This is a genomic window from Brevibacterium linens, from assembly GCF_003999335.1.
Classification (GTDB): Bacteria; Actinomycetota; Actinomycetes; order Actinomycetales; family Brevibacteriaceae; genus Brevibacterium; species Brevibacterium linens.
Genome location: NZ_CP026734.1, coordinates 3733048 through 3790412, shown reverse-complemented (window position 1 = coordinate 3790412; position 57365 = coordinate 3733048). Strand labels below are relative to the sequence as shown.

55 protein-coding genes, 1 tRNA gene and 1 pseudogene (2 of these 57 only partly in view) are annotated in these 57365 nt (G+C 65.0%); 41 read left to right on the top strand and 16 right to left on the bottom strand.

Annotation, left to right across the window (positions count from 1 at the left end; all coding sequences use genetic code 11):
* The 3 genes in view from murJ to CXR29_RS17090 are tightly spaced (at most 3 nt apart) and all read right to left on the bottom strand, a layout consistent with a single transcriptional unit that may run on beyond the window.
* Positions 1-257 carry the start of a murein biosynthesis integral membrane protein MurJ gene (murJ, locus tag CXR29_RS17100; protein ID WP_101554847.1) on the bottom strand. It extends 1363 nt beyond the left edge of the window, so 257 of the gene's 1620 nt are visible here — the first part of the coding sequence; the start codon lies at positions 255-257; the stop codon falls past the left edge of the window.
* A gap of 3 nt (positions 258-260) precedes the next feature.
* Positions 261-2555: a DUF6049 family protein gene (locus CXR29_RS17095; RefSeq protein WP_241241512.1), complete on the bottom strand. Its 2295-nt coding sequence runs from the start codon at positions 2553-2555 to the stop codon at positions 261-263.
* Entirely contained in the window at positions 2552-3040 is a 489-nt protein-coding gene (locus CXR29_RS17090; protein WP_025779589.1) for an NUDIX domain-containing protein, read from the bottom strand. The genes CXR29_RS17095 and CXR29_RS17090 overlap by 4 nt, the downstream gene beginning before the upstream one ends.
* A gap of 147 nt (positions 3041-3187) precedes the next feature.
* On the opposite strand from CXR29_RS17090, the gene CXR29_RS17085 reads away from it, so the two are divergent.
* From CXR29_RS17085 to rplI, 9 genes are all read left to right on the top strand, one after another.
* Entirely contained in the window at positions 3188-4663 is a 1476-nt protein-coding gene (locus tag CXR29_RS17085; RefSeq protein ID WP_127365202.1) for a CCA tRNA nucleotidyltransferase, read from the top strand.
* A 242-nt stretch (positions 4664-4905) separates the two neighbouring features.
* Positions 4906-6267, top strand: a complete 1362-nt coding sequence (locus tag CXR29_RS17795; RefSeq protein WP_101554850.1) for a choice-of-anchor L domain-containing protein — start codon at positions 4906-4908, stop codon at positions 6265-6267.
* A 232-nt stretch (positions 6268-6499) separates the two neighbouring features.
* Positions 6500-8206 (top strand): AMP-binding protein, encoded by a 1707-nt coding sequence (locus tag CXR29_RS17075; RefSeq protein ID WP_127365201.1) that lies wholly within the window; start codon positions 6500-6502, stop codon positions 8204-8206.
* A gap of 281 nt (positions 8207-8487) precedes the next feature.
* The gene (locus CXR29_RS17070; RefSeq protein ID WP_240812032.1) at positions 8488-10851 is read left to right on the top strand and encodes a transglycosylase domain-containing protein; all 2364 of its coding nucleotides are present in this window, start codon (positions 8488-8490) and stop codon (positions 10849-10851) included.
* 12 nt (positions 10852-10863) lie between these two features.
* Complete coding sequence (locus tag CXR29_RS17065) at positions 10864-12318, top strand: hypothetical protein (protein ID WP_206516236.1); 1455 nt, start codon at positions 10864-10866, stop codon at positions 12316-12318.
* Positions 12319-12426: 108 nt separating this feature from the next.
* Positions 12427-12717, top strand: coding sequence for a 30S ribosomal protein S6 (gene rpsF / locus CXR29_RS17060; RefSeq protein WP_025779601.1), 291 nt, complete (start codon positions 12427-12429; stop codon positions 12715-12717).
* 34 nt (positions 12718-12751) lie between these two features.
* Positions 12752-13363, top strand: coding sequence for a single-stranded DNA-binding protein (locus CXR29_RS17055; protein WP_127365200.1), 612 nt, complete (start codon positions 12752-12754; stop codon positions 13361-13363).
* Between the two features lie 47 nt (positions 13364-13410).
* Entirely contained in the window at positions 13411-13650 is a 240-nt protein-coding gene (gene rpsR, locus CXR29_RS17050) for a 30S ribosomal protein S18 (protein ID WP_025779604.1), read from the top strand.
* 16 nt (positions 13651-13666) lie between these two features.
* Positions 13667-14125, top strand: coding sequence for a 50S ribosomal protein L9 (gene rplI, locus CXR29_RS17045; protein WP_025779605.1), 459 nt, complete (start codon positions 13667-13669; stop codon positions 14123-14125).
* A gap of 189 nt (positions 14126-14314) precedes the next feature.
* Here the strand turns inward: rplI and CXR29_RS17040 are convergent, their stop codons facing one another.
* From CXR29_RS17040 to CXR29_RS17020, 5 genes are all read right to left on the bottom strand, one after another.
* Complete coding sequence (locus tag CXR29_RS17040) at positions 14315-14935, bottom strand: DUF488 domain-containing protein (RefSeq protein ID WP_127365199.1); 621 nt, start codon at positions 14933-14935, stop codon at positions 14315-14317.
* Positions 14932-15150, bottom strand: coding sequence for a hypervirulence associated TUDOR domain-containing protein (locus tag CXR29_RS17035; protein WP_101593929.1), 219 nt, complete (start codon positions 15148-15150; stop codon positions 14932-14934). The genes CXR29_RS17040 and CXR29_RS17035 overlap by 4 nt, the downstream gene beginning before the upstream one ends.
* Before the next feature lie 132 nt (positions 15151-15282).
* On the bottom strand, positions 15283-16461 hold the full coding sequence (argE, locus tag CXR29_RS17030; RefSeq protein WP_241241511.1) for an acetylornithine deacetylase: 1179 nt from the start codon (positions 16459-16461) through the stop codon (positions 15283-15285).
* Between the two features lie 260 nt (positions 16462-16721).
* Positions 16722-17600 (bottom strand): class I SAM-dependent methyltransferase, encoded by an 879-nt coding sequence (locus CXR29_RS17025; RefSeq protein ID WP_127365197.1) that lies wholly within the window; start codon positions 17598-17600, stop codon positions 16722-16724.
* Positions 17601-17676: 76 nt separating this feature from the next.
* Positions 17677-18117: a hypothetical protein gene (locus CXR29_RS17020; protein ID WP_127365196.1), complete on the bottom strand. Its 441-nt coding sequence runs from the start codon at positions 18115-18117 to the stop codon at positions 17677-17679.
* 263 nt (positions 18118-18380) lie between these two features.
* On the opposite strand from CXR29_RS17020, the gene CXR29_RS17015 reads away from it, so the two are divergent.
* From CXR29_RS17015 to CXR29_RS16970, 10 genes are all read left to right on the top strand, one after another.
* Entirely contained in the window at positions 18381-19697 is a 1317-nt protein-coding gene (locus tag CXR29_RS17015) for a DUF445 domain-containing protein (RefSeq protein ID WP_127365195.1), read from the top strand.
* A 313-nt stretch (positions 19698-20010) separates the two neighbouring features.
* Positions 20011-20742, top strand: a complete 732-nt coding sequence (locus tag CXR29_RS17010) for an ABC transporter ATP-binding protein (RefSeq protein WP_101554936.1) — start codon at positions 20011-20013, stop codon at positions 20740-20742.
* Positions 20742-22160 carry an FtsX-like permease family protein gene (locus tag CXR29_RS17005; protein ID WP_101554862.1) on the top strand — a complete coding sequence of 473 codons (1419 nt, stop codon included), beginning with the start codon at positions 20742-20744 and terminating at the stop codon, positions 22158-22160. The genes CXR29_RS17010 and CXR29_RS17005 overlap by 1 nt, the downstream gene beginning before the upstream one ends.
* Before the next feature lie 11 nt (positions 22161-22171).
* The gene (locus tag CXR29_RS17000) at positions 22172-23554 is read left to right on the top strand and encodes an FtsX-like permease family protein (protein ID WP_127365194.1); all 1383 of its coding nucleotides are present in this window, start codon (positions 22172-22174) and stop codon (positions 23552-23554) included.
* Between the two features lie 132 nt (positions 23555-23686).
* On the top strand, positions 23687-25024 hold the full coding sequence (gene dnaB / locus CXR29_RS16995) for a replicative DNA helicase (RefSeq protein ID WP_025779630.1): 1338 nt from the start codon (positions 23687-23689) through the stop codon (positions 25022-25024).
* A 14-nt stretch (positions 25025-25038) separates the two neighbouring features.
* A complete protein-coding gene (locus CXR29_RS16990; RefSeq protein ID WP_127365193.1) occupies positions 25039-25740 on the top strand; it encodes a hypothetical protein in 702 nt (233 codons plus the stop codon).
* Positions 25741-25826: 86 nt separating this feature from the next.
* Positions 25827-26186 (top strand): Cd(II)/Pb(II)-sensing metalloregulatory transcriptional regulator CmtR, encoded by a 360-nt coding sequence (cmtR, locus tag CXR29_RS16985; RefSeq protein WP_127365192.1) that lies wholly within the window; start codon positions 25827-25829, stop codon positions 26184-26186.
* Entirely contained in the window at positions 26183-26899 is a 717-nt protein-coding gene (locus tag CXR29_RS16980) for a cation diffusion facilitator family transporter (RefSeq protein ID WP_127365191.1), read from the top strand. Before cmtR ends, CXR29_RS16980 begins: the two co-directional genes overlap by 4 nt.
* A 30-nt stretch (positions 26900-26929) precedes the next feature.
* On the top strand, positions 26930-27835 hold the full coding sequence (locus CXR29_RS16975; protein WP_127365190.1) for a LysR family transcriptional regulator: 906 nt from the start codon (positions 26930-26932) through the stop codon (positions 27833-27835).
* A 23-nt stretch (positions 27836-27858) separates the two neighbouring features.
* Positions 27859-28689: a uroporphyrinogen-III synthase gene (locus tag CXR29_RS16970; RefSeq protein ID WP_127365189.1), complete on the top strand. Its 831-nt coding sequence runs from the start codon at positions 27859-27861 to the stop codon at positions 28687-28689.
* Positions 28690-28858: 169 nt separating this feature from the next.
* On the opposite strand, the gene CXR29_RS16965 is transcribed toward CXR29_RS16970, so the two are convergent.
* Positions 28859-29065, bottom strand: coding sequence for a hypothetical protein (locus CXR29_RS16965; protein WP_127365188.1), 207 nt, complete (start codon positions 29063-29065; stop codon positions 28859-28861).
* 92 nt (positions 29066-29157) lie between these two features.
* Here CXR29_RS16965 and CXR29_RS16960 point away from each other — a divergent pair, with 92 nt between their 5' ends.
* Together CXR29_RS16960 and CXR29_RS16955 are read left to right on the top strand one after the other, a co-directional pair.
* The gene (locus CXR29_RS16960) at positions 29158-29658 is read left to right on the top strand and encodes an SRPBCC family protein (protein ID WP_127365187.1); all 501 of its coding nucleotides are present in this window, start codon (positions 29158-29160) and stop codon (positions 29656-29658) included.
* Between the two features lie 99 nt (positions 29659-29757).
* Positions 29758-30165 carry an acyl-CoA thioesterase gene (locus CXR29_RS16955; RefSeq protein WP_101554938.1) on the top strand — a complete coding sequence of 136 codons (408 nt, stop codon included), beginning with the start codon at positions 29758-29760 and terminating at the stop codon, positions 30163-30165.
* Here the strand turns inward: CXR29_RS16955 and CXR29_RS16950 are convergent.
* Complete coding sequence (locus CXR29_RS16950; protein ID WP_127365186.1) at positions 30120-30497, bottom strand: peptidase dimerization domain-containing protein; 378 nt, start codon at positions 30495-30497, stop codon at positions 30120-30122. The two genes, CXR29_RS16955 and CXR29_RS16950, sit on opposite strands and share 46 nt — an antisense overlap.
* A 60-nt stretch (positions 30498-30557) precedes the next feature.
* Entirely contained in the window at positions 30558-31184 is a 627-nt protein-coding gene (locus CXR29_RS16945) for an HAD family hydrolase (protein ID WP_127365185.1), read from the bottom strand.
* A 98-nt stretch (positions 31185-31282) separates the two neighbouring features.
* On the opposite strand from CXR29_RS16945, the gene CXR29_RS16940 reads away from it, so the two are divergent.
* Positions 31283-31927 (top strand): GNAT family N-acetyltransferase, encoded by a 645-nt coding sequence (locus CXR29_RS16940; protein ID WP_127365184.1) that lies wholly within the window; start codon positions 31283-31285, stop codon positions 31925-31927.
* Between the two features lie 162 nt (positions 31928-32089).
* Here CXR29_RS16940 and CXR29_RS16935 read toward each other — a convergent pair whose 3' ends face one another.
* Positions 32090-32293 carry a cold-shock protein gene (locus CXR29_RS16935; protein WP_062240453.1) on the bottom strand — a complete coding sequence of 68 codons (204 nt, stop codon included), beginning with the start codon at positions 32291-32293 and terminating at the stop codon, positions 32090-32092.
* Positions 32294-32842: 549 nt separating this feature from the next.
* Between CXR29_RS16935 and CXR29_RS16930 the strand changes: the two genes are divergently transcribed.
* The 8 genes and pseudogenes from CXR29_RS16930 (at position 32843) to CXR29_RS16890 (ending at position 42339) form a co-directional block, all read left to right on the top strand.
* Positions 32843-33745 (top strand): LCP family protein, encoded by a 903-nt coding sequence (locus tag CXR29_RS16930; RefSeq protein ID WP_127365183.1) that lies wholly within the window; start codon positions 32843-32845, stop codon positions 33743-33745.
* A gap of 53 nt (positions 33746-33798) precedes the next feature.
* A complete protein-coding gene (trxA, locus tag CXR29_RS16925) occupies positions 33799-34236 on the top strand; it encodes a thioredoxin (RefSeq protein WP_127365182.1) in 438 nt (145 codons plus the stop codon).
* On the top strand, positions 34233-34952 hold the full coding sequence (locus CXR29_RS16920) for a class I SAM-dependent methyltransferase (protein ID WP_127365181.1): 720 nt from the start codon (positions 34233-34235) through the stop codon (positions 34950-34952). The genes trxA and CXR29_RS16920 overlap by 4 nt, the downstream gene beginning before the upstream one ends.
* Before the next feature lie 205 nt (positions 34953-35157).
* Positions 35158-38319, top strand: a pseudogene (fdnG, locus tag CXR29_RS16910) (formate dehydrogenase-N subunit alpha); the annotation flags it as partial.
* A 470-nt stretch (positions 38320-38789) separates the two neighbouring features.
* Positions 38790-39926 carry a 4Fe-4S dicluster domain-containing protein gene (locus tag CXR29_RS16905; RefSeq protein WP_127365178.1) on the top strand — a complete coding sequence of 379 codons (1137 nt, stop codon included), beginning with the start codon at positions 38790-38792 and terminating at the stop codon, positions 39924-39926.
* Positions 39923-41131, top strand: a complete 1209-nt coding sequence (nrfD, locus tag CXR29_RS16900) for an NrfD/PsrC family molybdoenzyme membrane anchor subunit (protein WP_127365177.1) — start codon at positions 39923-39925, stop codon at positions 41129-41131. The genes CXR29_RS16905 and nrfD overlap by 4 nt, the downstream gene beginning before the upstream one ends.
* Positions 41132-41257: 126 nt before the next feature.
* Complete coding sequence (locus CXR29_RS16895; RefSeq protein WP_127365176.1) at positions 41258-41926, top strand: MBL fold metallo-hydrolase; 669 nt, start codon at positions 41258-41260, stop codon at positions 41924-41926.
* Between the two features lie 194 nt (positions 41927-42120).
* Positions 42121-42339, top strand: coding sequence for a hypothetical protein (locus tag CXR29_RS16890; protein ID WP_127365175.1), 219 nt, complete (start codon positions 42121-42123; stop codon positions 42337-42339).
* A gap of 9 nt (positions 42340-42348) precedes the next feature.
* On the opposite strand, the gene selD is transcribed toward CXR29_RS16890, so the two are convergent.
* The gene (gene selD, locus CXR29_RS16885; RefSeq protein WP_127365174.1) at positions 42349-43335 is read right to left on the bottom strand and encodes a selenide, water dikinase SelD; all 987 of its coding nucleotides are present in this window, start codon (positions 43333-43335) and stop codon (positions 42349-42351) included.
* 125 nt (positions 43336-43460) lie between these two features.
* Here selD and CXR29_RS16880 point away from each other — a divergent pair.
* The 4 genes from CXR29_RS16880 (at position 43461) to CXR29_RS16865 (ending at position 48464) form a co-directional block, all read left to right on the top strand.
* Positions 43461-43555: transfer RNA gene (locus CXR29_RS16880), tRNA-Sec, on the top strand.
* Between the two features lie 63 nt (positions 43556-43618).
* Positions 43619-44959 (top strand): L-seryl-tRNA(Sec) selenium transferase, encoded by a 1341-nt coding sequence (gene selA, locus CXR29_RS16875; protein WP_127365173.1) that lies wholly within the window; start codon positions 43619-43621, stop codon positions 44957-44959.
* Entirely contained in the window at positions 44952-46850 is a 1899-nt protein-coding gene (selB, locus tag CXR29_RS16870) for a selenocysteine-specific translation elongation factor (RefSeq protein ID WP_127365172.1), read from the top strand. Before selA ends, selB begins: the two co-directional genes overlap by 8 nt.
* A 237-nt stretch (positions 46851-47087) precedes the next feature.
* Entirely contained in the window at positions 47088-48464 is a 1377-nt protein-coding gene (locus tag CXR29_RS16865) for an NAD-dependent succinate-semialdehyde dehydrogenase (protein WP_127365171.1), read from the top strand.
* 63 nt (positions 48465-48527) lie between these two features.
* Here CXR29_RS16865 and CXR29_RS16860 read toward each other — a convergent pair whose 3' ends face one another.
* A complete protein-coding gene (locus CXR29_RS16860) occupies positions 48528-49388 on the bottom strand; it encodes a DUF4111 domain-containing protein (RefSeq protein WP_127365170.1) in 861 nt (286 codons plus the stop codon).
* Between the two features lie 233 nt (positions 49389-49621).
* Here CXR29_RS16860 and CXR29_RS16855 point away from each other — a divergent pair, with 233 nt between their 5' ends.
* From CXR29_RS16855 to CXR29_RS16825, 7 genes are all read left to right on the top strand, one after another.
* Positions 49622-50212: a hypothetical protein gene (locus tag CXR29_RS16855; RefSeq protein ID WP_127365169.1), complete on the top strand. Its 591-nt coding sequence runs from the start codon at positions 49622-49624 to the stop codon at positions 50210-50212.
* 75 nt (positions 50213-50287) lie between these two features.
* Positions 50288-50878 (top strand): NlpC/P60 family protein, encoded by a 591-nt coding sequence (locus CXR29_RS16850; RefSeq protein WP_127365168.1) that lies wholly within the window; start codon positions 50288-50290, stop codon positions 50876-50878.
* A 242-nt stretch (positions 50879-51120) separates the two neighbouring features.
* Positions 51121-52110, top strand: coding sequence for a type IV toxin-antitoxin system AbiEi family antitoxin (locus CXR29_RS16845; RefSeq protein WP_164742862.1), 990 nt, complete (start codon positions 51121-51123; stop codon positions 52108-52110).
* Positions 52107-52892 carry a hypothetical protein gene (locus tag CXR29_RS16840; RefSeq protein ID WP_127365166.1) on the top strand — a complete coding sequence of 262 codons (786 nt, stop codon included), beginning with the start codon at positions 52107-52109 and terminating at the stop codon, positions 52890-52892. The genes CXR29_RS16845 and CXR29_RS16840 overlap by 4 nt, the downstream gene beginning before the upstream one ends.
* A 485-nt stretch (positions 52893-53377) precedes the next feature.
* A complete protein-coding gene (locus CXR29_RS16835; RefSeq protein ID WP_241241510.1) occupies positions 53378-53965 on the top strand; it encodes a hypothetical protein in 588 nt (195 codons plus the stop codon).
* Between the two features lie 105 nt (positions 53966-54070).
* Positions 54071-54316, top strand: a complete 246-nt coding sequence (locus CXR29_RS16830; RefSeq protein ID WP_101554892.1) for a type II toxin-antitoxin system prevent-host-death family antitoxin — start codon at positions 54071-54073, stop codon at positions 54314-54316.
* A complete protein-coding gene (locus CXR29_RS16825; protein ID WP_127365164.1) occupies positions 54313-54723 on the top strand; it encodes a type II toxin-antitoxin system VapC family toxin in 411 nt (136 codons plus the stop codon). Before CXR29_RS16830 ends, CXR29_RS16825 begins: the two co-directional genes overlap by 4 nt.
* Positions 54724-54735: 12 nt before the next feature.
* On the opposite strand, the gene CXR29_RS16820 is transcribed toward CXR29_RS16825, so the two are convergent.
* Positions 54736-56004 carry a M20 family metallo-hydrolase gene (locus tag CXR29_RS16820; protein WP_127365163.1) on the bottom strand — a complete coding sequence of 423 codons (1269 nt, stop codon included), beginning with the start codon at positions 56002-56004 and terminating at the stop codon, positions 54736-54738.
* A 22-nt stretch (positions 56005-56026) separates the two neighbouring features.
* Positions 56027-57365 carry the 3' portion of a thiamine pyrophosphate-dependent enzyme gene (locus tag CXR29_RS16815; RefSeq protein WP_127365162.1) on the bottom strand. It continues 422 nt past the right edge of the window, so 1339 of the gene's 1761 nt are visible here — the last part of the coding sequence; its start codon lies beyond the right edge, outside the window; its stop codon occupies positions 56027-56029.

The window sequence follows — 57365 nt, the reverse complement described above, 5'->3', positions numbered from 1 at the left end:
AAGTCGGCGCCGCCGTCGTCCCGTTTGGAGGCACGCACGATCTGCGGGACGAGCACGGCGTTGACGACACCGCCGGCCAGCAGCATGTACAGCGTGTTCGGCACCTTGTTCGCGATATCGAAGGCATCGGCCTGGACTGCGGTGACACCGATCGCGGTGGCCAGCATCGAGGCCTTGACGAATCCGAGCACACGCGAGGTCATGGTGCCGGCGGTCATGATCGCCGAGGACCGGGCCAGGGATGAGAAGCTGGACACGCTCTACCTCTTTTCGTTCTCGTCGGTCGTGGCGCGGGCCATCGCGTCGGCCAGCTGCTGTTCGGGGATCTTCGGTCGCCCGCGCGAAATGGTCTTGATCAAGCCGATCACGAACACGACGGCCAGGCCCAACCCGATCACAGCGGTGCCGATGTTCTCCCAATCGGCGCGCACCCGAACCATGAGTGATTCCTGCTCGGGCAGGACCACCTCGTCGGCGGTGACCATCTCGATCGTCGTCGGCACATCGGCGTTGGCGAGGCCTTCGACGGGCACATCCACACGCATCGTCTCCGCGGCGGGCACCTTCACGGTCTCCGTCTCCTGCGCCCGCAGCTGCGGAGTCTTCGGCTTCATCCTGATCCGCAGGGTCGCCTCGGCGGGGGAATCATTGACGATCGTCACCGGAATCGTCGTCTTATCACCGGTGACGAGGAGGACGGACGATCCCTTGCGCAGACGGAGGCTGTCCATGAGCTTCTCGCTCTGCTCACGGGCCTGACCGGCGCAGATGTTCGCATTCCGGCCCAGGGTCCACGCCGCCGAGGTGCAGGTGAGAAGCTCGCGGTCGAGTCGGATATCGGCGCTGTCACGGTCGCTGAAGACGCTGTTGAAGTCCTCTTGATTCGCCCGGGTCTCGGCCAGTGATGTCACGGCCTTCTTCCGGATGTGCGGAGCGTCGGAATCCGACCGCAGCAGTCCGCGTTCCTCGGTGTCGGAGTCGAGGATCTCATCGACCCCGGTGGGGGCGATCCACGGTGCCGAGCTCAGTTCCTCGACGGTCTGCTCCCAATTCGCCGAGGCGGCCGCGCGTGGGAGCGGAACGAACAGGCTCCGGGAACGGTAGGGGGCCTCGGATTGGATGACCGCGGACTCGGCGACGAGTTCGGACAGAAGCCCGGCGGGGTTGTCCTCGGCGATGACCTCGGCGCTCATGTCCGTGAGCTTCGAATCGGAGATGAGGGTGTCGATCGTCGACTCCCCGTCATCGGTGATCGTCGTCTGCGAATGCGCATCATCGTGGATGCCGGTGATCGAGGGCTGCTGAGCATCGCTGATGATCGCGGTGGAATTGCCCGACTTCTTCAGCGCTCGCAGCCCGTTCTTCGTCGCGCTTCCTGCTACTGGCCAAGCGATGTCCGTGCGGGCATCGGGGAAGACGTCTGTGACGATCGTGCGCTGTTTCTGAGCGAAGGTGCTCAGTCGGTCGATCTTCGTCCCGCGCAGCGCACTGAGGTCGGGATCGCCATAGGGCAGAGCGACGACCGTGTGCTTCTGTGCCAAGTCCACGAAGTCCTGGTACCAGGAGTCGAGACGCTTGCGCTGGTCTTCTGCGGCTTCGAGCTCGGCGTCGCTGGAATCGGCGTCGTCGTTCTCGGGCGCCCCGATCGGCGGCGACTGGGTCTCTTCACCGTCGCCCGTGTCGGGGCCCTCGGTCTCGACCGGTGAGTCGGCGGACGGAGATTCGGCAATCGCGGCTTCGAAGGAGACGATGACCCGCGGATCGATCGCCAGAGCGAGCTCTTCGTGTTCCAGCAGCTTCGCGATCATGTCGAGCGAGCCGCCTTCGGCGATGGCGGCATCGAGCCTGTCGGCGGGGATGAGTCCGCCTTCGGAGTGGCCGGGCAGGGTGACGGGAGCGAGCAGGCTGATCTTCGTCTGATCGAACTGCGGCTCCGGGTACCACGTGGTGAAGCCGAGGGCAGAGGCTCGCAGTCCGGTGTCGTCGCCGAGCTGGACCGCCAGCCCCCGTGGCCCCCACGTGCTCACGGGTGAGGACGTGCTCAGATCGAGGTCGTCGGCGGGCACACGGAACGTGAAGTCTGCGGTGGCGCCGGGATCGATGGTGTCGTCGAACGAGGTGTCGAGGGTGCTTCCCGAAGAGTCATCGGTGTCGTTGTCCTTCTGCGCCTTCTTCCTCACCTCGGGGCCATCATGTTCGAGATCGGCGACGGTGCGGTGCCGTGCCTGACCCTGCTTCCAGGAACTCAAGTCGGATTCGGAATCGAGCTTGCGGGTCGACATCTGCAGACTCAGGCTCGGCTTCTCGACTGCCTTCGTCGTCGTGTTCGAGATCTTTCCCCGCACGGTCAGCGTGCCATTGCCATCGACCCAAGGAGTCACCTCGTCGAGGGTGATCGAAACCTCGTCCTTGTTCCCATCGGCATTCGCCTCGGTGCTGGCAGCGGCCGGAGCGGCTGTGATCAGCGAGTACGCGAAAACCGGCCCTGCGAGCAGCAGGAGCGTGCTCAGCAGGGCGGTGAGGAATCGCAGTCGGCGGATGGGAATGGGTTTCACTGCTCCAGTCGGGACACCATCGGTCGGGCGGCGGCGACGATTCGGCGCTCATTGGCGAAGGAGAGTCGTGAACGCAGGTCATTGAAGGGCACCCACGCCGCATCGATCGCTTCTTGGTCAGGATCATTATCCACGGTCAGAGTCCCCGACTGTGCGCGCAGCAGGAAATGGTGGACGAGTTTGTGGATCCGGATTCCGGTCACGGTGAACCAGTAGTCGACGGTTCCCAGCGGGCAGATGATCTGCCCGGCGATCCCGGTCTCCTCTTCGACCTCACGGCGGGCCGCCTCGGCGGGGGTCTCCGTTCCCTCGAGATGTCCCTTGGGCAGGCACCATTCGATCCGTCCGGCGCGATTGATTCGGGCGATGACGGCCACGGTCAGCAACGGGTGAGAGAAGTCGACAACGATGCCACCGGCGGAGATCTCCTCCACTGTGGTGCGGCGGGACGTGCGGGGTCCCGGCTTGGGCATCGGTGTGGTCATTCTCCTACCTTAGTAGGCGAAGCTTGGAAGTTTCGTGTCATCTGCTCCCGGTAGTCTTATGGAGACCGGAACTCGCGCCTGGAGCCTGGATACGGGAGGTGAGTTCCCCTGGGCAAGAGCAGAAATCTGAAGAACCGAAGGAGCTCGGTGGATCCGCAGACCGCGCACAACCGACTGCACGACAAGCTCGACGAACTCGAGCACATCCTCGGCCCGCTGGGTCAGAGGTTCTCCTCAGCCGGTTTCGAACTCGCCCTCGTCGGCGGTTCCGTCCGCGACGCGCTGCTCGGCCGGCCCATGCCCGACCTCGACTTCACCACCGACGCGCATCCCGATGACATCCTGGCCCTGATCGCCGACTGGGTCGACACGCACTGGGACATCGGGCGCGAATTCGGCACCATCGGGGCCGTGAAGTCGGGGGTGCAGATCGAGATCACGACCTACCGTGCCGAAGCCTACGAAGAGGATTCGCGCAAACCGGTGGTCGCCTTCGGCACTGACCTCGACGCCGACCTTGTCCGCCGCGACTTCACGATCGGGGCGATGGCGATCCGTCTGCCCTCGAAGACCTTCGTCGACCCGCATCAGGGATTCGACGACCTCATCGCCGGTCGCATCCGCACTCCGGGGGCAGCCGCGGACTCGTTCTCCGATGATCCGCTGCGGATGATGCGCGCGGCTCGGTTCACCTCCCAGCTCGGGCTCGATCCTGTGGCTGAGGTGGAAGAGGCGATGACGGCGATGGCCGATCGGATCGAGATCATCTCCGCCGAACGCGTCCAGGTCGAACTCGTCAAGCTCATCACCGGCATCGACCCGGTGGCCGGAATCGACCTGCTGGTGCGCACCGGCATCGCCGATCATGTGCTCCCCGAGGTGTCCGGACTGCAGCTCGAGACCGACGAGCATCATCGGCACAAGGACGTCTACCAGCATTCGCTGACCGTGCTGCGTCAGGCCGTCGAACTCGAGGGCCGGTATGCCGCGGCCCAAGAGGAGGCCGGAATGGCCGACGACGATCCGCAGCGCCTGCGGGTGCCGGACTTCGTCGTTCGCTTCGCGGCGCTCATGCACGATGTCGGCAAACCCGCCACTCGGCGCTTCCAGCCCGGTGGTGCTGTGACCTTCTACCATCACGATGCGGTGGGTGCGAAGCTCACGGCCAAGCGGATGAAGGCGCTGCGCTTCGACAAGGACACGACGAAGGCGGTCGGTCGCCTCGTCGAACTGCATCTGCGCTTCTACGGCTACGGCGACGCCGGGTGGTCCGATTCGGCGGTGCGCCGCTATGTCACGGATGCCGGGCGGCTGCTCTCGCGGCTGCACATCCTCACCCGCGCGGACGTGACCACCCGCAACAAACGCAAAGCCGACAGGCTGGCGTTCGCCTATGACGATCTGGAAGAGCGCATCGAAGCCCTGGCGAAACAGGAGGAGCTCGATGCGATCCGTCCGGATCTCGACGGCAAGCAGATCATGGCGATCCTCGACATCGAACCATCGCCGCTGGTGGGCAAGGCGTACAAACACCTGCTCGAGCTGCGGATGGAGCACGGACCGCTCGGTCCCGAACGCGCCGAGGCGGAACTGCGGGAATGGTGGGAAGCCCACGGACAGTGATGGGCCCTCGCTGGGCCGTTGGCCTCAGATGAGCGGTGCCGTTGGCCTCAGATGAGGGTCAACCGGGGTGGAGAGCCGTTCCTGAATTGTTACTGAAAGTATTTCCGTAGTAATCTGTATTCGGCGGTAATCTGCCGATGACAATGGGCATTGTCGCTGTAGTAATTGAGAACTTCCCTTTTGCAATGACCAGTTGACTGGGGGGACCTCTGTCTCCCCGCTGATCGTTTTGGAGAGAGTACATGGACGTACCATTCAGACGCGGACGCGTCGCCATCACCGCGGGGGCAGCCGCTCTGGCTCTCGTCGGTATGAGTGCCTCTTTCGCCCAGGCCGCTCCTGCCGACCTGCGCGAACAGTCGGCTCAGCAGCAGGTCGGCAGCCAGGCCTCCCCGGGCCAGAGCGCCGCCGATCTCACAGGCGGCCTCACCGCTGAAGGGCTCGTCGAACAGATCGTCGGCTCCGGAGTCGACGTTTCGAACGTGACCTACACCGGTGCCGATACTGCTGCCGGCACGGTCTCAGGTGTCACCGACCTCGGCATCGAATCGGGTGTGGCGCTGTCGTCGGGAGCCGTGAGCGGGGAGTACTCCTCACTGCTGGGCCCGAATTCCGATGATTCGATGTCGACCATCTCAGGCACCGCCGGAGATGCCGATCTCGATGCGATCGTCTCACCCAATTCGACGAACGACGCGGCGGTGCTCGAATTCGACTTCGTGCCCGAGACCGATCAGATCGCCTTCACCTATGTGTTCGGCTCCGAGGAGTACAACGAATACGTCGACAGCTCGTTCAACGATGTCTTCGGCTTCTTCGTCAACGGTGAGAACTGCGCCGTGACCGATTCAGGTGACCCGGTCACGGTCAACACCATCAACAACGAATCCAACGCTGGCCTCTACAATGACAATTCCCAGGAGGCCGACACCCCGTTCGACACCGAGTTCGACGGATTCACCGATCCGCTCGTCTGCGCAGCTGCGGTCACGGCCGGTGAAGCCAACCACATCAAGCTCGCCATCGCCGATACCTCCGACGAGATCCTTGACTCCGCTGTCGTGATCGAACAGGGCACGTTCAAGGCGAACACTGCTCCGGTGGCCGAGGACAGCGACTTCACGACGACGCTCGACACTCCCGTGGAAACGCCGCTGGATGCCAGTGACGTCGACGGCGACGCCCTGAGCTACACCGTCGTCGATGAACCTGCGAACGGCACGCTCACCGGCACCGGGGCCGATCTCACCTTCACCCCCGACTCGGGCTTCCTCGGCGAGACGAGTTTCACCTTCCGGGCCAATGATGGAGCCGCCGATTCGAACCTGGCCACGGTCACGGTCACGGTCGCCGAGGAGCCCACCGAGGCTCCGACGGATGAACCCACCGACGAACCCACCGAAGCTCCGAGCGATGAACCCAGCGATGAGCCGACCGAGACTCCGAGTGACGAGCCCAGCGATGAGCCCACGGACGAACCGACTCCCGGCGGTGAGCTCCCGCGCACCGGTGTGGACGCCGCGGTGACGATGGGAGCGGCCGGCCTGCTGCTGCTCCTCGGCGGTGCTGCAGTGTTCCTCACCCGCAGGAACCGTCGGAGCTGACCGAGTGACCTCGGCAGCGAACTGAGCGACCTCCATTACGGTCACTGACAAGGGCATCGGCCCCGGACGAATCCGGGAGCCGATGCCCTTGTCATCTGTGTGCGGCCGAAGAAATCCCACCCCGGCGGAAGTCGGATCAGACCGACTGGTAGATTCGACACCACAGACGAATGTGCCAGACATCACATGACGACACAGTCGGTGGCGTGGCCGATGACGTGAGGAGATCACAATGACAGTGACCGACGAGTTCAGGGCAGCCCGAGATCAGCTGATCGAGCTCCGCAGCGACTACGATGCCGCCCGCGAACAGTTCGAATGGCCGCGTCTCACGCACTTCAACTTCGCGCTCGACTGGTTCGACAAGATCGCCGTGAACAACGACAAGCCCGCCCTGTGGATCGTCGAGCAGGACGGAACCGAGGGCAAGTGGAGCTTCGCAGAACTGTCCGCCCGGTCGAACCAGGTGGCGAATCATCTCCGCCGGGCCGGGGTCAAGCGCGGCGACCACGTCATGGTCATGCTGAACAACCAGGTCGAGCTGTGGGAGACGATGCTCGCCGGCATCAAGCTCGGTGCCGTGCTCATGCCCGCCACGACACAGCTGGGCCCCATCGACCTCACCGACCGGGCCGAGCGCGGTCGGGCCGAGTTCGTCGTCGCCGGCGCCGAGGATGCCGCGAAGTTCGATGACGTCGATGTCGAAGTCGTCCGCATCGTCGTCGGCGGGGAGCCCACCCGCCAGCAGGACTACAGCTATGCCGACGCCGATGACGAGAGCACCGAATTCGACCCCCAGGGCAGCTCGCGCGCCGATGACCTGATGCTCCTCTACTTCACCTCGGGCACCACCTCGAAGGCGAAGATGGTCGCCCACACGCATGTCTCCTACCCGGTGGGTCACCTCTCGACGATGTACTGGATGGGCCTGACGCCCGGCGACGTCCACCTCAACGTCGCCTCGCCCGGGTGGGCCAAGCACGCCTGGTCGAACATCTTCACCCCGTGGATCGCCGAGGCCTGCGTCTTCCTGTACAACTACTCGCGCTTCGACGCCAACGCTCTCATGGAGACGATGGACCGCGTGGGAGTGACGAGCTTCTGCGCCCCGCCGACCGTGTGGCGCATGCTCATCCAGGCCGACCTGGGCCATTTGAAGAATCCCCCGTCGAAGGCCCTCGGTGCCGGCGAACCCCTCAACCCCGAGATCATCGATCGCGTCCACAGCGAGTGGGGCGTGCTCATCCGCGACGGGTTCGGCCAGACCGAGTCGACGCTGCAGATCGGCAACTCTCCCGATCAGGAGCTCAAATACGGTTCGATGGGCAAGGTGCTGCCCGGTTTCGATGTCGTGCTCATCGACCCGGCGACCGGTGAGGAAGGCGACGAGGGTGAGATCTGCCTGCGCCTCGATCCTCGGCCCATCGGTCTGACCACCGGGTACTGGAGCAATCCGGAGAAGACCGCCGAGGCCTTCGAAGGCGGTGTCTACCACACCGGCGACGTGGCTTCCCGCGATGAGGACGGCTACATCACGTATGTCGGTCGCGCCGACGATGTGTTCAAGGCCAGCGACTACCGACTCTCCCCCTTCGAGCTCGAAAGCGTGCTCATCGAACACGAGGCCGTCGCCGAGGCGGCTGTTGTGCCCTCGCCGGATCCGGTGCGACTGGCTGTGCCCAAGGCGTATGTCGTCGTGTCGAGCAAGTTCGCTACCGATGCCGATACTGCACGGTCGATCCTCGCCTACTGCCGTGAGCACCTGGCACCGTACAAGCGCATCCGACGCCTAGAGTTCGCCGAGCTGCCGAAGACGATCTCCGGCAAGATCCGTCGCGTCGAGCTGCGGGCCCGCGAAGACCAGCTGCATCCGTTCAGCGGCAAACCCGTCGTCGAGGGCAACGAGTACGCCGATACGGACTTCGACCTCAAGGGCTGAGGGCGAGGCTGCGCTCGTTCAAGCCGGTGGACTGTTGAATGTGAGCAAACACGCATCCGTCATAGTTGATTCTCAAGTCGTGAATTAAAATTCCTGGTGAGATGCCGAATGCAGGGTTAGTCGGAGAACTATTCGGTAACCCGGCAAGTCTGCAGGGCCTCAGGCTCAGCACTTTTTCAACCTCTACTAATGAATGCGTGCGAGACTGATTGGCGTCTTTGACCTTTTTCGGACCTCGTCGCCACGCATTGCGGCAGGCTGACTGACCTGGAGGACCTTGGGTGGCTAAGGGACAACACACAGCCAAGAACATCGGCAGGAATACGAAGAATCTGCTCAACTACCCCAGAGCGGGTGTGAGCGGATGGACTCGCTTCCTGCCGAGCATTCGCATACTCGTCGTCGGCGGGCTCAGCCTCGTCATCGCCCTGTGCGTGGCATTCGCCGTCGGGTATGCCGCAACGGACATCCCCGAGCCCAACCTCGAGGCCACCGGTCAGACCTCGACGATCTACTACAGCGACGGCAAGACGCCGATCGGCCAGTACAAGGTCGAGGACCGCAAGTCCGTGGACATCGACGAGATCTCCGAACCGATGCAGAAGGCCGCGATCGCCGCCGAGGACACCTCGTTCTACGAGAACCGCGGCATCTCGATCAAGGGTCTCTCCCGCGCCGTCGTCGGTGTGGTCACGAACCAGTACGCGGGTGGCGGTTCGACGATCACCCAGCAGTACGTGAAGAACTTCTATCTCACGAACGAGCACTCGCTTGATCGCAAGATCAAGGAGATGTTCATCTCGCTCAAGATCGACCAGCAGCAGTCGAAGGACGAGATCCTCGCGAACTACCTCAACACGATCTATCTCGGCCGTCGTTCCTACGGTGTCGAAGTGGCAGCGCAGAACTACTTCGACAAGCCGGCCTCGGAACTCAACGTCAGCGAATCCGCTCTGCTGGCCGCGATGATCCAGCGTCCCGGTGCCGCCGATCCCTCGGAGAACCCCGAGGCTTACGAGGACCGCTTCGACTACGTGGTCAAGTCGATGGTCGACGAGGGCTTCATCACCGAGGAGCAGGCCGCCAAGGTCGAGATGCCGAAGGTGCAGAAGCAGAACAAGGAGTCTTCGCTGTCGGGCCAGAAGGGCTACATGTGGGACTTCGTCCGCCGTGAGGCGCTGTCGAAGCTCGACATCGATGAGGCTCAGCTCGACCGCGGTGGCTACAACATCGTCACCACCTTCGACAAAGACCGGATGAAGGCGGCCGAGCAGGCCATCAAGACCCTCCCGCAGGATCAGCCCGAAGGCATGCAGGCCGGGCTTGTCTCGATCGATCCGGACAACGGCGGAATCGAAGCCTTCTACGGGGGCAAGAACTACCTGGACCAGGCGTTCAATGCCTCGACGCAGAGCCACGTCCAGCCCGGATCGACCTTCAAGCCCTTCGCACTCGTCGCCGGGCTGGAGAACGGAGTGCGGCTGACCGATACATATCCGGGATCGAGTCCCACGACTCTGGACAACAACGGTTCGCCATGGAACGTGCATAACTTCGCCAACACCAGTTACGGGCCGGTCAACCTGCTCAAGGCCACACAGTCGTCGATCAACACGGCCTATGCCGCGCTCGATCTGCAGGTCGGCAATGACAAGGTCATCGACGTGGCGACGCGAGCAGGTGTGAGTCAGAACTGCACGGACGAGCAGAAGAATTCCGGGAACACTGGTCAGTGTTCATTGGGACTTGATGAGGCTCACCCCTCTATCGTGCTCGGAACGGCCAGTGTCAAACCTTTGGACATGGCCAACGCCTACGCGACCTTCGCCTCCAACGGTGTGCATCACGAATCTCATTCGATCAAGAAGATCACTCAGGGTTCAGATGACGAGGAGGTGTACAAAGCCGAGAACAAGGGCAAGCGCGTCTTCGACAAGGCAGTTGCCGCAGAGACCTCATACGCTCTGCAGCAGGTCGTCAACGGCGGTTCAGGCAGCTATGCGCAGAACCTCGGTCGTCCTGCGGCGGGAAAGACGGGAACCACTGACAACAACAAGGCGGCCTGGTTCTCCGGCTACACGCCGAACCTCGCGACCTCGGTAGTCCTCTACCGTGAGGTCGATGGCAAATCTGTTGCCATCGGGCCCTACGGCGGCCGCGGCGAAGTCACGGGTGGTTCGTTCCCCGTGCAGGTCTGGACGAACTACATGCAGAGTGCTCTTCAGGGCGAGGAGGTCGAGCAGTTCCCGGCCCGCGGTGAGCTGCCTGACAAGCCCAAGCCGACGAACACGAACGAGCCGGTCGCTCCGAAGCCCGAACCGAAGGCACCGTCGGGCAGCAACGACGGCAGCGATGGTGAGGACGAGTCTCCGAAGACCAAGGCTCCGATCGAGGAGCCGACCAAGGAACCGGACGACGAAGCCGACAAGGGCAAGGAAGAGGACGCCGAGGCCGACACCGACGGCACCGAGTCTGAAGCCGACGCTGATGACAGCGGCTCCGGAGACGACGAAACTCCCGGTGTTTCGGGAAGCTCGAACCCCGATGATGACAACAGCACTGACAACGACAATGAAGACTCGAAAGACGAGGACACTCCTAACGTCCCCGTCAAGCCAACGAAGTCGCCTGGTGACAACGGCTAGTAATCTCGAGTCATGCCCTCGAAGTCCAGCACCCGGATCGCCGAGCCTCTGCTCGGCGGTCCGGTCGGCATTCACCTCGGTGCTGCCGGTCGCCGGTTCGCCAGTGCGCAGGCCACCGCGCTGGCTGCGGTCCTCGGCGTCACCACCTTCCTCGCACTGGCTCTGCAGGGCCCGTGTCTGAGTTCGGGATACGAACAGCCGTCCGCCTCGGCGAGGATGTGCGCAGGACCCCTGTCCACGGCGTTCCTCGGTGACACCAACCCCGAGGTGCTCGGCCGGTCACACGGCGGAGCGGCGGCCCTGGCCCCACTGGAAGCCCGCCTGGTCGACCTGTTCCACCTATTCACCGACGACGTCTCCCTGTTCATGGTCGGCGTGCTCCTGCTCAACACCGCAGGCATCGCGGCACTCGGCGCCGGACTCCTCGTCCTCGCCCGCTTCCGCGGGTGCCTGGTCGCGCTCTTCGCCTCCCCGCTCATCCTCTTCACGCTCGGCTCGACTCTCGACCCGCTCGCCCTGGCCCTGGCGGTGTGGGCTGTGGTCCTCTTCGTCGGAACGCCTCCGCTGCGCCCGCGCGGGTGGTTGGCCGGTGTGCTGCTGGGCATCGCGACGTTCATCAATCCGCTCGCCCTCCTCGTCCTCCTGGCGCTGACCCTGGCCGGACCGAATCCGGCCCGGGGACTCAAATCCCGCAATCCGCGGATGATGCTCGCCGCGGCCACGATCACCTCGGCGCTGCTGCTCGTTGTCGACCTGACCGCGATCGACCGGATCATCCATTGGTACTCCGATGCCGTCGACGGCGGATCCTTCGCCTCGATCCTGGTCATGGCCGAACTCGGCGACGGCTCCGTCTGGGCACCGCTGTGGATCATCGTCAGCGCCGGAGTGGTCCTCGCCGTCACCGTCTCCCTCTACATGGTCCGCCGCACCGGCCTCGATCCGGCCGTAGCCGCATGCCTGCTCATCGGCGGCTGCCTGCTGCTGGCACCGGGCCTCATGCCCTGGGACAGCCTGTGGCTGCTGCCCTTCATCGCCCTGTCGGTCCGCCGCTGGTGGGTGCTCATCGTCTGGACCCTGGCCGAGGCGGTCTTCGCCATCGCCATCCAACTCGGTGATGTGTCCGGGTTCGAAGCCGACGAGGGGCTCGACTCCACTTTCGTCGCCCTGTTCACCCTGCTGCGGCTGCTGGCCCTCGTCCTCGTCGTGATCATGGCCGGTGAGAACCTCTACCGCCGTGGTATCCGCGGTGTCACGGTCACTGCAGCGCCGCCCCGGCGAGGCGACGACGGCGCAGTCGACGACGGCGCTGTCGACGATTGGGGACAGCTCCCTCGGCGATGGGACGAACCCGGGAACTCGGCCACGGATGGTTCCAATGTGGGGTACCCGGATGATCAGGCCGTGGGACGTAAGGAAGAGCACGGATTCGGACATGACAGCCAGCGCACCGGTCGATTAGACTAGTGAGGTCTGTTCCCATTTCGTGACCATCACGTATTCGGGACGGACATGCATATACCCTCCTGCCATGGACCGACCATGGCCGCAAAGACCAGAGGAGGTGGGTGACATATGCGTAAGTACGAGCTCATGCTCATTCTTGATAACGACCTCGAAGAGCGGACGCTGGCTGACACCGTGAACAACCTGATCAAGGTTGTCCCGGCTGAGAACGGCACCGTCGACAACGTGGACATCTGGGGACGTCGTCGCTTCGCGTACGAGATCCAGAAGAAGTCCGAAGGCTACTACGTCGTGGTTGATTTCCACGCCGAGCCTGCAACGACCAAGGAACTCGATCGTCAGCTCGGACTCAACGAGTCCGTTCTGCGCACGAAGATCCTCCGCCCGGACGCCAAGTAAGGCATCTTAAGCTACCTCGCTTCAAGGAGATTCAATGGCAGGCGAAACAGTCATCACGGTCGTCGGGAACCTCACCAGCGATCCCGAGCTGCGCTTCACACCGAATGGTGCGGCAGTTGCAAACTTCACCGTGGCCTCGACGCCGCGCATCTTCGACCGTCAGGCCAACGAGTTCAAGGACGGGGAGACCCTGTTCCTGCGCTGCTCGGTATGGCGTGAAATGGGAGAGAACGTCGCCGAATCTCTGCAGCGCGGTACACGGGTCGTCGTTCAGGGCCGACTGAAGTCCCGGTCCTTCGAAACCAAGGAAGGCGAGAAGCGCACAGTCATGGAGCTGGACGTCGACGAAGTCGGCCCCAGCCTGCGACGCGCCACCGCTCAGGTGACGAAGAACAACCCCAGCGGCGGAGGAAACTTCGGCGGTGGCGGCTTCGGCGGAGGCCAGGGCGGAGGCGGCCAGCAGGGCGGCTTCGGCAACCAGCAGTCCTCCGGTTGGGGCAACAACCCTCAGCAGGGTGGACAGCGCCAGGGCGGTTACAGCCAGGGCGGCAACAACGCACCCGCCAATGACCCGTGGGCATCATCGAACCCGCAGAGCGGCAACGGCGGCTGGGGCAACCCCGGCGCCGATGAACCACCGTTCTGACCCACGTCGTCACGACATTTCGAGACATTCGTTAACAGGAGATACTCATGGCAAAGCCAGAGATCCGGAAGCCTATCAAGAAGAAGGCTAATCCGCTCAAGAAGGGCGAAGCGGCGAACATCCACTACAAGGACACCGCTACGCTCCGTAAGTTCATTTCCGACCGCGGCAAGATCCGTGCACGTCGCGTCACCGGTGTGACCGTGCAGGAACAGCGCGTCATCGCAAAGGCCGTCAAGAACGCCCGCGAGATGGCACTTCTGCCCTACTCGAGCTCAGCTCGCTGATCGGAGGGAGACAGACATGCCTAACCGCAAAGTGATTCTGAACCAGGAAGTCGACGGCCTCGGTGCCGCCGGCGACGTCGTCGAGGTTCGTGCCGGATACGCACGCAACCTGCTTCTGCCTCGTGGCTGGGCTTCGGCCTGGTCCGCCGGCGCTGAGAAGCACATCGAGTCTCTGCGCAAGGCCCGCCAGGCCAAGCAGATCGCCGATCACGACGAAGCCATCAAGGTCAAGGGCGAACTCGAGTCGACCACGGCTCGCATCGACATGAAGGCCGGCAAGAACGGTCGCCTCTTCGGCGCCGTCACCCCTGCCCTCGTGGCCGAGGCCCTGCAGACCGCGACCGGACGCGACTTCGATCGCCGTCAGGTCGCCCTGACCGGTCACGTCAAGACCCCCGGCAGCTACAACGCTGTTGTGCGCGTCGGCGACGAGATCACCGCGAAGATCAAGTTCGAGGTCATCGGCAAGGCCTGATCCACGCCTTGTCCGGATGATTCGGACGTGGTGGTGAGTCGGTCGTAGGTTCTGCCCCGATCTTTCGAGATCGTCGACCGTCAGCACCACACCACCGCCGAGGCGGCACCTGAGTTCAGGTGCCGCCTCGGTGTTTTTCGACCGGTTGGGTGTTTCAGGAGGAGGTGCGGACTCGGGCCGCGGACAGGGTCAGCTGTCAGCGGGATAGGTGAGGGTGCCGTCCGCCTCGATCCGGGCACCCTCGCTCAGCTTCGCCCGATCGATGTGACCTTCGCCGAGGATGTGGGCGACGGGGAGATCCCGGGCGAGCAGCTGATCGGCGATGATCCTCCGGTGACACCGCCACCACACGGCCTCCGAGCACATGATCGCGCAGCGCGCCTCCGTACTCCAGCCGATGAGAGTTTCGAGGTCGGTGCGGAATGCCGATGAGAGGCAGTGGTCGGCATAGTTGTGGAAGCTGCGGTTCTGCCACCATGCGTTGACGGTGAAGGGCACCCTCCGGCTGACCGGTCGGCGACCGGTCAGCCCCTCGAGGCGTCGCAATTCGATCCCCACTTCGGCGAGGTCGCTCTCAAGGGTGTCGGCGTTGAACCAGGGGTTCTTCGTCGAACCAGGCAGCTTGCGGACGTCGACGACCACCTCGGTGCCGGTGGCCGTGAGGAGATCGATGAACTCGTTCAGTTCACGATTCGAATGCCCGACCGTAAGCAGGTGCGGCAGGTTGTTCGTGTCTTCCGATTCAGTCTCGGTCCGGGCCTGCGGAGCGGTCTCCGTCTTCCGCGTCGACGAAGTGATCCGTCCCGTCATTCGTCGTCAACGAGGTGGAGGGCGCTGCCTTTGTGAGCGGCGATGTGATCGGTCTTGTCGCTCTTGATCTCGTACTGCGGTTCATCGGCCGAGGCGCGGCGGTTGTGGCCCTTGTAGTCGAAGTCTGAGGTGTGGACTTTGGTGATCGTCCCAGAGACCTCTCCGGCCTCTGAGTTCCACGCCACGTGATCGCCGACGGAGAATTCGGATCCCATGGTGCCTCCCTGCTGCTGAGGATCGCTGTCGACTCCATCCAAGCACGAACCGCCGTGGAGGGGAACCCGGTGCAGATCAGGGAGGCCTCTTGCCCCGAACAGTTCGGACGCACGGAGTCGCTGGAGACTGTCCTAGGAGCGGTTGGTGAGATCGGCGATGAGGGCGTCGATGAACGATTCGCAGGCTGCGATCTGGTCGAGCTCGATGAACTCGTCGGGAGCGTGAGCCTGAGCGATGTCTCCGGGACCGCAGACGACGGTTGGGATGCCGGCCTCGGAGAACAGACCCGCCTCGGTGCCGTAGGTGACCTTGTCATCGGTGGCGATTCCGCCCCAGTTCGCGGTGAGCGAGACGATGTCCGCATCGGCCGGGGTCTCACAGCCGGGAGCTTCGGCTTCGATCGTGAAGTCGACTCCGGCGGTCTCGTTCTCCGCGGCCATGGCTCGACCGAGGCGTTCGGCCTCGGCGCGGAAGCGGCCGATGAGGGCCTCACGGTCGACGGACCCGAGCGAACGGAATTCGAACTGGACGGTCGCCTTGGCGGGGATCGTGTTCACAGCGATGCCGCCGGTGAACGTGTTCGCCGTGACCGAGGTGAAGGGCACGACGTAGGCCTCATCGAACGGTCCCTCGGTGCGGAATTCGGCAGCGACTGCGTGGACGAAGGCGACGAATTCGGAGGCGTAGGCGATGGCGTTGACGCCTTCGGGGGTGAGCGAGGAGTGGGCGGCGACGCCGTGGAATTCGACGCGGAAGACGTTCATCGACTTATGGCCGCGGATGACGCGCATGCTCGAGGGTTCGCCGACGATGCAGCCGCGGGGTGCCAGTCCTTCTTCGGTGATGGCTTCGACGAGGGAGATGGCGCCGACGCAGCCGATCTCCTCGTCATAGGAGAAGGCGAGGTGGAGGGGTTCGCGGAGTTTCGCGGACTTGAGCGCTTCGAGGCGGGAGAGGATGACGCCGATGAAGGACTTCATGTCGGCGCTGCCGCGGGCGAAGTACTTTCCGTCGCGGATCTCCGGAGCGAACGGGTCCGAGGACCAGTCCTGGCCGTCGACGGGGACGACGTCGGTGTGACCGGAGAGGACGATGCCGCCTGTCGTGGTGCCGTCGGCTGCGGGGATGGTCGCGAGCAGGTTCGCCTTCGTGCCCTCCGGGTTCGGGATCCGGCGTGATTCGATGCCAGCGGCCTGGAGACGGGCTTCGACGTGGTCGATGAGCGGAAGGTTCGTGTCCCGGCTCGTCGTGTCGAACGTGATGAGATTCGTGATCTCGGTGATGGTGGCCTCGGCGGGTGTCGCTTGCACGACTGCTCCTGACTCTCGGATGCGGGTGGTCTCGGTTCGGTCAGACCGCGGCGTCTGCGGGAGGGCCGCGGTGGTCCCAGCGGGGACGTCGGACATCTCCGCGGAGTGGCGGTCCCAGCGGGGACGTGGTCCCCGTGCAGGACAGCGGTGACCATACGCCTTCACTCTACGGGTCGGACTCGTGCCGCGTGGGACCGGCCCAGTAAGTGGGCACTGCTCAGCTTTGAGCGCGCAGCTTTTGAACTATGAGCGTCCCATATTCAGGCCCCAGCGAGGACGAGAAGTGCCTCGTTCCGCGCAGCGAGCCCGTCGTCGGGGATTTCGGCGGCCATCTCTTCGCGCATGACCGCTCTCTTCACTGGATCCATCGTCAGCTGAGCCGAGTAGGTGAAGACCATCGACAGCCAGTCGTGCCTCGAATAATGGAGGTCTTCGACGAAAGTGGTCTCATTCGGGGCGAAACCGGCATCCCGCAGCTGCGTGAGAGCCGGATGTTCGACGGCTTCGACTGCCGGCACGGACTCAGTCGTACCGCTGCCCGCCGTCGCCTCTTGGTTCGCTTCGATGCCCCGGCTCGCTCTCGAACCGAGACTCGCGGTCCTGCCGTCGGCATGGAAGCGTGCGACAACGGCATTGAGTCGGGTCTTCAGCTCGCCCTGCGGTCTGATGTCATTCCAGGCCAGAGCCAGACTTCCTCCTGGACGGAGCAGGGTGCGGATCTTCGGCAGCGCCACCGCCGGGTCGACCCAGTGGAAGGACTGTCCGAAGCTGACGAGATCGAAGGTCCGGCCCTGCGGGTCCCAGTCCTCGAACGTCGAGACGTCCACATCGAGGCCTTTGGACCGAGCGACCGCAGCCATCTCTTCATCCGGTTCGACGGCGAGGATCTCGGCGCCTGCTGACCGGACCTGGGACGCGAGAATGCCGGTGCCGGAACCGACGTCGAGGATGCGCGGGGCGCTTGCGGTTCGATCGCCGGTGGACGGCGGTGAGGCATCCGTTTGGGAGTCGGCGCTCGCCCTGGCCGCTTGCATAATCGCTGTGATGAGCGCGGCAGGGTACTTCGGTCGGAATTCATCGTAGTCCCGGGCGACCTCGCCGAAGGATTCTGCACGTTCACGATTCTCGAAGTACTCCATCCACGAAGCCTAACGTTCCACGCTCGGGCAGGGCCGCCTCGGCGAGGGAATGGAAATCCATCCGCACCGGAGCAGATCAGAATGAGATCGTCTCCGGTTCGGGGAAATCCGTGAAACTCTGACCCTCGTCGATCGGCGCCAGCTCGAGATAGCTGGGTGAATCGTCGTCAATGATGAGCAGCAGCATCGCCCCTGGTGAACCGGCTGTGAGGACGACACGCTCCGAGTAGTCCCCGTCTCCGCCCTGATCATCGCGACGCTCATCGTCGAGGCGATTCTGAGGGCGCATTCCGATGCTTGGACAGGTTCCACAGTCGCAACGGCTGGTGACCATCACCTCGCCGAGGCGGCATTCCCAGATCTGACGCTGTTCGTTCGAGATGGGCTCGGGTGGATTCCAACCCTGCCGCTGCTCAGGAGTGAAGGCGGCAAAGTCTGCTTCGTCGGGAGACGGCGTCGCCGAGCGGATCATGCGCAGTGCGACGCTGTGTTCCCGGGCGTTCAGCGGGCGGATCATGGTCGAATCCTAGCTCGAGTACCTGGTCGAACGCTTCATCCCTCATGAGTCGTGGCATCTCCACCCGGTGCACCGGTGCGTGATGCGAGTGAGGGGGTGGATTGCGGGCAACGCGGGGAAGTAAGAGTAACGGTGAGGGACGCTCGCGGGCGATAGGGCGTCCCGAGCGGTGGGGCTCTCCGCGGAATTCCCAGGTGCGAACCCGCCCGCGGATGCGTGTGGAAGTGGCGGGTTTCGCTAAAGTCGTGGAGCAGGGGGTAACGATGTCGATCGAGAAGACACCATCCGTGCCGCGCTTCGGCGCCGGCGGCGGAACCGGCGGGCCGGCCGAGCTGACGCCGGAGGATCAAGAACGCGCTCGCGGGCTGAAGAAGATGCGCACGCTCGCGCTCTCACTGCTCATCCTCGCCACCCTCATCTTCCTCTCCACCCACCTGTTCACCGACAACACCGGCGTCTGGGGGTTCGTCTCCCGCGCCTCGGAGGCGGCGATGATCGGCGCGATCGCCGACTGGTTCGCCGTCACCGCCCTCTTCCGGCACCCTCTCGGGCTGCCGATCCCGCACACCGCGATCATCCCGCGCAAGAAGGACACGCTCGGTGCGAGTCTGTCGGCCTTCGTGGCCGCGAACTTCCTCCACGCCGAGGCGGTGTCGACGAAGATCCGATCCGCCGAGATCTCCCACCGAGCCGGGAGTTGGCTGGCCAAACCCGCCAACCGAGACATCGTCGTCGACCGTGCCGCAGGAGGCCTCGAATATGTGCTCGCGCGCATCGATGACGATTCCATCAAGGCGCTGACCAGGAACGTCATCATCCCGCGGCTCGTAGCCACAAGGAAGACGCCCGTGCTCGCGCAGCTGCTGCGCCAGATCGTGCTCGACGGTGCCCACCACAAGCTCGTCGACCTCATCGTCGCCGAGGCCTATTCCTGGCTGCGTGACAACCCGCAGGTGATCGACGAGATCGTCCACAATCGGGCCCCGTCCTGGGTGCCCGATTTCGTCAACGAACAGCTTGCGAACCGGCTGCAGCGCGAAGTCCTGGGCTGGGTCGCCGACGTCCGCGACAACGAATACCACAAGGCCCGTCAGGCCCTCGACGCCTGGCTGGTCGACCTCTCCGACGACCTCGAATCCGACTCATCTCTGTCCAAGCGTGCCGAGGAGATCATCAACGACCTGCTCAGTCAGGACGGGGTCGTCGATTCGGTGCTCGAGATCTGGGTATCACTCAAACAGCTGCTGCGCGAAGCCATCATCGACGAAAGCGGCGAAGTCCGTGCCCGCATCTGGCAGCTCATCGGCGAATTCGCCGAACGGCTGCAGGCGGACTCGGACTTCTCCCGCCGCATCGATGACCGGATCGCCACCACTGCCGGTGACCTGGCCGAGAGCTTCGGCCCCGAGATCGCCAGCGTCATCTCCGACACCATCGAACGCTGGGACGCGAAGGAAGCCGCCGAGCGCATCGAACTCTACGTCGGCCGCGACCTCCAGTACATCCGCATCAACGGCACCGTCATCGGCGCGCTGGTCGGCCTCGTGATCCACACCGTCATCGTGCTCCTGCCGGGGTGAGATCGGCAGACCCGCACCGAGGTTGCCCGGTCCTCTGCGGCGGAGACGATCCAGACGTCGAAGGAGTAGACCTGTTCGGTTGCTCGGGCGGGACCACGGGCAGCCAGCCCGGATCTCGCATGTCGGTGTCGTGGTATCAGAAGACTATCAAGCACGGTGCCCTGAACTCGGTTTTCCGTCAACAGAGGTTGGGAAATCCCGCACCGGCTGACAGGCTGACTGCATAGTGCCAAGGCCCGTTGGGCGAAAACATGGAGACATGACTTCTTCACAGCATCCTGCCGCAGCGCAGCAGTCAGCATCTCAGCACCCGATGACCCAGAACTCTTCGCCCCAGCACCCCGCCATCATCACAGCCGGCACCGTCACGAAGCACTTCAACCAGACGTATGCTCTCGCCGGAGTCGATCTGACGATCGGCCTCGGCGAATCCCTGGCGATCATGGGACCCTCCGGTTCCGGCAAGACGACTCTTCTGCACTGCCTGGCCGGCATCATCAGTCCCGACAGCGGCCGCATCCGACTCTCGCCGACCGACCGCAGCGCCGCCGCCGAGATCACCTCCCTCAAAGAATCCGGCCGCACCGCTCTGCGCCGCGAGGTCTTCGGCTTCGTCTTCCAGCAAGGGCTGCTCCTGCCCGAACTCACCGCCATCGACAACGTCGCGCTCGCCGCCATGCTCGCAGGCATGAACCGCTCGGACGCCACCCAGCACGCCCGGGCCTGGCTCGACCGTCTCGGTCTGAGCGAGCACGGACACAAGCGGATCGGACAGCTCTCCGGCGGACAGGCGCAGAGAGTGGCGATCGCCCGCGCCCAGGTCACCCAGCCCGTCGTCACCTTCGCCGACGAACCGACCGGTGCCCTCGACTCCCGCACCTCGAATGAAGTCCTCACCGAGCTGCTGGGCTCCACCGTCGGACGCGGATCCACCCTCGTCGTCGTCACCCACGATGAGAACGTCGCCGCCCGCTGCTCCCGGGTCGTCAGGCTCGCCGATGGCCGCATCGTCGCCGACTCCGCACTGCAGGAAGCCGCACAGTGATGAATCTCCTTCCCCTCCTCCTGTCCAAGCAGTCCCTGACCTCGACGACGTCGCGGCTCGTCGGGATCGCGTTCTTCTCCTGCTCGACGATCTTCCTCACCGTGGCCGCCGGCGCCTGGGCGTTCATCGACCGCCCCGAGGTCACCGGATACGCCGAGGTGGCCGAGCTCTACCAGCTCCTCGCCGTCCTCGCCACGGTCTTCCTCATCGTGCCCGCGACCAGCCTCGGGGCCGCCTCGGCGAAACTGAGCGCCCGCCGTCAGGACGAACGACTCTCGACCCTGTCCCTGCTCGGGGCGCAACGCAGCACGATCCGCCTCGTCGCCGTCGCCGAACCCTTCATCCCCGCCTCGGCGGGCATCCTCGCCGGAATCGGCGGCTACCTGCTGGTGGCGTGGCCGCTGAGCTTCATCACGTTCGTCGGCGAACCTTTGGGCTACCAGGCACTGCTCATGCCGGTCTGGCTGCTCGCCGCGGTCGTCGCCGGCCTCCTTGCCGTCTGTCTGATCGCCTCGCTCATCGGCCTGCGCAAGATCCAGGTCTCCCCGCTGGGCGTGCGCACCCGGTCGCTGCCCCGGAGATTCCCCCTGGCCCGCATCATCACGGTCATCGTGCTCATCCTCATCGTGGCCATCGCGACCTATGTCTCCACCCAGATGGAGCTGCCGATGGCGGTGACGATCATGTACAGCATCGCCACGATCGGCATCACCCTCCTGCTCATCAGCGTCCTCGGCGTCCTGTGCATCCGCGTCCACGCCGGCATCGCCGGCAGAATCGCCCGCGGTCCCGCCTCGGTGATGGCGGCGGGAATGATCGCCGACGCTCCCGGACAGTACTGGCGCCGGGTCGCCGGGCTGGCGATGATCACCTTCATCGCCGTCGTCGGAGGGGCGGGAACGGCGATGATGCGCAGCGGCCAGGAGGACTTCTCCGCCGAGGACCGCGCGGTCATGGGTCCGTACGTCCACCTCGGCGACGATATCTTCACAGGACTCATCCTCACCCTGGTCATCGCCTTCGTCCTCGTCATCGTCTCGGCCACGATCAACCAGGCCGCAGACATCCTCGACCGGGCTCAGACCTACCGCGAGCTCCACGCCGCCGGAATGACCCAGCAGATGATGCACCGGGTGACCGTCAACGCCGTGATGTCGCCGATCCTGCTGGTCACCGTCGTCTCCCTGTTCCTCGGCGGAATCCTCGCCTGGCTCATGGCTTCGGTGAGCGACCTCGGCGATCCGTTCACCATCGGAACCGTCGCCGCCGTCCTCGTGGCCGGGGTTGCGATGGTGTGGCTGGGGCTGCAGGTCACCCGCCCGCTCGTCCGCCGGGTCACCGAGATCGATCCCGACAACCGCACCCTCGCCGAGGCGGCACCCGAGAACCGGGCCACCGCCGAGGCGACCATGGCCTGAGAGGAGACCCGATGTCCACGTCGTTGACAGCCGTTCCCCTCGTCCTCGGACGGAGATCGCTGACTTCGGCGAGCTCCGTGCTCGTGGCCGCCGCGTTCTTCGCGTGTGCCACGCTGTTCCTCACCGTGGCGGCCGGGACCTGGATGTTCTTCCAGATCCCACCGAGTCCCGATCCCGCGGACGAGGGTCTCGACATCATGTACAAGACCCTCGCGGCCCTGGCCACGGCTCTGCTGATCATCCCCGCCTCCACCCTGGCATCGGCCTCGGCGACCCTGTCGGCACGTCGCCAGGACGAACGGCTGTCGACGATGTCGCTGCTCGGGGCCCGACGCTCCCAGATCACTGCGCTCGCCGTGACCGAACCGCTCATCCCGGCCCTGGCCGGCATCGTCCTCGGGGTTCTCGGCTACCTGGGGCTGGCCCTGCCGGTCAGCTTCATCCACTTCATGGGTGAACCCATCGGGTACCAGAACATGCTCATGCCCGCGTGGCTCATCCTCGTCGTGGTCGTCTTCCTCGCCCTGGTCTGCGCGGGCTCGGCCCTGCTGGGTCTGCGCAAGGTCGCGGTCTCTCCGTTGGGGGTGCGGACGAAGAGTCTGGAGCGGAAGTTCCCCGTGGCCAAGGTCATCGTCACGGTGCTCGTGATCTGCCTGCTGCCGGTCGTCTTCGCGCTCACCCAGAGCGGCGGTCTCGGCGTGGGGATCGTGCTCGGCGCGATGGTCGGATTCTTCGCTCTCGGGCTGGTCGTCGTCGACCTCCTGGGCGGGCTCCTCGTCCGCTGGTTCGCCCACCTGTCCGGTCGGCGAGCCGCCACCCCGGAGCGCCTCATCGCGGCCCGCCTGGTCTCCGACGAACCCAAACGGTTCTGGCGCCGTGTGTCCGGACTCGCGATGGCGGCCTTCACCGCAGCCGTCTGCGGGTCGGGGGTGGCGCTGATGCAGCTCGGCCTCGACGCCGCCGAGGACTCTGAAGTGGGAGTGAGCGAGGCCGAGACCCACCTCTTCCACGACATGTTCACCGGGGTGCTGCTCGTCATGGGCATCGCGATCGTGCTCATCGGTGTCTCGGCGGTGATCAACCAGGTCGCCGACATCTACGACCGAGCCGACACCTTCTCCGATCTCTATGCCGCCGGCGCCGATCCCAGGCTTCTGCACCGTGCGCTGGTCCGCGCCGTCATGGCCCCGGCGATCTGGGTGTCCCTGCTGGCCGGAGGCCTCGGGCTGCTGCTAGTCCTGCCCCTGGCCGGAGCCGCGCTCGTGTTCAAGCCGGTCACCTTCCTCACGATCCTGCTCACCGTGGTCGTCGGCATCGGAATCATCCGCGGTGGACTGCAGCTGACGAAGCCGATTCTGCACTCCGTGGCCACGGCCGGGAGGTCTCGGGACTGAAGTTTCTGTGTCAGTGCCGCCTCCTACGATGGCAGGTGTCGAGCCGATGGGACCCTCCCCGGGTCTCCGGGTACAGTTGGAGCGCACCACATGAGGGTGGGCGATCCGATGCTGTGAGGAAGAGGAAATCGAGTGAGCAACGACCAGGGCTATGACGGTCTGAGGACCCCTCCGCAGGACGTCGAGGCCGAGCAGAGCGTGCTCGGTGCGATGCTTCTGTCGAAGGACGCCATCGCCGACTGCGTCGAGACGATGAATGGCGATGACTTCTACAAGCCCGCTCACGAAACCATCTACGAGGCGGTCCTCGACCTCTATTCCCGGGGTGAGCCCGCGGACTCGGTGACGGTGGCGAACTACCTGACGAAGACCGGCGACCTCGCCCGCGTCGGCGGTGCCGCCTACCTGCACACCCTCATCTCGTCGGTCCCGACCGCCGCCAACGCCGGATACTATGCCGCGATCGTCAGCGAACAGGCCGTGCTGCGCCGCCTCGTCGAGGCCGGCACCCGCATCGTGCAGATGGGCTACGACGCCGAAGGCGACACCGATGACGTCGTGAACTCCGCTCAGGCGGAGATCTACAAGGTCACCGAACGCCATACGACAGAGGATTACGTCATCCTCTCCGACATCCTCGGCGAGGTGGCCCAGGAGATCGAACGCAACGGCAACACCGATGGGCAGACCGCGGGTGTGCCCACCGGTTTCACCGAGTTCGACAACCTCACCAACGGTCTGCATCCGGGCACGATGATCGTCATCGCCGCGCGTCCCGGTGTCGGCAAGTCGACTCTGGCGCTCGACTTCATCCGTTCGGCTGCGATCCACAATGATGCGGCCGCTGTGTTCTTCTCGCTCGAGATGGGCAAGAACGAACTCGTCATGCGTCTGCTCTCGGCCGAGTCGGAGATTCCGCTGCAGAACCTGCGCCGCGGCGAGCTCAGTCCGCACGACTGGACGACGCTGGCCGCGACGGAGGCCCGGATCAACAATGCGCCGCTGTTCGTCGACGATTCGCCGAACATGGCGCTGACCGAGATCCGCGCGAAGTGCCGACGGCTCAAGCAGCAGCACAATCTGCAGATGGTCTGCGTCGACTACCTGCAGCTGATGTCCTCGGGCAAACGCGTCGAATCCCGCCAGCAGGAGGTTTCGGAGTTCTCGCGTTCGCTCAAGCTGCTGGCCAAGGAGCTCGAGGTTCCGGTCATCGCGTTGTCCCAGCTCAACCGCGGCAGTGAGCAGCGCACGGACAAGCGGCCGATGATCTCGGACCTGCGTGAGTCTGGTTCGATCGAGCAGGACGCGGATATGGTCCTCCTCATCCACCGTGAGGACATGTACGACAAGGAACACGAACGTGCCGGTGAGGCCGACATCATCGTCGCCAAGCACCGTGCCGGTCCGACGATGGACATTCCCGTGGCGTTCCAGGGCGCGAAGTCCCGATTCGTCAACATGCCGCAGTGACGAACGGGGCTTGAATGGACGCCTACTGGATGCGCGGCAAGTGGGGCGACGGCGGGAAGAGTGAGCGCCGCTGGAACCAGGGCAGCCGGAATCCGCTGACCATTATCATCACCGGTGCTGTCTTCTTCGTCGGCACGGGTGCGGTCTTCACGATCGGATACCTGTATCCGGACCAACTGCTGTTCACGATCATCCTCGGATGCTTCGTGTTCCTCGGCGTCACTCTGGCGATGCGCAGGTTCATGGGACACACGCCGGCGTATTGGTACACCGGACCATTCGTGGCCATTGCGCTCATCGGCACTGTGATGCTCGGCGAGGATCTCGCTTTGTCTCAGGCTGGCGAACTCACCGAGGTGGTCGTCGCCGATCACAAAGTCGAGCAGAAGACCGTGCACAGTTCCAATCCGCCCAGGTCGCGGCAGGTCTATGTTCATACCTACAGCCTCGAGCGCACCGACGGCACCCCCGTCGCCGAACCGCTGATCTACCGCGGTAAGGACGGATACGACGACTTCGATGAGGGCGACACGATCTCCGTCCTCATCGATCCGGAAGGGAAGGCACCGACCAAACCGGCCGAGGACGTGGATCTGCCTGCCGATATCGGCATCCTCGTCACCGGACTGGTCACCTCGGGGATCGTGTTCCTCATCTGTCTGATCGTCGTGCTGCTGCGCTGGACACGCTCGCCGTCGCAGCAGCACGTGCGCTGACGACCGGGCGGCAGACGTCGGAGAGGCCTTCATTCCGTCGTGAGCGACCCGCGACAACAGGTCAGCATAGGCTGTATAGTCAGCATATGCTGACTATTGCTTCCCGTGTCGATGCCATGCAGCGCCTCGGCCGCGCGATGGCCGATCCCACACGATCACGGATTCTGCTGTCGCTGCTCTCCGAGCCCGGCTATCCTGCGCGCTTGGCAAGTGATCTGGGACTGACGCGCACCAATGTCTCGAACCACCTCGCCTGCCTGCGAGGATGCGGAATCGTGGTGGCCGAACCTGAAGGACGGCGGACGCGCTACGAGATCGCCGACCCTCATCTGGCAACAGCCCTCTCTGCTCTTGTCGCGACGACTCTGGCAGTCGATGAGAACGCGCCATGTGTCGATTCCGATTGCACGGTGGTCGGCTGCTGTGACGTTGGACCGAGCCGATGACCGAGACTGCGCCGCGAAGGGACAGAGCAGCAGTTCTGCGGAAGCGGATCCGGATCATCGTTGCCATCACCATCACTTGGAACGTGATTGAAGCGGTCGTTGCCATTGCTGCAGGCGGAGCAGCCTCCTCGGCGGCTCTCATCGGGTTCGGACTCGATTCGATTATCGAGGTTCTCTCTGCCGCAGCGGTAGCCTGGCAATTCTCGGCAGCGGAACCCCAGCGCCGGGAACGGGTCGCTCTGCGGGTCATCGCAGTATCTTTCTTCGCGCTCGCGGTCTACGTCAGCGTGGACGCTGTTGTGTCCATGGTGGGCCCGCGACAGCCTGAACATTCGACCGTCGGCATCATCATCGCCGCACTCAGCATGCTGGTGATGCCGTTCCTCAGCTGGTTCGAGCGGAGGACGGGACGAGAACTGGGATCTGCTACGGCTGTCGCTGATTCCAAGCAGACCCTCATCTGCACCTATCTCAGCGCCGCAGTGCTGATCGGGGTCCTGCTCAACAGCCTGCTGGGGTGGGCCTGGGCCGATTCCGTCGCAGCTCTCATCATCGCGGTCTTCGCCGTTCGGGAAGGAGTCGAAGCCTGGCGAGGGGACGCGTGTTGCGCGGTTCCGGCTGCGGTTCTCACCGGCGAGCGTACAGAAGGGTGCTGTGCTGAAGATGATCCGGACGACGGGTGCCGAAACGCGTGTTGTGCTGCCGACATATAGCGTCGAGTAAGCCCGCCTACTATGGCTGACATGGACACCACTCCCAACGATCTGCTCGTGCTGCTGACCGTCTCCCGCACCGCGAAGTTCACGACGGCGGCACACAATCTCGGGCTCACCCATTCGACGGTCTCCCGCCGCATCGTCGCCTTGGAGAAATCCTTGGGCGGACGCGTGCTGGCCCGCTCGGACGACGGATGGGAGCTGACCGACCTCGGGGAACGAGCCGTCGCGGTGGCCGAACAGATGGAGACCGCGGTCGCCGAACTCGAGAGTCCCGGACAGGGCCCGGAGACGGTGTCCGGAGTGGTGCGGATGACCGCGACGGATGGGTTCAGCGCCTATGTCGCCTCCCCGGCGGTCGCGAAGCTGCGACGTCGGCACCCCGGGCTGAGTGTCGAGATCGTCACCGTCACCCGACAGGCCCTGCAGCAGCGGTCCGGTCTCGACATCGAGGTCGTCGTCGGGGAACCGCGCGTGCACCGGGCGGAGGCGATCAGGCTCGGTGACTACGAACTCGGCCTCTATGCCTCACGCGACTATCTGGCGTCCACCGGCACCCCCGCCTCGGTGGAGGACGTCAGCGACCATCGACTCGTCTATTTCGTCGATTCCATGCTCCAGGTCGACGACCTCGATGCGCCGAGGCGGCTGTTTCCCGAGATGAAGGATGCACTGACCTCGACGAATGTCTTCGTCCACGTCGAGGCGACCCGGGCGGGAGCCGGCATCGGATTCCTCCCGTGTTTCATGGCCGACCGGCACCCCGACCTCATTCGGCTCTTCCCCGACGAGGTGGCCGAGCGCCTGCCCTACTGGATGGTGCTCAGGTCCGATTCGATGCGGCGACCGGCGATCGCCGTCGTCGTGCAGGGGCTCAAGGATGAGATGCTCGCCCACCAGGCTGCTCTCGAAGGCCGGAAGTTGCCCCGGTGAGGCGGCGCGACCAGGATGTGAGCATGAACCAGCCCCGTACTGACTTAGGCGACGAACTGGCCGGACGCCGCATCGTGCTCACCGCTCAGCGGCGCGCGGAGCAGCTCGCCTCCGCCCTCGAGCGTCACGGCGCCACGATCGTGCACGCCCCGACCCTGTCCGTCATCCCTCACATCGATGATCCCGAGCTTGTTGCACGCACCCGTGAACTCATCGAGGACCGGCCGGACATCGTCGTGGTCACGACCGGCGTCGGATTCACCGGCTGGGGCGACGTGGCTGAAGCCGCGGGTCTGTGCGAGGACTGGCACGCGATGCTCGCCGGAGCTCGGATCTACGCCCGCGGCCCCAAGGCACGCGGGGCGATTCAGGCCGCCGGACTGAGCGCTCACTGGGTCGCCGAATCCGAGACGAGCGCAGAGATCCAGCAGGTCCTCCTCGGCGAAGGTGTGGATGGTCAGCGGATCGCCGTGCAGCATCACGGTGCCGGCGCCGACGGACTCGATGAGGCCTTCGTCGCGGCAGGCGCCGACGTCCGCGCCCTCGTCATCTACCGGTGGGGTCCGGCGCCCGATCCGGCCGCCGTGGTCGACGCGGTCGGCCTCGTCGCGCAGCGCAGGTGCGACGCCGTGGCCTTCACCTCAGCACCCGGGGCGACAGCCTTTCTCACCGCGGCCGAGGAGCAGGGACTGCTGCCGGCCGTGATCGCGGCATTCAACGAATCAGTGGTCGCGGCAGCAGTCGGCGACGTCACCGCAGCGCCGCTGCATGAACAGGGCATCAGAACCGTGATTCCCGAGCGATTCCGACTCGGAGCCCTCGCACGTCTGCTGATCAGCGAACTCGCCGAATGATCACAGTCTGACGCGAATTCGATGTCGACGCCGTCTGCCTCGCGCAGTGCGCCGATCACCTCTGCCTCAGCGGTCAGTGCGCTCTTCACCGTCGTCGGGACGGTGCCGAACGGTGCGATCGTCATGCTCAGTCGACGGTTGATAGCAGAGCAGTCAACGGCGCAGAAGCTCAGATCTGGTCCGGTCGCCTTCGCTGTCGTCGGATGCGGTCGGCGCCCCGCGCATGGAGTGCAGTCATCGCGGATCCCGGTGGGCTGTTCTGGATGCCGCAGGGTCCCGCGGCGTCAAGGAGTGAGTTGTGGCTGAGTCGCTCATCGAGGTGATGAGCTCGGAGGCGGAAGGCGATGATCTCGTCGTTCGTCGCGGAGTCGGCCATGTGCCCAGGCTAGCTCAGGACCCGTGTTTGAATGGGGCCATGTGCACGGCCGGCTTCAGGTGCGTGCACGACCACAATGAGAAGGGACGACGATGACGCGAACGATGCAGGTCAGCGACAGTATGGTGATCAAAGCCGACGCCGCCGGGCTCTGGGCGCAGATCGCCGATCCGACCCAGATGGCCCGATGGAGCCCGGAGAACACGGGCGCAAGCACGCGTACGACTGCAGGTCCGCTGCAGACAGGCGACGTCTTCGAAGGCACGAACCGTCGCGGGCCGGCGACGTGGGTGACCGAATGCGTCGTCACCGAGTCTGTGCCCGGCAAACGGTTCGCCTTCACCGTGCGCCGGATCGGGCCCCGAACTCCCAGCATCGAAGGACCGAACGCGAGCTGGGCATACGAGTTCGAGGACCTCGGCGAGGCGACTCGAGTGACAGAGTCGTGGACGGACGATCGCCGCGCTTGGCCCGACTGGCTGGCCTGGGTCTTCGACCACATTGTCACACGGGGCCGGAGCTTCGCGGACTTCCAGCGATTGAACATCCGGCAAACCCTCACCGCCATGAAGGATGACGTCGAAAAGCGGTGACACGGACGAAACGAGGGCGAAACAACTCCTCGCTACTCTGATCGCATGACAGCGACGGCACAGTCCACAGAGAGCTCCGCCCGCCACGATGTGGAGGGGATGAACTTCTATACCCGCAAGTGGGTGCGGCCTGAAGACCTCAACGCCAACGGCTCCCTCTTCGGCGGCAGCCTGCTGAGGTGGATCGACGAGGAGGCCGCGATCTACGCGATCATTCAGCTCGGCAACCATCGAGTTGTGACGAAGCTGATCTCCGAGATCGACTTCCAGGCTTCGGCGAGGGAAGGCGATCTCATCGAGATGGGGCTTCTCGCCACGCATTTCGGACGCACCTCACTGACGATGAGGGCCCGGGTGCGCAATATGATCACTCGCAGATCCATCCTCAGCATCGACAAGATCGTATTCGTCGGTGTCGACGAGGACGGCACTCCGATTCCCCACGGGTACACGACGATCACCTATGACCGAGACCGAATGCCCGAACCACACGGGAAGATCTCGTAGGAGAGACCGCGGTCCGACGCGGTCGCAGGTGTCGCCTCCTGGACCGCCTCGGTGCCGAAGAACTCGGTGGGAGCCTCGGTGATGGTGTCATTGACCGCCTCACTGGTGACCGTCAGCGGGAACTGGTCGAAGTACTCGAAGGTCGGTTCCTTCGGCGTCCCGGCGGCCTCGTATTCGCCGCGGACGATCCGCTCGATCGACGCGATGACTCTCTTGCGCACCGCAGTGTCGTAGGTGCGGACGTTGAGCAGCAGCTCGGCGCGATCAGGGGTGATATTCGACTTCGGCCCAGCGTTCGACGCACCGACGGTGACGACGCGGACATTTTTCACAGTATCAGCGGGTGAGGAGCCCGTTCAGGGGTGTTGGTCGAGCGGCTCGAGGTGAGCAGCCTATTGAGCGAGCAGACCTCGTTCGGACAGGTCCGTGCGCAGCGAGGCGGCTCCTGAGAACACATGACCGATGAAGCCGAGGCGTTGTGCTGCCTCTACGTTGGCGGGCAGATCATCGACGAAGACAGTCCGGGCCGGGTCGAGGTCGAATCGGTCCCGGGTCAGTTCGAAGATTGCCGGATCGGGTTTGACGAGGCCGACCTTTCCCGAGACGACGATGTCTTCGAGTTCGCTGATCGCAGGCGCGACGACGGGGGCATGGTGGATGGTCTCAGCCGACCAGTTCGAGAGCCCGAGCAGGCGGACGCCGGCGGACTTGAGATCTGCGACGATCTCGGCCATGCCGTCGATCGGACCGGTCAGGGATTTGTCGAAGTTCTCGTAGTAGCCGGCGACGATCTTACCGTGGCGGGGGTCCGCCTCGGCGGCTCGGGCGACGATATCGGTGATCGAAACGCCGGAGTCAGCCGCGGTATTGAGCGTGGGGAAGTCGGCCGCCTCGGCGAAGGAATGCCATTCATCGGCACTCATACGATCGGCCAGAGGCCCTGTCTGATCCCAGCCGATGAGCACATTGCCGAGGTCGAAGACGATGGTCGTCGGGGTCGGGCGATCGGGTTCGGTCATGGGCCACCACCTGTTATCGGCATCCTGGAGTCAAACCCCACGCTACCCGGAGCCGACGGACCATTGTGGATTCGGTCCGGCTGGCCTAGGTTGGTTTCATGATCGGCTACCCGCCCCTGCAGATCCGGGTGAAGACTCCCCGGCTCGAGCTCGTCGGTGCTGCCGATGAGATGCTTGCGGCGCTCGCCCCTCTTGTGCGGGACGGCAAGGTCTTCGCGGAACCCGCTCCCTACGACGATCCGATGTCGTTCTACGAATCCGACCCGGACGTGCGGGTGAGCAGGTGGCTCCAGAGCGTGTGGCGTGGTCGGGGGCGGTTCTCTCCTTCTGACTTCCGGTTGGCCTTCGCCGTCCTCGTCGATGGTGAGGCCGTGGGGATGCAGGACCTCATTGCGGAGAAATTCGACTCCTGCGGGACGTTCGCGTCATTCTCCTGGCTGTCGACGGATGTGCGCGGTCGCGGCCTCGGCACGGAGATGCGCAGTTCTCTGCTCCATCTTGCGTTCGCAGGGCTCGGGGCTAGTGAGGCCGGTTCCGATGCGTTCGTCGACAACATCGGATCGAACAAGGTGTCTGAAGCCTTGGGGTACGAGCGCAACGGCGTCGACTGGGACATCCGCCGAGGCGAGCCGGGCCTCCTCCAACGTTGGCGCCTGACCCGCGAAGCGTGGGAAACCAGACGGCGGAACGACATCGACCTCACCGGAGTCGAGGACTTCTGCACTTTCCTAGCCCACCACTAATTGCTACCTGACGGCGGCCCAGCAACCTCTCGCGAGGTATCTGGGCCCCCGTCAGGTAGCAATTGGGGAGGAGACGACAGCGACCCTGCGTTCACACCAAGTGGGTGAACGCAGGGTCGCTGGTGAATCTCAGAAGTCTCTAGGTGAGACTCTCAAAGAGTCTCAGAGGCCGCGGACGCGAGTCGCCTGCAGGCCCTTGGAGCCCATCTCCGAGTCGAACTCGACGTTCTGACCCTCGGTGAGCTCGCGGTAGCCGGAGGCTTCGATCGCGGAGAAGTGAGTGAACACGTCAGCCGAACCGTCGTCAGGCTGGATGAATCCGAAACCCTTTTCCGCGTTGAACCATTTCACGGTACCTGTTGCCATAATCTTTGTATCCTTATTTTTTAACTGATGACCGCTGCTGCGATCGTGATGGTCGAACCCATTGCTGGATCCGGCTTTCCCGCTGGCTGGACTGGATCTTCAGACGCAGATCCAACGAAAACTTGTGGGTGAACCGAGGACTCGGAATCGAAGGTGAGGGTGAGTTCTCTGATGTGAGGTCTCTGTCTCAGACGAAATCGTGGGGATACTCGGTTTCGATCATGCACTCGAAGGTGCTGGACGGAAGTCGAAAAACGACTGAACTGGGAAAAATCATGAGGGGCGCGGAAGGCAGGCACGCGCCGACGGGCAAACACATGGTGACGAGCGAATCTACCTGCTCTTCAGACACCATCTGCTCCGCACATTTCTGTACGAGAACGATTCCAGCTTAACAGAGCGATCGCACTGTTGGTGATTTCGGCCGATCTATTTCAATCGAGAGATGGCACACGGTTTTATGCACACGACCGCGCCAGTGTTTAGGATTGTATACATTCCGTTTTGTATGCAATCCGTCGTGACCCCGGACGCAGGAGCACCCGAACCGTGGACAACGAAGAATCGTCACCGCCGCCAGGACCCCGCCGACAGCGACGCCTCGCCGCGAAGTACCGGCGCCGGCGCACCTTCGTCGCCGTGGCCGCGGTCCTCATCATCGGCGCCCCCGTGACGATCGCGGTGGCGGTGCACAACCTCGGCGCGAACATCGCCTCCTCACCGCTGCGCGCCCACGGCGGCGACGTCCCCGAGAAGCTCACCGATGAGACGAACGTCCTCATCATCGGATCCGACACTCGCGATCTCGAGTCGGCAAAGGATGCCTCCGATGATTCGGGCTCGGATTCCGAAGCGAACTCCGGGGCCGCCTCGGCGAAGGGATTCGGCAGCGCCGAAGGGGCTCGCAGCGATGCGATGATCCTCGCCCACGTCGCCGCCGATGGCGACCGCATCGACGCCGTGCAGATCCCACGTGACACGATCATGGACATTCCCGCCTGCGACGACACCGGCCACGGAGCCACAGAGGCCACACACGGAATGATCAACTCGGCCCTCAACGCCGGACCCGCCTGTTCGGTCTCCGCCGCCGAGGTGCTCACCGGAGTGCGCGTCGACCACTTCATCAACGTCGACTTCGACGGATTCTCAGCGATCGTCGACGCACTCGACGGGATCACCGTCGACCTCGACGAACCGCTCACCGACCCCAAGGCGAACCTCGACTTGCCCGCAGGCCACCAGACCATCGGCGGCGACGACGCCCTCGCCCTGGCCCGGACACGGCACGCCGTGGGCGATGGCAGCGACATCTCACGGATGGGCAACCAGCAGATGGTCATGGGGGCCATCATCGACCGCGCCAAGAGCGGCCAGGTCCTCACCCGGCCCGACCGCCTGTACGGATTGCTCGACGCTGTGACCTCGACGATCGCCGACGTCCTCGACTGAGTCAACCCCCTCCGTCCAGGCGATATTCATCTGCGGCTCCTAGACTGGCCGACATGTCTACGATCGAAATCACGCAAGACAACTTCGAGTCGACCATCAACGACAACGAGATCATCCTCCTCGACTTCTGGGCCGATTGGTGCGGCCCCTGCAAGCAGTTCGCCCCGGTCTTCGAACAGGCCGCCGAGGCCAACCCCGACATCGTCTTCGGAAAGATCGACACCGAAGCTCAGCAGCAGCTGGCCGGACTCTTCGCGATCTCCTCGATCCCGACCCTCGTCGCCTTCCGCCAGGGCATCGTCGTCTTCGCCCAGCCCGGCGCGCTCGCCGCCCCGCAGCTCGAGCAGGTCATCACCGCCGTCAAGGGACTCGACATGGACGAAGTCCGTGCCGAACTGGCCAAGCAGGAAGCCCCCGCTGCTGCAGAGACCGACGGCGCGGACGGTGCCGCCCCCGATTCGATCCCTGCCGACCCGGGCGTCGACAAGTGACCGCGACCAGCAGCAACGACCACACCCACGCAGACAGAACCGGCGCAGACGGCGCCGGCGTGCCCGATTCCGTGGCCGCCTGGGAAGAGCGCTACGCCGAGGCCGACGACGCCATCTGGTCCGGAAACCCGAACGAGGCCCTCGTGGCCGTCGTCTCCGAGATGACCCCCGGCCGCGTCCTCGACGTCGGCTGCGGTGAAGGCGCTGACATCGTCTGGATGGCCGAGAACGGCTGGGACGCCACCGGCATCGACCTGTCGACCACGGCCATCGACCGTGCCCGCCGGGCCGCCGAATCCCGCGGAGCCTCCGCCGAATTCGCCGTCGCCGACGTCTCCACCTGGGAACCGGAGGACCCGGATCGCCGAGGCGGCTTCGACCTCGTCACCGGATCCTTCCTCCACACCCGGCTGCCCGACACCCGAGAGGAACTGCTCACTCGGGTCGCCGCGCACGTGGCACCGGGCGGGGCCCTCCTGCTCGTCTCCCACGCGACGATGCCGCCGTGGGCCGCCGAACACAGTGAGAAGTTCGAGCACGGCATGGAACACCACCATGAGCTGGTCAGCCCGAACGGGGACTTCGCCCTCCTCATCGGCGCCAGCCCGCACCGGTGGGAGATCGAACTCGCCGACACCCGCACCCGTCAGGTGACCTCACCGTCCGGCGAACCTGCCGAACTCGAGGACGCGATCCTCCTGGCCCGTCGGGTCTGAGCTGAACGACCTGAACTCCAAGCTCCACAACCTGACCTCCGAGTTCAGGAACCCGAACACGGCACCCAGCGCCGAGGCGGCTGCGCGGTCGATCCTGACCGCGCAGCCGCCTCGGCGAACCGGGTGATTCCCACCTCCTGGGACGAGGCCGAAAACCCGGTCTCACCTGGTGCATTTCCGCCCGCTGAGGGGCTAAGGTGGTGCCATGGCTCGGTTCAGCTTCCTCGAGTGGCCGGTACTCCGGCAATTCCGCACGTCTGACAAGACGGGACGCGGTGAATCCGTTGTGTCCCAGCAGACCCGAGACACCACCCCACGCACGGTCACGGCCGATAAGGTCGTCCAATCCGTGTGCCCGTACTGCGCTGTCGGCTGCGGGCAGAAGATCTTCGTCAAGGACGACAAGGTCGTACAGATCGAAGGCGACCCGGACTCACCGATCTCGCGCGGTCGCCTGTGCCCGAAGGGCGCAGCCAGCGAACAGCTCGTCAACGCCCCCGGTCGTGTCACCGACGTCCTCTACCGGGCCCCGAAGGCAAAGGACTGGACGAAGATCGAACTGTCGACCGCGATCGACATGATCGCCGACCGCTTCATCGAAGCCCGCCGCAATCACTGGGAAGACGTAGACGACAAAGGCCACCCGCTGAGGCGGACGATGGGCATCGCCAGCCTCGGCGGGGCGACCATCGACAACGAGGAGAACTACCTCGCCAAGAAGCTCTACACCGCGACCGGGGCGATACAGATCGAGAACCAGGCGCGCATTTGACACTCCGCCACGGTTCCCAGTTTGGGAACCTCGTTCGGGCGCGGCGGCGCCACACAACCCGTCCAGGATATGGCGAATGCGGACTGCATCATCATCCAGGGTTCCAATATGGCCGAGTGCCACCCCGTGGGCTTCCAATGGGTGACCGAGGCCAAGGCCCGTGGTGCCCGCATCATCCACGTCGATCCTCGTTTCACGCGCACCACCGCGATCGCCGATAAGCATGTGCCCATCCGGGCCGGCTCCGACATCGTGCTGCTCGGTGCGCTCATCAACCGTGCCCTGACCGAGGGACGCTACTTCGACGAGTACGTGCGCGCCTACACCAACGCCGCGAACCTCATCAGCGACGACTATGTCGACACCGAGGATCTCGACGGACTGTTCTCCGGGTTCGACCCGGACACGAACTCGTACGAGAACTCGACGTGGTCGTATCAGACGGATGAGCACGGTGCACCGCTGAAGGACCCCAGCCTGGAGAACCCGAAGTCGGTCTTCCAGATCCTCCGCCGCCACTATTCGCGCTACACGCCCGAGATGGTCGAGGAGAACTGCGGAATCAGACCCGCAGACTTCGACTACCTCTACGAATCGGTGACCGAGAACTCGGGCCGGGAACGGACCACGTGCTTCGCCTACGCGGTCGGCTGGACCCAGCACAGCCTCGGCGCGCAATTCATCCGCACCGCGTCGATCCTCCAGCTGCTGCTGGGCAACATGGGTCGCCCAGGCGGCGGAATCATGGCGCTGCGCGGGCACGCGACGATCCAGGGATCGACCGATATCCCGACCCTGTTCAATCTGCTGCCCGGCTACCTGCCGATGCCCAGCGCCGCAGTCCACGACACCTTCGACGACTATGTTGCCGCCGTCGGCACCCCGGAGACCCACAAGGGCTACTGGGCCAACGGTCGTGCCTACGCCACCAGCCTGCTCAAGGCCTGGTGGGGTGATGCGGCCACGCAGGACAACGACTTCGCCTTCGACTATCTGCCGCGCATCAACGGCGCCCACGGCACCTACCAGACGCAGGTGCGCATGCTCAATGATGGTGTGGACGGGTACTTCCTGCTCGGGCAGAACCCGGCCGTGGGATCGGCCAACGGGCGCATGCAGCGGATGGCGATGAGCCACCTGAAGTGGATGGTCGTCCGCGACTTCAGCCTCATCGAATCCGCCACCTGGTGGAAGGACGGCCCCGAGATCGAGACCGGGGAGCTGAAGACCGAGGACATCGACACCGAGATGTTCTTCCTGCCCGCGGCCAACCACACGGAGAAGGCCGGCACGTTCACGCAGACCCAGCGTCTCGTGCAGTGGCGCCACAAGGCCGTCAATCCGCCGGGAGATGCACAGAGCGAACTCGACTTCTTCTACGAACTCGGCCGAGCCGTGCGCGAGAAGCTGAAGGACTCCGACGATCCCCGCGATCGGCCGCTGCTCGACATGACCTGGGACTACCCGGTCGACGAGGAGGGTGAAGTCGACGCGGAGGCGGTCGTCAAGGAGATCAACGGCTACTTCATCGGCGGCGACCGCGACGGCGAGCCCTTGGACAACTTCAACCAGATGACCGACGACGGGACCACCGCCGGCGGCTGCTGGATCTACGCCGGTGTCTATGCCGGTGGCCAGAACATGGCCGCTCGGCGCAAACCACGCAGCGAGCAGGACGAGACCGCCGCCGAATGGGCGTGGGCCTGGCCGGCGAACCGCCGGATCCTGTACAACCGTGCCTCTGCCGCACCGGACGGCACTCCCTGGTCAGAGCGGAAGAAGTTCGTGTGGTGGGACGACGAGGCCGGGAAGTGGACCGGCAAGGACGTGCCCGACTTCCCGATCGACCGCGCACCCGCCGCCCGATCGGATGCCGCCTATGGCGGACCCGCGAACCTCGACGGTGACGATCCGTTCATCATGCAGGCCGACGGCAAGGGGTGGCTGTTCGCACCCAGCGGCATGATCGACGGGCCGATGCCCACCCACTACGAACCGCAGGAATCGACGGTCGCGAACCCGCTGTACTCCCAGCAGAACAGCCCGACCCGGATGGTCATGCGCCGAGAGGACAACCTCTCCGCGCCCGGTGCCGGGGTGCCCGGATCCGAGGTCTTCCCCTATGTGTTCACGACCTACCGGCTCACCGAGCACCACACCGCCGGAGGCATGTCCCGGTGGCTGCCGTACCTCTCGGAGCTGCAGCCGGAGATGTTCTGCGAGATCTCACCGGAACTCGCCGCCGAGGTGGGACTCGAGCCCTACGGCTGGGCCACCCTGGTCTCCCCGCGGGCGGCGATCGAGGCCCGTGTGCTCGTGACGAAGCGGATGACCCCGCTGACCATCGGGGGGAAGACCGTCCACCAGATCGGCCTGCCCTACCACTGGGGTGTGGGCGGTCAGGGAGCCGTCGTCGAGGGCGATTCCGCCAATGATCTGCTCGGAGTGACGATGGACCCCAACGTCTACATCCAGAACAGCAAGTACGTGGCCGGAACGATCATGCCCGGCCGCCGTCCCCGCGGGCCCGAACTCGTCGACTTCGTCGAGAAGTACCAACGAGAGGCCGGGCTCAGTCCGGAATCCGGAAACCAGCAGGTCACGGTGTCTGGCGAGGATGTCGCGGCCGCCCATGGCACCGGGCAGGGCCGCAGCGCCGGTGGGCACGCTCACCGAGGCGGCGACTCGGCCGTCGGCGTCACCCCGGGCAGGACCCTGGATGGGGGACGCGATGGAGTCTCCGACGGTGACGGCACGACCGCCTCGGCGAGGGGATCCGGCGAGGGCGACACCGACGCCTCGGCGACGGTCGCCAGTGCCGATGATCGCAGCGGTAGGATCACCATCGAACCCACCGAGGCGACCGAACCCGCCGAGCCCACCGAACCTGCCGAACCCACCGAGACTGCGGTGTCGAACCGCGCCGACGACGGGGACCCCAGCGACGGCGACCCGGACCACGGACGGCATGCCGACGGCAGTGCGATCGCCGAAACCGAGGTGGCCGAGGCCGAAGCTCGCGCCCGCGCGGCCCGGGACCGGCAGGAGAACGAGGAGGAGGACTGATGTCGACACCGACGATCGATGGGGGCGCGCTCGCGGACGGGCACTGGCACGATTCCGCGCACGGCCGTAAGGGATTCTTCACCGACACCTCGATCTGCATCGGCTGCAAGGCCTGCGAGGTCGCGTGCAAGGAGTGGAACCGCAACCCGCAGGACGGCACCTTCGAATTGCTCGGTTCCTCGTATGACAACACGGGCAGTCTCGGGGCGAACACGTGGCGGCACGTCGCGTTCATCGAACAGGATTCCGACCGCATCGAGAAGGCCCGGGAGTCCGGGCGCAAGCTCGTCAATCTCGGCATGCCCACGATCCGTCCGCGCACCGATGAGACCGCTGCCGCGCAGCCGCTGGATGGGGCCCTGGGTGCGGCGGCGGAAGGCCGGACCTCCGCCGGACTGCCGACGACTCCTGAACTGGGAGTCGACCTGCTGGCACCGGGTGCCCTGGAGCCGAGCGACCCCGATGACTTCACCGGCGTCGATACGACACCCCCGGACACCGCGGACTTCCGCTGGCTGATGTCGTCTGACGTGTGCAAACACTGCACTCACGCCGGCTGCCTCGACGTCTGCCCTACAGGGGCCCTCTTCCGCACCGAATTCGACACCGTCGTCGTCCAGAACGATGTCTGCAACGGCTGCGGCACCTGTGTGGCCGGCTGTCCGTTCGGTGTCATCGAACGCCGCGACGACGGCACGATCAATACCCCCACCGACCGGGATGATCGCAAAGCCGCGGACATGGATGTGCCGAACGCGGGCACCGCGAACAAGTGCACCCTCTGCTACGACCGCCTCGTCGAGGGCCAGGAACCAGCCTGCGCGCAGACCTGCCCGACTCAGTCGATCAAGTTCGGCGACCGCCAGGACATGGTCGACCAGGCTCACGAACGCGTGGCCGAACGCCACGCGAAGGGACTCACCGAGGCGCGCCTGTACGGGGCGAACCCGAACGACGGGGTCGGCGGCACCGGATCCGTGTTCCTCCTCCTCGACGAACCCGAGGTCTACGGCCTGCCCCCGGACCCGCGGGTCGCGACGAAGGACCTGCCGAAGATGTACGCCAACGCCGGGATCGCGGCGCTGGGCATGGTCGCCGCCGCCGGACTCGCGTTCCTCGGGAGCCGCCGTTCATGAGCACATCAGAATACGATTCCTACCGCCCACCCGAGCCGGAAGGCGGACGCAGAAAACGTCGCCGAGGCGGACGTGGCGGTCCCGGCGGACCTGAAGGTCGCCGGGGTGGACCCGGTGGCCGTCGCGGCGGCGGATGGAAGAACCGCGGAGCCGACGGCAACCGTGAGATGCCGATGGTCGAAGACGTCGAGTTCACCTCGTATTACGGTCGACCGATCGTCAAGGCCCCACCGTGGGGCGACGAGATCGGGACGTACCTGTTCCTCGGCGGTCTGGCCGGAGGTTCGTCGCTGCTGGGATTCGGCGCGCAGCTGACCGATCGGCCCGGCATGCGCATCGCCTCCCGGATGACCGCGATCGCCGCGACCGGCATCGGCGGTGCCGCACTCGTGGCCGACCTCGGCCGGCCCGAACGGTTCCTCAACATGATGCGCGTGGTCAAAGTGTCGTCGCCGATGAGCTTGGGCACGTGGATCCTCTCGGGCTTCGGCGTCGGATCGGGTGTGACCTTCGCGATCGAACTCGACCGAATCACGGGTGAGAAGCTGCTGCCCCTGGGCCCGCTGCGCAAGGTGCTCCATGGGATGGAGACTCCTGCCGCAATCGAGTCCGCGTTCTTTGCCACACCGCTGGCTGCCTATACCGCCGTGCTTCTGGGGGCGACGGCCGTTCCGACCTGGAACGCTGCTGGTCGCAATGGTCTGCCGTACGTGTTCGTGTCCTCGGCGTCGATGGCTGCCGGAGGTGCCGCGATGGCATTGGCGCCCGTCGCCGAGACCGGACCGGCCAGGCTGCTCGCGCTCGCCGGGACCGCCGGTGAAGCCTATGCGATGTCAGCGATGAGGAAGCGCATGCACCCGGCCGAGGTCGATCCGATGGACGACGGCGAACCGGGTCACAAGCTCCACCGCGCCGAGAAGCTGCTCATCGCCGGAGCCATCGGCACCGCCGTCGCCGAGGTGGGTGCGCGCGTGTTCGCGAAGAAGCTGGGTGGCGGCTGGAAGATGCGAACTGCGCTGCGGGCGGTGTCGGTCGTCTCCGGGACGGCGCTCGCTGCCGCCTCGGCGTACACGCGTTTCGGCGTGTTGGAAGCCGGAATCGAATCGACGAAGGACCCCAGGCACGTCGTTGAACCGCAGCGCGCTCGCCTCGAAGAGCGTCGGGCTCGCGGCATCACCGACGACTCGATCACCACCGGGCGGTAGTGGTTTTCTCGTCTGCCGATCAGTCGAATAGTCGGCGCCCTTCGGTCGAGAGCCTTAAAAATACATCGACACAGATCGCCGACGGCCATGTAGCATGAAGAAGCAGCATGAGATCGGAATGGTCAGATGAAGCTCGCTCCGCACCTGCACCGTTTGGGCAATGACATAGTCGCCTGCTATCTCGTCAGTCTTCCGGAGGGCATCACACTCATCGACGCCGGTCTCCCCGGTCACTGGAGCGACTTGCTTCGGGAGCTTGAAGCGATCGGACGTCCTCTGTCCGATATCCGAGGACTTGTGCTCACTCATGGAGACACCGACCATTTCGGCTTCGCCGAACGACTGCGCTCGGGCGAGAAGCCGGAAACCCCGATGGGCCTCGATCACTTCAGGGCCGGTCGGCTGTGGCCGATGCTCGGTTTCTTCACCTACGGGTTGCGCAAGAACGGGCTGCGAAGCCGGGTAGTGCAGCAAGTTCGCGAAGTTTCGGATGGTGATGAGATCGATCTGCCCGGAAGCCCCGCGATCATCGCGGTGCCCGGCCACTCTCCAGGCAGCGTAGCGGTGCATGTGCCCGCGGTTGATGCGGTCTTCGTCGGTGACGCACTCACTACTCGCCATGTCCTCGCGGGAATTCAAGGGCCACAGCCGGCACCCTTCACCAGTGACCCCGACACTGCAAAGGCTTCGCTGGGAAGACTCAAAGGAGTCAGCGCCTCGTGGGTCCTCCCGGGTCACGGAGGCCCGTGGCGAGGTGATCCTGCCGATATCGCTGCAGCTGTCCAGTCTCAATAGTCTCAACTGCGCGCGACTCAGTGGGAGACGTTCGTGGATTTTGCCTGTTTCGTCGAATTCGGCTGATCGGCGTGGCGATCGCGTCCACTGGTGCGCTGCACAGTCTCTTCGCCTCTCTGGGAGTCCACCGGGGCCGATTGCTTACAGGCAAAGAGACTTGCGAAATGGGACGCTTCAGGTAGCGTGAGAAGTCTATGGAGAAGCTGCTCAAGGACCGTCGGGCCATCAGATCCGGCATCGGCATGGCGTTGCTCTTCCCTCTGATCTACTTCACCATGAGCCTTCTCGGCTGGGGCAACAATGTCTTCTCATGGTGGGAGGCGCTGCTGGTGGGTCTCCTGAATGGCGCCCTGTTCTGGTTCTTCATGGCCAGTTTCCGCCAGTTCCGGGACGAGGACGTCACCCCGCGCTGATAGTGCGCCTCACCGCACGTGCACGCCCGAACCGGCGACGATCTCGCCGATGACCGGGTGTCCGGGCAGCTCGCCGACGACGAGCAGGCCGCCCGAGGTCTGCGCATCGGCCAGAAGCAGCAGGTCGTCCTCGGTCACGCCGTCGTCCGCAGTCAGATGCGGCCGCACCCAGTCGAGGTTTCTCCTGGTCCCACCCGAAACGTACCCGTCAGCGATAGACTCATCGACACCGTCGAGACGGGGCACTGCGGCCGCATCGATGACCGCTCCGACCCCGGAGGCCCGCACCATCTTGAACAAGTGCCCGAGCAGACCGAAACCGGTGACATCCGTAGCCGCCCGCACGCCTGCCGCCACGGCCGCGCGTGAGGCTTCGGCATTGAGCGCGGTCATCGTGGCGATTGCCTCGTCGAATCGATCCCCCGTGACCTTGTGCCGATTGTTGAGGATCCCCACCCCGATCGGCTTCGTCAACGTCAGGGGCAGCCCCGCCTCGGCGGAATCATTGCGCATGAGCTCATCCGGGTGGGCCACACCGGTCACGGCCATGCCGTACTTCGGTTCGGGATCGTCGATCGAATGCCCGCCGGCGACAGGGCAGTTCGCCTGTGCCGCAACGTCGAGCCCGCCGCGCAGAACCTCGGTGAGCAGCTCCATCGGCAGCTTCTCCCGCGGCCACCCGACGAGGTTGATCGCCGTGACCGGAGTCCCGCCCATCGCATAGATGTCGGAGAGCGCGTTGGCCGCGGCGATCCGACCCCAGTCGTAGGCATCGTCGACGACGGGAGTGAAGAAGTCCGCCGTCGAGAGCACCGCGAGATCGTTACGGACCCGCACCGCCGAGGCATCATCGCCGTCATCGAGGCCGACGAGGACGTCTGGACCGGACTGACCGACCAGCCCGCGCACCGCATCCTCGAGCTCGCCCGGCGGGATCTTGCAGGCGCATCCTCCACCGTGGGCAAACGAGGTCAGACGGTCCTGAATCGCAGTCATACTCGGAGACTAACACTCACATGACGAGACCGTCACCAGGTCCGATGGGCGTGCACCTCGAGAAGAGCGACCTGCTCCGCGCTCAGCTGTGAGCACTCGCCCACACCCGCGATAGGATGACCGATGGAGGCGTCCGTGTCCTGGTGGGCGCCCTGGTCTTCAAAACCAGTGAGACCGAGTATCTCGGTCTGGCGGGTTCGATTCCCGTCCGCCTCCGCCAACCGTTCTGCGGTCCCGCCGACCCAGCGGCGCCGCCGTGACCCTGCACCGAGGAGGCCGCCCCATGGTCGATCCCGACCCGCGTCGATCCATTCCGCGCACGGATCACCTCCTCGCCCTTCCCGAGGTCATCGCCGCAGGTGAGAACCTCAACCAGGCGACCATCAAAGCGATCATCTCCGAAGTGCAGACCGCGGCCCGAACCGGTGAGATCCCCGTCGCCGAGGTGGCCCCCACCATTATCTCCTCGCTCGCTTCCCGTTCGGCCTCCTCCCTGACCCCGGTGCTCAACGCCACCGGCATCCTCGTCCACACGAACCTCGGCCGAGCACCGCTCTCACCTGCGGCAACTCAGGCCATCACCGAGGCGGCCGGCTACGTCGACGTCGAAATGGACCTCGGCACCGGCAAACGCAGCAAGCGGGGAACCGGAGCGAAAGCCGCACTCTTGCGGGCCTGCCCGGCAGCCGAGGACGCCCTCGTCGTCAACAACGGAGCGGCCGCCCTGCTGCTGGCCGTCACTGCGCTGCGCGGCCGCAGGCCTCGTGCGAGGTCCTGCCCCGGCGATCCCGGCGAGATCATCATCAGCCGCGGCGAACTCATCGAAATCGGCGCCGGCTTCCGCCTCACCGACCTCATGACCACCACCGGCGCCAGGCTGCGTGAAGTCGGCACGACGAACCGCACCCACCTGGCCGACTACGTCGACGCCATCAGCGATGACACGGCGTGCCTGCTCAAGGTCCACACGAGCAACTTCCGCGTCGAAGGATTCACCTCCTCCGTCGAGGTCGCTGACCTGCGCAGACTCGCCGATGAGCACGACCTGCCGCTTATCGTCGACCTCGGCTCCGGACTCTTCACCCCCGACCCGGCCCTGCCCGACGAACCCGACATCGACACCGCCCTGCGCGCCGGTGCCGACCTCGTCATCGTCTCCGGAGACAAGCTCCTCGGTGGCCCGCAAGCCGGCCTCATCCTCGGTCGTGCCGAAGCAGTCCAGACACTGGCCAAACACCCTTTGGCCAGAGCGCTGCGCACCGACAAACTCACCCTCGCCGCGCTCGAAGCCACGATCACCCACGCAGCGAACCCGATCAATGATGCCCTCCACATCGACCCGGACCGTCTGCGCGAACGCACCGAAGAACTCGCCGAGGCGGTCGGTGCCACGGTCGTCGAACACGACGGACGAGTGGGCGGCGGGGGAGCTCCCGGCGTGCCCCTGCCCGGCTGGGCAGTCGAACTGCCCGAAACCTTCGCAGAGCCGCTGCGCCTCGGCGAACCGGCGATCGTCGCCCGTGTCCACCAGGGACGATGCCTCATCGACCTCCGGTGCGTTCCCGATAGCGAAGACAACCGCATCGCTGCCGCCATCAAGCGAGTCCGTGCTGACAATGCCTGACACTTTCGTCATCGCCACCGCCGGACACGTCGACCACGGGAAGTCGACGCTGGTGAGCGCCCTGACCGGGATGGAACCCGACCGCTGGGCCGAGGAGAAGAAACGCGGACTGACCATCGACCTCGGTTTCGCCTGGACGACCCTGCCCTCGGGACGCGAACTCGCCTTCGTCGACGTTCCCGGACACGAGAAATTCCTTGCGAACATGCTCGCCGGACTCGGCCCCGCCCCCATCGCCTGCTTCGTCATCGCCGCCGACAAGGGCTGGCAAGCCCAATCGAGCGACCATCGCGACGCGATCAATGCGCTGGGCATCACCCACGGCCTCGTCGTCATCACCCGGGCCGACCTCGCCCCCGACTCTCTCGAGACCACACAAGCGCAGGTCAGCGCTCAACTGCGGGGAACACCACTCGAAGCAGCGCCGATCGTCACGGTCTCGGCGACGACCGGGGAGGGCCTGCCCGAACTCATCAGCGTCCTCGACGAGGTCACGGCCTCAGCCGAGCCTCCGACCACCTCGGGGAGGGTGCGACTGTGGGTCGACCGGGCCTTCACCATCAAGGGAGCCGGCACCGTCATCACCGGCACCCTCACCTCAGGCACCCTGACCACGGGCGACAGTGTCGAACTGCGCGGAGAGGCCATCGCTCGGACCGTGGGCGTGCGCGGCCTGCAGTCCCGGAATTCCACCACCACCGAGGTGGTCCCGCAGGCCCGCGTGGCCGTCAACCTCCGCGACGTTCCCGCCGACGACCTCCACCGCGGCGATGCTCTGCTCACGAGCGGGGCCTGGCCGATCGTCGACACGATCGACGTGCGCCGCTCCATGGGCGAGGCCCTCGACTCCGGCATCCACGAACTCATGGCCCATATCGGCACCGCCGCCGTGCCCGCCAGGCTGCGGGACTTCGATGCCGATCACGCTCGACTCACCCTTGACCGGCCGCTTCCCCTGCAGGTCGGCGACCGGATCGTGCTGCGCGCCCCGGGCAGCCGCAACGTCTTCGCAGGCCTCCTCGTCCTCGACGTCGACCCGCCCGAACTGTCCCGGAGAGGCGACGGTGCCAGGCGCGGCCGAGAGCTCGCCGAACGACCCATCGCAGGCGATATCCTCGTCGAGGTGGCCCGCCGCGGAGCCGTCGAACGTTCCGACCTCACTCGGTTCGGTCTGCAGGTGCCCGAAGACGATGGATTGCCCGCCGATGTCGAGAGTGTGGGCGGCTGGATCGTCCACGCGCCGGCGCTGACAGCCTGGGTCGAGGAGGCGAAATCCCTGGTCAGCCGTGAACTCGCCGCCACACCGATGGCCGCGGGAGTCCCCGTCAAGGCCGTCGCCGAGGCGCTGCGCAGGAGCCCGGACACGAGCCGCAGACACGGTGGCGAAACCAGGCGCTATGCCCTGTCGATAGCGAACGATCAGCCGACCCTGCCCGAAGGGACGGGGACCGCAAATCGGGCACTGCTGGATGCGATCATCTCCCGTGCCGGGCTCGAAGCCGTCGACGGAATGGTCCGCCCGCCCGGGCATACCGCAGGTCTCGGTGCCGCCGAAGCCGGGATCGCCGAGATCGAATGCCGACTCGCAGCCGACCCGTTCGCCGCACCGGAAGCCGATGACCTGCGCGAACTCGGTCTCGGAGCGCGGGAGCTCGCGGTCGCCGAGAAGGCAGGTCGGATCCTGCGCCTCGGCGACGGAATCATCGTGTCCCCGCGCACCCCCGCGCAGGCGATGCGGATCCTCGCCGGTCTCGACCAGCCCTTCACGACAAGTCAGGCGAGGCAGGCGCTGGGGACGACCCGACGCGTCGTCATCCCCCTGCTCGAACACCTCGACGGCCGGGGCTGGACGCGCCGACTCGACACCACACACCGCGAAGTCGTGCGCTGAGAACGGTCACGGCACCATCGGTCGGGCATCCGCGATAGCCGATCGATCCTCGGGTCGGTGGGCAGCCGCCTCGGCGAATCCCCGTGACCTGTATTACGATCATGTCGGAATGATCGTTCGCGCCGTCTCCGGCGCTTCCGTCGATGGTATGGGTGATAACTGACTGCGGTGATGGGGCCGCAGCACACCATTTTTCCCTCACCCCTCTGCAATTTCGGAACCATCACAGGAGCAAACATGTCGAACTATCGTGTTGAAAATCCCGCCACCGGCGACATCGTCGAGACCTTCCCCGAGGCGACCGACGCCGAGATCGAATCCACCGTCGCTGGCGCCCACACCACCTACCTGACGTGGAAGGACACCGACATCCAGGAACGGGCGTCGATTGTGCGCAGGGCGGCGGAGATCTTCCATGAACGCAAGGACGAACTCGCCAGGACGATCTCGGTGGAGATGGGCAAGTCGTATGCCGAGTCCGTCGACGAGGTCGAGTTCGCCGCCGACATCATCGACTACTACGGCGTCCATGGTCCGAGCCTGGCCACGGATTATCAGATCCCGTCGACCATCCCCGGCACTGCCCGGATCGAATCCCTGCCGGTCGGTGCCCTGTTGGGTGTGATGCCGTGGAACTTCCCCTACTATCAGGTCGCTCGGTTCGCTGCCCCGAATCTTGTGCTGGGCAACACGATCATGCTCAAACACGCTGACATCTGTGGGCGGTCGGCGCTGCTGATCGAGGAGATCTTCCGCGCCGCCGGCGTTCCCGAAGGTGGGTACTCACACCTTTTCGCCACCCATGATCAGATCGCGTCGATGATTGCCGACCCCAGGGTGCAGGGTGTGTCTCTGACCGGGTCGGAGCGGACCGGTGCGATCATCGGCGCTCAGGCGGGGCAGAATCTCAAGAAGGCCGTGTTGGAGCTCGGTGGGATCGATCCGATGGTCGTCCTCGACGCCTCTGATGTTGCGGCGGTGGCGCGTGAGGCGTGGGAGTTTCGGACGTATAACGCCGGGCAGGTGTGCAACTCGAATAAGCGGCTGATCGTCATGGACGACATCTATGACGAGTTCGTTTCTGAGCTCGTGAAGTTGGGCACCGGGTTGAAACCGGGAGATCCGCTGAACCTCGGCGACAGCGAATACGTGCCTCTGTCGAGCCGTGCTGCCGCGGAGACTGTTGACGCACAGGTGACCAAGGCCGTGGCTGAAGGTGCCCGGGTGCTCATCGGTGGTGAGCTGGGCGACGGTCCGGCGGCCTACTATGCCCCGACCGTGCTCGTCGATGTGCCCAGGGATTCGCAGTCGTATGGCGAAGAGATCTTCGGGCCGGTGGCCACCGTGTACAGGGTCTCCAGCGATGAGGAGGCCCTCGAGCTTGCGAATGATTGTGCCCTGGGCCTGGGCGGGTCCGTGTTCTCCACTGATGAGGGGCGTGCCGATCGGGTGGCCGCGCGCCTCGAGGTGGGGATGACGCATGTGAACACGATTGCGGCGGAGGCTGCTGAATTGCCGTTCGGTGGTGTGAAGCGGTCCGGTTTCGGTCGTGAGATGGGGCCGATCGGGATGGGTGAGTTCGTGAATAAGCGCCTCCACTTCATCGCGAAATAGGGACCGTTCGACACATCGCTCCGTGACCAACGCGATCGCCGCTCAACCCACCGCGATCGTTGATCAGTCGAGTGATGCGGTGATCATGTCATCCATCGCCGAGGCGGTCAGCCCCCGCCACTGCCGTCGTGACGGTGCGGACGGAATCCGCGCGCCGCGCACCTTGGCCAGGGCCACCTCGGTGATGGGGGCATGCTGCGGAAATGCGGTCAGCGCGTGGAATCCCGCTTCCTCCTTGCCGATGATCTCACCGGTCGCAAGCGTATGATGCATCCGCGCGGGACCGAGCACACACCACTCGACGCTGCCGGCTGAAAGTCCCCGCGGGGACGTCACGAATCGACGAACCAGCGATCCCGGGCTGCGCGACGGTCGGTCGCGCAGCTGTGCGGCCAACGGAGTCCAGTACTCGCGCAGATTCGTGCGGATCCACGGGCGAAGCGCCTCCGGCTGCGCATCGACATCCCACTCGGCGATCGGCCGACCTCGCACCGTGATCCCGCCGTCGACGAGCTCCTTCCAGGTCACCGGATTGACGTCGAACGCGCCGTTCGAGTCGAAGACCTCACCGGTGTGAGAAGCGATCGGACGGATCTGCGTGACGGGTCGACCGACCTCGGATTCGGCGATGAAGACGGTATTGCAACAGGCGCTCACACCTCGCCCGCGCGTCGCCCCTACCGTCAGGCGGGGCACCTGCGAGAGGTGGAGCAGGCGCAGTCGCCGGATGAGATCCGGGCGGTCCAGCCACTCGTCGGCGATGACCGCGACGAGGTCGATGTCGCTGCGGCCCGGGCGGTAGGCACCGAGCGCGATGGACCCGGTCACAGCGCAGGCGATGATGCCGCCGGGCAGGACCTGATCGGCAATACGCAGATAGGACCTGATGGCGGTTGCGGCGTCCGGCGGCAGCGCTGCGTTCATGGAAACAGCGTAGCGAGTCCGCCGAACTCGCGCCCAGCGAACAATGAGATCAGGGAAACGCGCGGTTCATATGTCGTTGGAACCCCATTGAACGGCTGTTGACGGCCTGTTTGTTGAGCGAGGTTCTCAGGTTCGACAGCCTGGATTGCGGGTATGAGATCAGGGCCACGTGGAACCCGGTGGAAGGAAGCCGAGAGGGCCCAATGCCCGATACAACTGGAAAGTGGGAACTGATGAAACTCGTACGCAAGTTCGCTGTGGCAGCCGTTTCCGCGACTGTCATCGTCGGCGGCGTCTCCATGACGACGGCAGCTTCTGCCGAACCGGCGCCCGTCTCCAAGGAGGCCGCTCCGTTTACCAGCAAAGCACTCGAAGGTGGCAAGGTGCCGAGCACCCAGGACGCAACCCAACTCACCCAGGAGCAGATCGACAACGCCCGCACGATCATCGCCGTCGGCAAGGGAGCAGGACTGTCGACGCAGGCGCAGAAGATCGCAGTGATGACGGCCCTGCAGGAGTCGAGTCTCTACAACCTCGACGGGGGCGACCGGGATTCGGCCGGCCTGTTCCAGCAGCGCCCGTCCATGGGGTGGGGCACCCTGGCGCAGGTGACCGACCCGGTCTACGCCTCGAAATCGTTCTACGGCGTCAACCCCGAAGGTGCAAACCTCGGCCTCATCCAGATCGAAGGATGGGAGACGATGGTCCCGGGAGCCGCCGCACAGTCAGTGCAGGGCTCCGCGTTCCCAGCCGAATACGACAAGTGGGACCCTTTGGCCACCGAGCTCGTCAACGGCAATCAGGACGTCGCCCCGATCAGCTGATCCGCCTCTGGCATGTTCCCGACACGATCCATTCCGAAGTCAGCAGTGCACACACGAGAAGCAGCAGGAGAGACGATGACAATTTCGCGCACACTCACGACCACTGTCCTCACCGCAGGAATCCTCGTCGGCGGCACCACACTGGCCACCGTTCCGGCGCAGGCCGACCAGGCCCCCGCCGCGCAGGCCGCGGCCGCACAGTCTTCCGCCCCGCAGGCGGATTCCGGTACGACCGCCTCGGCGCAGGCCGATGACCGTCGGGCCGCGATCATCAACCGCGCGCAGACGTGGGTCGACCAGGGAGTGCCCTATGACATGGGTGCCTACCACCCCGAACCCGAGGGCAAGAACTACCGCACAGACTGCTCCGGATTCGTCTCGATGGCATGGGGGCTCGACGACAGCCTCAGCACCGTGACCCTGCCCGACGTCTCCCACGAGATCAGCAAGGACGAACTCCAGCCCGGTGCCATCCTGCTCAAGGGCGGCCCCGGCACCGAGGGCGCCAACGGCCACGTCGTCATCTTCAACGGTTGGGCCAATGACGACAAGACGGCCTACCATGCCCTCGAGGAGAACGGTTCGCTCGGCTCGGTCGCCCACGACGTCTCCTACCCGTACGACCAGGACGACAGCTTCGTGCCCTACCGTCTGAACGGACTGTGATCTGATCGGCCCGTGATCCGGCACAGACTCGGCACTGGTCGGGTGCCGATCCGTCGGCACCGAATCGCCGGCCGTGCTCTGAGCAGCTGAGCACATATCGTCGCCGCGCCCCTCACATGGGACGCGGCGACGGCACATGTGACGAGCAGGCGCTCTGAGCGGCCGCGATCCACGGCTTGCTTATATACACCATGATGTGATGAACTGTCCAACAAGTAATGACCCGCACTTTGGGACCAAACTTGTTGGAGAACAGCATGCCCGTAGATGTAGCTGACCTGCTCCACGAGCTGGACTTCACGATCGCTGAAGGACGCACATCGCTGTCCTGGCAATTGCGCGCACCAACGGGGGAGATCTACGACGTCGAGCTGACGGCACCCGTAGACCGAGTAACCGCCCACGCTGCCCGCAACGTACGTAACCACCTCGACGCTGCAGCCTGGCCAGTGCTTGTGGGAGGCTCCGCCACCAACGGAGTTGTTGCCGACGCCCGCGCAGGCCGCCTCAACCTACTGACCGAATCCCCACTCCAACTCATCATCAATGGCACCGCCCACACACTGAACCGGCCACAAACTTCACCACGTCCGCGGCCAACGCCCCTGCGACCTGCTTGGTACCGGTGGGGAGTCGAACGTCAACTCCTGACCGCAATCACACCTTTGAGGCAGGCCGCGCTCGCCGACCTGCTCGGCACCAGCCAACAAACCATCTCCAACGCCGCGCGCACTCTGGGGGACCTCGTTGCCGACCGAGGCAGCGGACTCGAGGCAGTCGATAGAAGATCTCTGCTCCACCATTGGGCAGGCGAATACCCCGGAGCCGGGGGGCAGGAATTCGGGTGGTACAGCCTGGACACCGCTGTTGAACAGACACACAGGGCCGCCGACATCGCCACCCTCCTCGACGCCGACCCCCTCATCAGCGGTGACGTCGCCGCCGACGAGCTCGCACCCTGGAAACTTCCCACCCGCGGCCGCATCTACATCACCGCCCCCGTCGACTTGACCGATGACGGGTTCATCCCCTCGCCGATCGACGAAGCCACACTCGTCACCTGCGTTCCGAAAGATCCTACCGTCTGGCGAAGCGCATCGGCCTCCAGCCGTCATGAACGGAGACTTGCAGATACTGCACTGGTCTACTGGGATGTACGCACCGGTGGCGACGCCGACAGCGACGAGGCAGCCGGTCAGCTGGAAAACTACATCGTCAAAGGCCACTCATGAACGAAGACAGCGAACTCATCAGCATCAGTGTTCATGCACTCAGCAACTCTGACTCTCTCGGATACCGCGGACAGAAAGCCATCGCCGATGCTGTAGTCGAAGGCAGCGACTACCGGATCGTCGGCGGTCACATGGTTCGCCTGCTGCTGCACGTCTTTCCCACACCTGCAGCCACTCTGCGCTCAACCATCGACGCAGATACAGCAGTGGACTCCGTGGAGGTTGTCGGAACACTGACACAAACGCTCATCGATCAGGACTTCACCAAAGAAGGCGGCAACCTCTTCTACCGCCAGATCGATGACGACCAGCGCGTCGAAATCAATGTTCTCCTTACAAGGGAAGGGCCGTCCACGGGCATCCGACCCATCTCGGTTCCCGATGTTGGACAGGTCGACAGCCTCCCCGAACTGAGGTTCGCGCTCATGACCCCTGGAGTCGTGCTCAATGTTGAAGCGAACCTCGGGCAGGGCGAGACCATCACATATCAAACCAGAATCCCCGAGGTTGAAGCAGCCACCGTCCTCAAAGCACACAGCTGGAAGGAACGACGTTCCGAAAAGGACATCGCTGATCTCCACTCACTGCTGGAAATCAAAGAAGCCCACCCCGACATCCCCTGGCGACTCAACGACACCAAACTCATCGGATTCCGCAAAGACACAGCCGCGATCCTGCGTGACCTTGCCGGACGCATCGCACGCAAACACGTCACCTTCGACGTGCCGCACTACTTGGACCGCCGGCGCTTCGCGGCATTGATCAGCAAACACGTAGCTTAGCCATCCGACAGTTGGTCGGTTGGCAGGCTGGTCAGGTGAAGGAAGAAGCGTCCACACGCTGCGCTTGTCGTATCCCACCCGTCCACGACTTGCGGGGAACTTCATCGGTGCTCCTGAACTTTCCCTGGCCCACGCCTGCGAACAGCCCGACGAGCGGATCGAGACCCCGGTCACGGGCGGGTGAGAGCACCGCTGGTCACCGCGCGGCGTTCAGTGAACTCTGATCGCTTACACACGGACCCGTGATGATTCGTTGCGGCGAGAATGAGTCATCTCGAAGTCTCTCTGCATTGAACGGGGCCGTCCGGTCCGTCAGTGTTGTGTGGGGCGATTCCACGGCACCTTCTGCATGGGTGTTCCTGTGCCGACCACAGGGCAGATGCCGCAGAACCCACCACGTGTGCCGCGCACCAGGAGTCGCCGACCGGGTCGAGGACCCGATCAAGAGAAAGTGAGAACAGATGAAACGTGCGCGCACACTTGCGGTGACTGCACTGTCCGCCGCCGTCCTCGCCGGAGGAGTCTCCCTGGCAACGGCGACCTCGGCCTCGGCCTCGGCCTCGGCCTCGGCCGACCCGATCACCGGAGGCGTCAGCCAGGACGGTGAAGCCGCCCAGTCCGACGCCGGCTCGACCGGAGGGATCGACGACCCGGATGAGCTGAGCGCCGAACAGATCGACAATGCGCGCACCATCATCGGCGTCGGCAAGGGCGCAGACCTGTCCAAGCAGGCACAGACGATCGCCGTGATGACCGCACTGCAGGAATCGAGCCTCAATGACCTCGACGGAGGCGACCGCGATTCCGCCGGTGCCTTCCAGCAGCGCCCCTCGATGAACTGGGGATCGGCCGACGAAGTCACCGACACCGTGTACGCGTCGAAAGCCTTCTACGGGGTCGACTCCGGAACCGCCAACCCGGGACTGACCCAGATCGCCGACTGGGAGAGCATCGACCCCGGTGATGCCGCACAGGAAGTGCAGCGCTCGGCCTACCCCGACGCCTACGACAAGTGGGAACCGCTGGCGAAGAAGCTCGTCGACGAGAACCAGGACGTCGACTCCATCGACTGATGACCGCGGGTCCGAGAGTCCTGTCAACTCGGCATCTGGCTATGGATTCGTCCACAACCCCGAGATAGAATGTACCTACAGTAGTGACATTTCGGGAGGTGGACGATGACCACGATGTCGAGTCGGGAATTCAACCGGGACGTATCGGCTGCCAAACGTGCGGCCAAGCACGGACCGGTCACCATCACCGAACATGGTCGTCGCGCGCACGTTCTGCTGACTGCCGATGAGTACGATCAACTCAGCGGCAGATCGGACCTCGTCGGAGATGCCCTCGTCATCCACGACGATGATCCGGACCTCGATCTGCCTCATCGTTCTCAGCGAACGCTGCGGGTGCCCGAACTGTGAGGTATCTGCTGGACACCAACATCATCAGTGACGCTCGCCGCGGCAACCGGACGCCCGTCGGATCCTGGATCGCCGCACAGAAGATCGATGATCTGGCCATCAGCGCCATCACGGTCCTCGAACTCGACGTCGGCGTCCGACGGAAAGAGCGACGGGACGCCCGCGCTGGGTCCGTCCTTCGGCAGTGGTTCGACGAACAGGTCTCTGAGGTCTTCGACGGAAGAATTCTTGCCGTTGATGCCGAAGTGGCTGTGCAGGCATCGCAACTGCACGTCCCTGACCCGATGCCCGACATGGACAGCCTGATCGCAGGGACCGCACTCGCACACTCTCTGACCCTGGTCACGAGGAACATCGCGGACTTCGCGAATATCGGAGTCAGACTGCTCAATCCCTGGGAGGACTGACCTCCTTCGCGGTCACTCTGCCAGCGCACCCGAGGCGAGCCGGCGGACCACCTCGGTGAGGTGATGGAGACCCGAGACGAGATCCTCGTCCTTCGTGAACTCGGCAAGACTGTGCGAGACCCCGTCGACGCTGGGAATGAAGAGCATGACGGTGGGCACTTCGTCCTTCATGTTCGTCGAGTCGTGCCCGGCCACGGTCATCACCGTCGCCGAGGTGAGTCCCAAATCATCGGCGATCGTGCGCGCCAGCTCGACCCCGTCCTCGGAGTACGGGTTCTGATCCCAGCTGTGTTCGGCGACGATCTCGATCTCCACGCGATCTTCGGCGCTGACCTGGGCGATCGTGGCCATGAGCGTCTCATGGGCGGCGGCGATCACCTCGGCGCTGGGGGACCGCAGATCGAGCAGCAGGCTGACTTCGCTGGCGACGACGACCGGTGAGTTCGGGTAGACGGTGAGCTGTCCGCATGCGGTGTGCAGGGCACCCGGCTCGAAGTCGTCGACGAGTTCCCGTGCGGCCACGACCAGGCGGGCGGCACCGAGCAGGGCATCCTGCCGATCGGCCATGAGCGTCGACCCGCTGTGGGCCTGTGCGCCGGTGACCTTGAACTCGTACTTGTGAGCCGCCCACGTGGCATTGACGAGCCCGATGCTCACTCCGTCCTCTTCCATGCTGCGGCCCTGCTGGACGTGGATCTCCGCATAGGAGGCGATCTCCGGGGGCGTGAAGTCTCCGCGTTCCCCCAGCTCATCGAGCGCCTCGGCGACGGTGATTCCCGCGGCATCACGCGTGGTCAGGGCCGCCTCCAACTCGGCCTTGCCGGTGAAGACATTGGATCCCATCATCGACGGTTTGAACCGTGAGCCCTCTTCATTGAACCAGTTGACCACGGCGAGGTTGAACGTCGCCTTCGACGGGTCCGCCCGCAGCTCATCGGCGATCGCGAAACACGCATGCGCCGAAGCCATCACCCCGTAGGCACCGTCGAAACGACCGGCCGTCGGCTGCGAGTCCATATGCGAACCCGTGAGCACATACGGGGCCCCGGGCACGAGCTCGAGGAGCCCGAACTGATTGCCGATCACATCCCGGTGGACGCTGAAACCGTGCTTGACGAGCAGCTCTTCGAACCATTTCCGCTGCTGGCCATCGGCGGCGCTCGCCGCCTGACGGTCGACCCCGTTCGTGCCCTCGACGGCACCGAAACGCGAATGCACGGCCCAATCGGCGAGGAACTCGGCTTCGCGATCGGCGCTGATCAGGGAGGGTGAAACGGTCATGAGGGGTCCTTTCGGAGAGCTGTCAGGCGGTCTCGTCGGCGGCCGGAGGCATCGTCGCCGGGTCGATGAGCACATGGATGAGGGCGGGCCCGTCGTGGGCCAAGGCCCGGTCGAGCGCGGCTGCGAAGTCCTCGGTGGCCTCGACGCGCTCGCCGTTGCCGACCATTCCCGCACCCGTCGCAGTGCCGTCTGCTCCCGGTGGAACAGAGCCGGAGACCCTCGCCGAGGCGACCCCGGAGCTGCCGAGATCGAATGCCGACATCCACGCCGCGAAGTTCGGGTTGACCATCCGCGTGCCCGAGGGCCGCCCGGGATAGTGGTTCTCCTGGTGGGACACGATCGTGCCGTACACACCGTTGTCGACGACGATGATGAGCGGTGTCCCGCCGTGGGCGAAGGCCGTGGCGATCTCCTGGCCGTTCATGAGGAAGTCCCCATCGCCGCAGATCGCGACCGCACGCCGTTCCGGGTACGCCAGAGAGGCCGCCACTGCGGCGGGAACGGCGAGGCCCATCGCCCCGTTGCGGGCTCCGACGAGGCCGGCCGGGCGCTCATGCCGGATGAACCGGTGCCCCCAGATCGTCGCATTGCCGGCTCCATAGGTGAGGATCGCATCCCCGCCGAGGCGGTCATCGAGAATCCCGAACGCCACCCCGAGATCGACCCCGGCACGGTTCGCGTTCTCCGGTGCCGCCTCGGCGTCGGCGCGGTGCGCGGCGAACCGGGACTGCACGTCGGCACGTGACTGCATCCACTCATCCGTCCGAGTCCCGCGCAGCTGCCCGGGATCGCGAGCGCCACCGGCATCGTTCCTGGTCAGGGCCTGCGTGAAGGAATCCGGGGAGGCAATGATGTGCTCATCGATGCGCCCTGCGTGCTGGGTGGCCTCCATGTCGAGGGAGACGAGCACGGTTTCGGCGTCGAAGCCGATCGTGTACCCGTCGCTCAAGACGTCGGACCGGGTGCAGCCGACGAAGACGACGAGGTCCGCCTCGGCGAAACCGGCCGCCACGGCATCGGCGCGACCGTAGCCGAGCCAGCCGGCCCACGCCGGCGAGGAATGCGGAATCGCATCGTAGGCGCGCCAATCGCAGAAGATCGGCACCCCCGCCGAGGCGGCCAGACCGGCCAGCTCAGCGCCGCACCCGTTGTGCCACCCATCCCCGCCGAGGACGAACGCGGGACGCTCGGCCGCCGCGATCCGAGAAGCCAACCCGTCGATGACGGCGGGGGCCGGGGTCGGTGGGGCCACCTCGGCGAGTGTCGGGGTGGGGGACTCGGTGAGACGGACGAGGACGTCTTCGGGCAGGCCGACGACGACGGGGCCGGGGCGACCGGAGGCGGCGATGCGCAGGGCGTCG

Excerpts from the sequence above, each read along its gene's own strand:
- CXR29_RS17015 (WP_127365195.1), top strand. The coding sequence starts at position 18,381 with ATGTCGATCGAGAAGACACCATCCGTGCCGCGCTTCGGCGCCGGCGGC.
- CXR29_RS16865 (WP_127365171.1), top strand. The coding sequence starts at position 47,088 with ATGTCGAACTATCGTGTTGAAAATCCCGCCACCGGCGACATCGTCGAG.
- CXR29_RS16840 (WP_127365166.1), top strand. The coding sequence starts at position 52,107 with ATGAACGAAGACAGCGAACTCATCAGCATCAGTGTTCATGCACTCAGC.
- CXR29_RS16965 (WP_127365188.1), bottom strand. The coding sequence starts at position 29,065 with ATGGCCGACTCCGCGACGAACGACGAGATCATCGCCTTCCGCCTCCGA.
- nrfD (WP_127365177.1), top strand. The coding sequence starts at position 39,923 with ATGAGCACATCAGAATACGATTCCTACCGCCCACCCGAGCCGGAAGGC.
- CXR29_RS17075 (WP_127365201.1), top strand. The coding sequence starts at position 6,500 with ATGACAGTGACCGACGAGTTCAGGGCAGCCCGAGATCAGCTGATCGAG.
- CXR29_RS16945 (WP_127365185.1), bottom strand. The coding sequence starts at position 31,184 with ATGACCGAACCCGATCGCCCGACCCCGACGACCATCGTCTTCGACCTC.
- trxA (WP_127365182.1), top strand. The coding sequence starts at position 33,799 with ATGTCTACGATCGAAATCACGCAAGACAACTTCGAGTCGACCATCAAC.
- CXR29_RS17010 (WP_101554936.1), top strand. The coding sequence starts at position 20,011 with ATGACCCAGAACTCTTCGCCCCAGCACCCCGCCATCATCACAGCCGGC.
- CXR29_RS16970 (WP_127365189.1), top strand. The coding sequence starts at position 27,859 with ATGAACCAGCCCCGTACTGACTTAGGCGACGAACTGGCCGGACGCCGC.
- cmtR (WP_127365192.1), top strand. The coding sequence starts at position 25,827 with ATGCTGACTATTGCTTCCCGTGTCGATGCCATGCAGCGCCTCGGCCGC.
- CXR29_RS16820 (WP_127365163.1), bottom strand. The coding sequence starts at position 56,004 with ATGACCGTTTCACCCTCCCTGATCAGCGCCGATCGCGAAGCCGAGTTC.
- CXR29_RS17090 (WP_025779589.1), bottom strand. The coding sequence starts at position 3,040 with ATGACCACACCGATGCCCAAGCCGGGACCCCGCACGTCCCGCCGCACC.
- selA (WP_127365173.1), top strand. The coding sequence starts at position 43,619 with ATGGTCGATCCCGACCCGCGTCGATCCATTCCGCGCACGGATCACCTC.
- CXR29_RS16960 (WP_127365187.1), top strand. The coding sequence starts at position 29,158 with ATGACGCGAACGATGCAGGTCAGCGACAGTATGGTGATCAAAGCCGAC.
- CXR29_RS16990 (WP_127365193.1), top strand. The coding sequence starts at position 25,039 with ATGGACGCCTACTGGATGCGCGGCAAGTGGGGCGACGGCGGGAAGAGT.
- CXR29_RS17065 (WP_206516236.1), top strand. The coding sequence starts at position 10,864 with ATGCCCTCGAAGTCCAGCACCCGGATCGCCGAGCCTCTGCTCGGCGGT.
- rpsF (WP_025779601.1), top strand. The coding sequence starts at position 12,427 with ATGCGTAAGTACGAGCTCATGCTCATTCTTGATAACGACCTCGAAGAG.
- CXR29_RS17020 (WP_127365196.1), bottom strand. The coding sequence starts at position 18,117 with ATGATCCGCCCGCTGAACGCCCGGGAACACAGCGTCGCACTGCGCATG.
- CXR29_RS16830 (WP_101554892.1), top strand. The coding sequence starts at position 54,071 with ATGACCACGATGTCGAGTCGGGAATTCAACCGGGACGTATCGGCTGCC.
- CXR29_RS16975 (WP_127365190.1), top strand. The coding sequence starts at position 26,930 with ATGGACACCACTCCCAACGATCTGCTCGTGCTGCTGACCGTCTCCCGC.
- CXR29_RS17055 (WP_127365200.1), top strand. The coding sequence starts at position 12,752 with ATGGCAGGCGAAACAGTCATCACGGTCGTCGGGAACCTCACCAGCGAT.
- CXR29_RS17025 (WP_127365197.1), bottom strand. The coding sequence starts at position 17,600 with ATGGAGTACTTCGAGAATCGTGAACGTGCAGAATCCTTCGGCGAGGTC.
- CXR29_RS16955 (WP_101554938.1), top strand. The coding sequence starts at position 29,758 with ATGAACTTCTATACCCGCAAGTGGGTGCGGCCTGAAGACCTCAACGCC.
- CXR29_RS16890 (WP_127365175.1), top strand. The coding sequence starts at position 42,121 with ATGGAGAAGCTGCTCAAGGACCGTCGGGCCATCAGATCCGGCATCGGC.
- CXR29_RS16935 (WP_062240453.1), bottom strand. The coding sequence starts at position 32,293 with ATGGCAACAGGTACCGTGAAATGGTTCAACGCGGAAAAGGGTTTCGGA.
- CXR29_RS16855 (WP_127365169.1), top strand. The coding sequence starts at position 49,622 with ATGAAACTCGTACGCAAGTTCGCTGTGGCAGCCGTTTCCGCGACTGTC.
- rplI (WP_025779605.1), top strand. The coding sequence starts at position 13,667 with ATGCCTAACCGCAAAGTGATTCTGAACCAGGAAGTCGACGGCCTCGGT.
- CXR29_RS17040 (WP_127365199.1), bottom strand. The coding sequence starts at position 14,935 with ATGACGGGACGGATCACTTCGTCGACGCGGAAGACGGAGACCGCTCCG.
- CXR29_RS17000 (WP_127365194.1), top strand. The coding sequence starts at position 22,172 with ATGTCCACGTCGTTGACAGCCGTTCCCCTCGTCCTCGGACGGAGATCG.
- CXR29_RS16850 (WP_127365168.1), top strand. The coding sequence starts at position 50,288 with ATGACAATTTCGCGCACACTCACGACCACTGTCCTCACCGCAGGAATC.
- CXR29_RS17035 (WP_101593929.1), bottom strand. The coding sequence starts at position 15,150 with ATGGGATCCGAATTCTCCGTCGGCGATCACGTGGCGTGGAACTCAGAG.
- CXR29_RS17005 (WP_101554862.1), top strand. The coding sequence starts at position 20,742 with ATGAATCTCCTTCCCCTCCTCCTGTCCAAGCAGTCCCTGACCTCGACG.
- CXR29_RS16895 (WP_127365176.1), top strand. The coding sequence starts at position 41,258 with ATGAAGCTCGCTCCGCACCTGCACCGTTTGGGCAATGACATAGTCGCC.
- CXR29_RS16860 (WP_127365170.1), bottom strand. The coding sequence starts at position 49,388 with ATGAACGCAGCGCTGCCGCCGGACGCCGCAACCGCCATCAGGTCCTAT.
- selB (WP_127365172.1), top strand. The coding sequence starts at position 44,952 with ATGCCTGACACTTTCGTCATCGCCACCGCCGGACACGTCGACCACGGG.
- CXR29_RS17795 (WP_101554850.1), top strand. The coding sequence starts at position 4,906 with ATGGACGTACCATTCAGACGCGGACGCGTCGCCATCACCGCGGGGGCA.
- selD (WP_127365174.1), bottom strand. The coding sequence starts at position 43,335 with ATGACTGCGATTCAGGACCGTCTGACCTCGTTTGCCCACGGTGGAGGA.
- rpsR (WP_025779604.1), top strand. The coding sequence starts at position 13,411 with ATGGCAAAGCCAGAGATCCGGAAGCCTATCAAGAAGAAGGCTAATCCG.
- CXR29_RS16940 (WP_127365184.1), top strand. The coding sequence starts at position 31,283 with ATGATCGGCTACCCGCCCCTGCAGATCCGGGTGAAGACTCCCCGGCTC.
- CXR29_RS16980 (WP_127365191.1), top strand. The coding sequence starts at position 26,183 with ATGACCGAGACTGCGCCGCGAAGGGACAGAGCAGCAGTTCTGCGGAAG.
- CXR29_RS16905 (WP_127365178.1), top strand. The coding sequence starts at position 38,790 with ATGTCGACACCGACGATCGATGGGGGCGCGCTCGCGGACGGGCACTGG.